The organism is Halomonas sp. MCCC 1A11062 (genome assembly GCF_021404355.1).
GTDB lineage: Bacteria > Pseudomonadota > Gammaproteobacteria > Pseudomonadales > Halomonadaceae > Halomonas > Halomonas aerodenitrificans.
In genome coordinates this window covers 56779-102713 of record NZ_JABFTW010000017.1, presented here as the reverse complement: position 1 = coordinate 102713, position 45935 = coordinate 56779, and the positions used below count along the sequence as shown (strand labels likewise).

The window sequence follows — 45935 nt, the reverse complement described above, 5'->3', positions numbered from 1 at the left end:
GGGGCGGCAATGCGTAAGCTGATCCATATCGCTTACGGGGTCCTCAAGACGCAAACCGAATATCGGCCACAAACCGCCTGATGGGGCATTTGTGGCCGGTTAGGAGAGATGGTATCTAGGCCTCATCAATGAAATGCCTCATCAATGAAATGCCTCATCAATGAACCTGGGGCGCCGGCCCGATCTCGGCGCAGCGCCCCAATGAAATGAGCTGGATTTCAGCAATATCGAGCAGAGTCTCAGTGCTGGCGCCGTTTCAGTGATAGTGCTTGCTGCAGTTGGCGATCTCACGAGCCATGTCGTCGTCATCGCAGCGGTTGGCAATGTCGCCGAGCGTGACCACACCAACGAGACTCTTGTCGTCCTGATTGTTGAGCACCACCAGACGCTGCACCTGCTGCTCGCGCATGTTGCGCAGCACGTCCTTCACGTCCTGCTCTTCGAAGGCGTACAGCACGCTAGTGGTAGCAACGCTGCTCGACTTCTCGTCCGGGCTCTTGCCTTCGGCCAGGGCGCGAACCGTGAGATCGCGATCGGTCACGGTGCCCACGATCCGGTCGTTCTCCACTAGCGGCTCGAAACCGGAGTTGTCCTTGCGCATGCGCTCGGCGACTTCACGAATGGATGCATCGGCACTGCAATAATCGGGACGCTTGGTCATGACTTCGCGTACTTGCATGTTCCACCTCCTTTTACGAAACGGTGTACGGCCGAGGACGTACAGCTTCCTGCATAACCCCCTTATTCCGAAAAGGTAGTAATGCACTACGCGCCCATCAAAACGATTTATGTCTTCGTTTATTGCCCAGGGTTACCCAAGTTATCCGCGTTGACGCTCCCGCTCCGACTGCTAGCTTGACTAGCGAAGCCCGGCCCATCGGCTACCCGCGAACAACAAGGAGAGCGCCATGAAAAGAAGGGAATCTTGCGCCTGGCACTGGCTTGGGGCCGTCCCGCTGATTGTGCTTCTCTCTTCACCGAGCCACGCTCAAGATCAGAGGGAAGAAGACGACCTCCCCCGCCTGGAAAGCATGCCGTGCCCCACCGAAGCCCTAGAGGCGCTGGGTGCGACCTGCCACACCTTTCATGCACCCGAGAACTGGCAAGAACCCAACGGCAATCAGGTCTCCTTGCCGGTAGCCGTCATCGAACCCGAGACCCCGGCTGACGAAGCGCCGCCGGTATTCTTCTTTCCCGGCGGCCCGGGCTACTCCTCTCTCGCCAACCGCGACTATCTGGAACAACTGCTGAAGGACATCGGCGAGCGCACCCTGGTAACCATGGACCATCGCGGTTTCACTCATGCCGAGCCGGCGCTCGAGTGTCCCGACTATGCAGCGGTTTCGCCTTATCACAACATTCTGCATACGCCGGCGATCACCGCTTCGCTGGAGCCGATGCATCGTCTCTCCATCATCACGACCGAAGTGCAGGCGTGCTATCGCAAGCTGATCGACGAAGGCATCGATGTCAGCCAGTACAATGCGCACGCCGTATCACGTGATGTCGACGAAATTCGCCAATTGCTCGGCTACGAGCGCATCGACGCCTTCGGCTCCTCCACCGGCAGCGGCACGCTAGCCTCGTTCATCCAGTACCATCCTGAGAGCATTCGTGCCGCCATCTTCGGCTGGCCCTGGTTCAATCATCTGCGTAACCGCCCGCCAGTCGATGAGCTCTACACCGCCAAGCAGACCTTCACCGACGTACTGGCGCTGTGCGCTGCGGAAGACGAGGCATGCCGGGACATGTTGCCGAACTGGATGCAGGCCTTCGACCGGGCTCGGCGGACGCTGGATAGACGCCCCTTCGTGGCGCATGTCGAGCATGGCGAAGAAGGTGAGAAGGCGCTGTACTTCGACGGCGCCGCCCTCGTCGATACTCTCTATCTGACGCTGGCCTCCGACTATGCCGAGTTTCCCAGCCTGGTAGCCGACATCAAAGCCGGGGATTACTCGCGGCTCGAGGCCTTCTTCCGCATCGAGGACTACGACCCTGAGCCAGAGGCCCCTGCTTATGCACTGGGCTATTTCCTGGCTCACGTATGCAGCGACATGGGCAGCAACCGACCCAGCCAGGATGACTCCATTGCAGCCGTGCAGCGCGAACCTGCCGTGCTGGGATTCGAGCCGCCCTGGCTTTGCGCCTGGTGGGGAGAGGATGGCGACGTACCGGCCGAGCACAACGATCCCCCCGTGAGCGAAACACCGGCACTGGCGATTCACGGACAAATGGATCCCTGCTGTGGCACCCGCTGGAGGCAGCACCTGCAGCTCACCATGCCCAATCTGCAGTACGTCGAAATGCAGGCTCTTGGGCACAACCCGGTCAACGAGTGCCGCTCCACGATGATCCAGGCATTTCTCGACGATCCTCATCAGCCCGTCGATGCCAGCTGCCGCGACGAAGTCGAACGCGAGCCGTGGGTAATCGAGCCCCCCGATGTGGCGGCAGAGGAGCGTTCATGAGCGAACCGGCAACTCCCGGCTGGATCCTGCTGCGCGGGCTGGTACGCGAGGCACGCCATTGGGAAGGCTTTCCCGAGCGCCTGGCCCAGGCGCTGCAACAGCCGGCCAGGGCGGTGGATCTTCCCGGCAACGGGGCGCACTGGCGCGAAGCCAGCCCGGCTCACATCGACGGCATGGTCGATGCGCTACGCCGTGAGTTGAACGCGGCGGGCAGCCGTGGCCCGCACCGGGTGCTGGCGATCTCGCTGGGCGGTATGGTGGCGCTGCGCTGGGCACAGCGCTTTCCCACCGAGGTGGAGTGTCTGGTGCTGATCAACTCAAGCCTGCGTGGCACGGCTCCCTTTTATCAGCGCTTGCGCCCACGGCAATACCCACGCCTGCTGATGGCCTTGCTGCTGCCTCTCAGTCATGAGCAGCGCGAGCTCGCGATTTTGCGCATGACCACCCGTCAGCAGAGCGACCTGCACGGCGTGGCGCAGCGATATGCCCGCTGGCAACGCGAAGCGCCGGTGAGCAAGGCCAACCTGATGCGCCAGTTGCTGGCCGCCGCGCGAGGGTTTCCGCTCCCCCGGGCTCTGCCCGGCTTGCCGGCCCTGGTGTTGACCTCGAAAGCCGACCAGATGGTGTCATGGCACTGCTCGCGGCGCATCGCCGAACGCTGGGGCTGGCCACTGCAGTGCCACCTCAGCGGCGGTCATGATCTGCCGATCGACGATCCGGAGTGGGTCATCGCAGCCATACGCCAATGGCTTGAGTCAGGCCTGGCGGGGCGAGCGCAGCAGCCAGGCGGCGAGCGCCACCAGGGGCAGGCCGATGAGCGCCCCGGGCAGAGCGCCCAAGCCAAGGCTGACACCCAGCCCAAGCAGTAGCACCGTGCCGCCCGAGACGATGCGATACGTCCCAGTCGCGGGTTCGACATGCTGCTTGCGATAGCGCTCGAAGAGCAACACCGCAATCATCACCGGCACCACCATCAGCGCACACAGCCCGATCCACTCCAGCCGGCCGACCCAGAACCCCGGCTCGCCCGGCATGCCGGCGTCGATGGGCCAACCCAGGCGTTGCCCCAGCCAGGCGGCCGGCAGTTCGGCCAGCTTGTGCCACAGATAGAGCTGCAGCCCGAAGGCACCGATCATCGCCATCCAGCGCCCCAGGTGCTGACGCTGCAGAAAGCGCCGCACCGGTGTCTCGAAGAGCACCACCAGCCCCACTTGAAACCACATGACGCCAAGCAGCGCCAGGGTCGGCGGCAGCAGGTTGGTATCGCCGCCCGCATCGCCGTTGACCATCGAAGGCGGATAGCCAAGGGCAACGGCGGCCAGCAGCCAGGCCAGCCCGAACAGCATCAGTGCGGCACCGGTACGCCGACCGCTGAAGCGGCTATTCCACCAGGCAATGCCGAGCTGCTGCGGCAACAGCCAGAAGAACAGCGTGTTGATCCAGGCGAAATAGTCGTGCTCCGCGGTCACCAGCCGCCCCAGTATCAGCCACTCCTCGAAGGCAGCGGGGCGCGAACGCAGCAGATCCACCACGGCAATGGCAGCGATCAAAGCTGCCGCCGACCACAAGCCAAAGCGGCGGTCGGCCCAGACGGAGAGCGGCAGCACCAGTTGAACGCCCAGCAGGATCAGCAGAAACCACAGGTGCACGGTCAGCGAATGATTGAGCGGCCCCAGCACGCCATCACGGGTGAAGAAGGAGATGCCAACGAATACGGATAGTACGGCCAGGTAGGTCACGGTGGGGCGGGCCAGCCCCAGCGCGCGGGCAGACCACCAATGCAGGTGAGGATCGCCAGCGCGATAGCGCTCCCACACGCCTTCCGAGCTCACCGCCGCGGAAACGAAGATGAACAGCGGTACGACCTGCACGATCCAGGTGAAATAGCCTGCGGGTGGCCAGGCATCGAGGATGTGGCCGGTCTCCACCAGCATGCCATGCTCGATTCGCGGCAGTGTGGCAACCCAGTGCCCGAGCACCACGATCAATAGCGCAACCGCACGCAATGCATCGGGATATGGATCGCGTGCGTCACTCATGCCCCCTCCTTCCCTGAACGGTTGGCGAAACGCGCGCTTTCGGGCGAAAGCCTAGCGCAAGGCCTTGCATCAGACCAAGCCGATCGATTCGTATTCGAAGTTGGCCATGATCGTTGCTACGTTGTGGAAGCATGGCATCGGCATTTAAGGACAGGTTCAACAATGCAAGGACTCCGCGCCCTCCGAACGCCCCTGTGCATCAGGGTGCGTCGCGCTTCTCTGTTGACGCTCATCGGTGGTTTGCTGGCAAGCTTACCGGCCGCCGCCCAGGCTCAGTCGGGGCAGGTCGGCCTGCCGCGCTTTCCCTCCGTCAGTCCCGACGGCTCCGAGATCCTCTTCAGCTGGCGCGGCGACCTGTGGCGCGCCTCGACGGACGGCGGCACAGCGGTACGCCTGACGCGCCACAACTACGACGACCTGCACTCCAGTTGGAGCCCTGACGGAGAGTGGGTCGTATTCGCGTCGATGCGCGACGGCTACCTCAACCTGTGGCGCATGAATCGCGACGGCAGCCAGCTCACGCAGCTCACCTACGGCGACCAGCACTTGCGCAATCCCACCGTCGGCCTCGACGAGGACGGCGAGCCGGTGATCACCTTCTCGGGTACGCTCGAGGCCGACGTGTACCGCGACCAGCGCCCCTATCGGCTCTCGCCGGAGGGAGGCGAATATACCCGGTTGCACGACGCCTTCGGCTCCGAACCGCAGCTCTCCCCGGATGGCCGACACGTGGTGTTCACCCGGGGCGGGGCCTATCACGACTGGAACCGTCGCCACTACCGCGGCCCCGATGCCATGAACGTCTGGCTGCACGAACTCGGCAGCGATGACTTCGAACCGCTGACCGAACGCGACGGCGACGACGGCATGGCGCGCTGGGTCGACGAGAGCACGCTGCTGTTCATGTCCGACCGCGAGGACCAGACCGTCAACCTCTACCGTATGGAGCTGGATGCCGAGCGCACCATCGAAAGACTCACGCAATTCGATGAGCGCGACCTGGAGTACTTCTCCGTTTCGCGCGACGGCAGCACCGCGGTGCTGCAGGTGTGGGACACTCTGTTGAAGCTGGACCTGGAACAGCCGGACGCCGAGCCCGAACCCATCACCCTGCGCGCACCGGACGACGGGCGCGATACCCATAGCCTGCGGCGCATCGATCGTGACGTCAGCGAGGCGACCCTGAGCCCGGACGGCCAGACCATGGCCTACATCGCCTATGGCCGCGTCTACGTGCGTCATGTGGACGAGCAGAGCCCGACGCTGCTGGTCACCCCTGGCACCCACGCCCGCCATCACAGCCTCGCCTGGTCTCCCGACGGCCTGAGACTCTACTTCGTCAACGACGCCGACGGCAGCGAGTCGATCTATCAGGCGCGGGTCACACTGACCCGGGACGAGGTGCGCCGCACCCATGAGCGACAGCAAGCGCGAGGACGCCCATCGGTTCGCCACTGGGATGGCTCCCCCAACGTCTCGCTCGCTTCGGAAGGCCCCGGCGCAGACCCTGACCTGCCCGATGAACCGGAGCAGGGGAACGACTACGATCCCGACCTGGCCCTTCGCGGCGAGGAACCCGAGGATCCCTTCGCCCCGCAGGATCCCGGCTTCATTCTGGACCCGGTGCTGATTCCCCAACCGGGTGCCCCCACCGACGTGCCGCCACCGCCCCAGGAACCTGCCGTGGAAGTGGAAAGCATTCCCGAGGAAGAACTGGAGGAAGAGCTGCCCGACGACCTGCCGGCGGACCGCGACCCAACCCGCTGGCACGATGCCATTCAGTTCGAGGTGAGTCCGGTGGTGGCCGAGGAGACCAATGACCGCGAGGTTTCACCCTCGCCCGACGGACGCTCCCTGGCCTTCCGCCGTGGGCGCGGCGACCTGGTGATTCGGGACCTGGAGAGCGGCGAGGAGCGCACCCTGGTCGAGGGTTGGGACAGCTTCATGCAGTGGCGCTGGTCGCCCGACAGCCGCTATATCGCCTATTCGCAGAACGATCTCGACTTCAGCGCCAACATCTTCGTGGTGCCGGCTGATGGCTCGGCGGAGCCGGTCAACATCACCCGCCATCCGCGCAACGACCTGAATCCGCGCTGGTCGGCGGACAGCCGCAAGCTGACTTTCATTTCCAATCGCTCCGGCGAGAATTACGACCTTTACCGGGTCTACCTGGATCGCGAGGTCGAGACCTATACCCCGCGCGAGCTCACCAGCTATTACCGCAGCGCAAGGGAGGCGGCGCAGGCGCTTTCACCGCTGCCGGTGACGGACGATGGCGATAACGAGGCGGCGGACCAGGACATCGCGGAACTTGAGCTCGACGACGCCTGGCGTCGCATCGAGCGGGTGACGGCCTCACCGGCGCATCAGACCGCCAACGAGATGACCCCGGGCGGGGACCGTTATGTCTTCAACGCCGGCGGCGAAGGGCTGGTGGCCATGAACTGGGACGGCAGCCAGCGCACCCGCATCGGGCCGCAAGCCAACGTTCAGCACCTCAACATCACCGGCGAGCAAGTGGTCTACATCGTCAACGGCCGTGTTGGCGTGGCCAACCTCTCCGGCAGCGGCTCTCCCCGCTATATGGACATCTCCGACCGGCTACGCATCGACCTGCGTGAGCAGTCGCTACAGAAGTTCCACGAGGCGGCGCGGGTCATCGGCGAGAACTTCTACCGCACCGATCTGAAAGGGCTGGACTGGCCCGAGGTGGTGGAAGACTACGCCGCACTGATTCGCCGTGCGCGCACGCCCAGCGAGTTCAGCGACATCACCAACCGCCTGATGGGTGAGCTGGCAGCGTCGCACATGGGCGTATCCAACCCGGGGCCGGTGTCGGCGCTGCGCGAGCCCTCGGGTCGGCTGGGTATCGAGCACGAGAGAATCGTCTCACAGCAGGACGGCCGCATCGGCTTTCGCGTCACCGAGGTAATTCCCGAAGGGCCGGCCAGCCGTGGCCCCATGCCGCTGGCGCCGGGCGACGTCATCACCGAAATCGGCCTGCGGCCCATCGAGGAGAACGAGACGCTGCTGCAGCGCCTGCGCGGACAGGTGGATCAGGAGGTCATCATTACCTTCGACCGCCCGAATGCAGACGGCTACACCGAATATCGCACCATGCTGCAGACGGTCGGTCTGACGGAGCTGGCCCGGCTCAGGTACGACGCTTTCCGCGAGGAAAGCCGCAATCGTGTCGAGGAGCTCTCCGACGGGCGGCTCGGCTACTTGCACATTCAGGCCATGAATCAGACCTCGCTGGAAGGCTTCCAGGGCGATCTTTATGCTGCGGCAGAAGGCAAGGACGGCCTGATCATCGACGTGCGCAACAACGGTGGCGGACACACCACCGACCGCATCCTCACTTCGATCATGGCCGGCGAGCACGCCTACACCATTCCCGCCGGTGCCGACCGTGGCGCGACCGGCCACTACCCGCAGGACCGCCTGGACGCCCCGCGCTATACGCTGCCGATCAACATGCTGGCCAACGAGAAGAGCTACTCCAATGCCGAGATCCTGGCCCACGCCTTCACCACGCTGGGGCGCGGTAGGCTGGTGGGGCAGCAGACCTACGGCGGGGTGATCTCCACCAACAGCCATACGCTGATCGACGGCGCCACCGTACGGCGCCCCTTCCGCGGCTGGTACCTACCCGACGGTACCGACATGGAGCACAACGGCGCCATGCCGGATCTGCTGGTGGAGCAGACACCCCAGGACGAAGTGGCCGAACGCGACCGGCAGCTCGAACGAGCCGTGGCCGACCTGCTCGAGCGTATCGACGGAGAGGAGTAACGACCGCCCCGGCGCCCAGGGCGCCGGGGCGGTCCGCTATGAATCGCCGAAAGAATACTCTCTCTCGACCCTGGCAATTCGCACCTTGTAGGCGGCGTACCACTCGCTGCGTCCGAGCCGCTGGGCTTCGCGGTGCTCGACCTGCTGCTTCCAGCGCTGGATCGACTCCAGATCCTGCCAGTAGGAAACGGTCACCCCGAGCTCGTCCCGTGCCGACTCGACGCCCAGAAAGCCCGACTGCTGGGCGGCCAGTTCGACCATGCGTTCGGCCATGATGCCGTAACCGTTGTCGCCGGCGGTGCGGATTGAGGTGAAGATCACGGCATAGTAGGGTGGCGGCGGAGTATTGGCTGGCAAGCTGCTCATGCAATTCTTCTCCCAGGGTTTCACAACCCGACTATACTCGACCGCTCGTGAGCGAACGAGGCGGCTTGAGGTGCCTCGTCCAGGGAAGGTCATACAGCGGAGTTTTCATGCAAATCTTGCCGACCTCCCCCCAGGTTCGGGTCACGCTGTCCTATTTCGTCACCTTCATCGCCATCGGCATGTGTGCCGGCTTGCTGGGCCCGGCGCTGCCGCACCTGGCCGAGATGACGGGATCGAGCATGGGGCAGATCGGTATCCTGTTCACCGCACGCGCCCTTGGAACCATGCTGGGCTCGGTGCTCTCCGGCGCACTGATCGACCGCTTCGACGGCCACCGCGTATTGGTAGCCATGCTGCTGCTGATGGCGGCAGGCCTGTTCGCCGCTCCGTTCTCCCCGGCCCTGATGCTGCTCACGGCCGTGATGTTCCTGCTGGGCATGGCCGAGGTCTCGGTCAATGCCGGCGCCAACACTCTGCTGCTGTGGAATCACGGCCCGGCCTCGCCCCCTTGGGTCAGCGCCCTGCACTTCTGCTTCGGCCTGGGCAACATGCTCGCTCCCCTGGTCGTGGTGGCGGTGCTCTACCTGCAGCTCTCCTTCGCCTGGGCCTTCTGGTTCGTCGCGCTCTATGCGGTAGTGCTCAGCGTGCCGCTGCTGCGTCGTTCAAGCCCGCGCCCACCGGACGACACGGCAAGCGACCGCCCCGCCCCACCGCCCCACGACGGCGTGCGGCTGGCGATCTTTCTGGCGATGTTCGGCCTCTACGTGGGCCTGGAGATCACCTTTGCCGGGTGGATCACCGCCTACGGCATGCTCAACGGCCTGGCACCGGGCGATGCGGCGCTAATGGTAACGCTGTTCTGGCTGACCCTGTCGGCCGGTCGACTGCTGGCGATCCCGCTGGTGCGGCGGCTGTCGCCGTGGAATGTGTTGCGCGGCTGCCTGGCGCTGGGCTTGTTCAGTGCGCTGGCGCTGCACTTCCTGTGGCTACCACTAGCGCTGGTGGCGCTGCTGTTCGGCCTGGCCTGCTCGGCCATCTTTCCCATCCTGTTCGGGTTGAGCCATCAGCTGATGACCCTCAACGGACGCACCACCGGCTGGATCTTCCTGGCCAGCGGTACCGGTGGCATGACGCTCCCTTCGCTGACCGGCCCGCTGCTGGAGCGAGCCGGCACCGGTGCCTTCCCCTTGCTGCTGGCCGCCCTGGTCGGCCTGCTGAGCCTGGGCCTCGTCGCGCTACGTGCGCGTGTCAGGCGTAGCGGACACTGACACCGTCTCAGTGGCGCTTTACCCGCCAGATCCGCCACGCCAGCAACCCAATGATCAACCCGCCCAGCGGAGTGAGCACGGCCGCCGCCAGATACGGCTGGACCTCGACGCCGAGCCCCTTGAGGCTCTCGAGCCCCAGTTTGAACAGGCTGAAAATGTAATAGCTGATGACGATGATCGAGAGCCCCTCCACCGCCTTCTGGATCTTGAGCTGGATACTGGCCCGCTCATTCAGGCTATTGAGAATACTGGTGTTCTGCTCCTCGATCTCGACCTGGGCACGGGTGCGCAGCAGGTCGTTGAGGCGGGCGGCGCTCTCGGCCAGGCGCTGCTGACGCTGATGGATGGCCGCACAGTAATGTACCGTGGGCCGAAACCGGCGCAGGATGAAGGTGCCCAAGCGCGGACAGTCGCCGACTCTCGCCTCTCTCAACTCCTCGATGCGGGTGAAGACGATACGCGCATAGGCATCGGTGGCGCTGAAGCGCTGGCGTGAGCGGCTACCGCTGCGCTCCAGCCGGGCCGAGAGCTGCGACAGCGCCGTCAGCAGCGGGCGCGGGTTGGCCTCCGCCTGCTCGGCATTGCGGTCGGAAAGCTCGCCCAGCTCCACCTCGTAAGCCTGCAGCTCCAGCGCCAGCTCCTTGGCCAGGGGCAGCGAGAGCGAAGCCATCATGCGGTAGGTCTCGATTTCCAGCAGGCGGCGCACCATGCGCCCGAGGCGAAAGGCATTGAGGCCCGCGTTGAGCAACAGCAGGCGATTGACGCCATCGTCGCCGAGGCGAAAGTCGCTCCACACCGTGGCATCGCCACCGCCCACCTGAGAGCCAGCCGGGTCGGCGAAGCCGTAGGCCTCGGCGCTGCCCCGCCAGGTATCGCCACCTTCCGCCAACACCAGCGTGGCATTGATCAGGGTCGCGCTGCAGGCATCGACGACCTGCGCCAACCAGGCCGGTGGCGCCGGCCATGGCTCGCCTCCCGGTGCCTTCGGCACCATCAGGGTGAGGGTGGAGAACTCGGTGTGCCGCTCCCACTTCAGGACCGCGTTATCAAGGGTGACGATCTGCTGAACCCGCTCGGTCTCGAAGGCAAGGCCTGTGGTCTCACTCAGGCTCGCCAGCAGGCCGGCATGCTCCTCGGCGTCGGCGAGGAAGGCGTAATGGTGGACATGAGCCGGTTCCGCGAAGTAGATCGACGGACGGGCGTGCAGCTCATTGTGCAGATGTTGGCGCTGTGGGTGCATTGCTGGAGAGCCTGAAAGAGAGCGAGCCTTGAGACTAAAGTCTGCAAAGCACTTCGCCAACCCCGCTTTCGGCCCTAACCCCTCCTCACTTGGGAGGGCTCAAGGAGCTTCAGCGACCTTCTCTTCTGCCACGCGGCTTTGGGCCAGCGTCTCGAGCGGCACCGGCCCCTGCAGGAAGCGCCCCATCCAGGCCAGGGCATTGGGCAGGCTGGCACGCCAGACGCGCCAGGTGTGCCCGCCGTTGAGCACTTCCATGCTCACCAGCTCGGGCTGGTACGGGAGCAATGCCTGACGTACGACTCGGGCGTAATGCTCGGCGTTGTAGCGATCGCGATGCCCGGCACTCAGATAGAGCGGCACGACCTCCTCCCGCTCCAGGTAGTCGGTCAGGTAGGCGGTGTAGTTGCTGCGCTGCCAGAGTGCTTCGTCGAACCGTCCCGCCGCATCGAGGAAGGCCGGGTGCCGCCACGCCGAGGAGCGCCGCGGCGGCAGCGGATGATAGCTCGCCGGGCTCAGCGCCGCGGCGGCGGCGAACAGCTCGGGGCGTTCGAGCATGAAGTTGAGGGTGCCGTAGCCACCGGCGGAGAGCCCGGCGATGGCGCGCCATTCACGCTGCGGTACGACGCGCCAGGCCTGTTCGATATAGGGCATGAGCTCTGCGAGAAAGGCCGTCCGGGCCGCCTCGTTGTGGCCGTCGATCCACCAGCTCTCGCTGCCGGGCATGACGATGACCATGGGCGGAATACGCCCCTCGCGAATCAGGCGATCTGCGGTCTGCCTGAGCCCGCCGCTCTCGACCCAGTCCCGCTCGCTGCCGAAGGAGCCATGCAGCAGATACACGACGGGGTAGGCCTGCTCGCTCTCGTGATAGCCTTCCGGCAGGTAGAGCGCGTAGGGGTAGTCGCGCCCCAGAATCTCCGAGGCGAACCGATGGTAGGTGACCTCGCCGGCCTGCAGCTTACCCATCCAGAGCAGAGCCAGGCTCAGCAGTGCGGCAAGGGTATGTTTGATCGTCATGGCACTCAATGCTCCTTGTGCCGCAGCGTGAACGTTCGCTAGCGTGATAATGGAATCTTTCCGTCTCGACATGGTCCGACATTGAGTCGACGGCGGATGTTCCTCACACCAAAGACCTGGCACCAAGGAAGGCAAGACGTTCATGAAGCGGATCGAAGAAATCTACTGGCTGCGCTTCTATGGCTGCCTGGCGGTCTTCGGCTTTCACTTTCTCGATCGGCTCAATCAGCATATCGACAACGTCTATGTCGATCTGGCCCGCATCCCGACCGTGCTCGGCACGCCCATCTTCATCTTCATCTCGATCTTTCTGTTCTCGATGCGCTACGGCAACCAGCCCCCCTCCGGCTTTCTGCTCAAGCGCCTGCAGTACGTGATGGTGCCCTACTTCGTCTACGGCCTGATCTATTCGACGACGAAGTACATCAACCTGCATCGTCAGGGTGAACCGGTCGGCCTGGTCGAAAACCTGACCGAATACCTCGTTTTCGCCGGCTGGCACGGCTATTTCCTGATCATTGCCATGCAGTTCTACGCCTTCTATTGGCTCTACTGCCGCTATGACCTCGCACGCTGGCTGCCATCCGGTCCGTGGCTGCTGATCGGCAGCGTCATCGGCATCGCCTACTGGGGGCTGACCCGCTGGCTCGGCATCGAACCGCCTGGCTATCTGCTGTGGATCGCGCCGCTGGGTTGGATCTACCTGTTCTTCCTGGCCATGCTGGTGGTGAAGTACTACCCGCAGCTCGCTCCCGAGCGACTGAAGGAAGTGCCCTGGCTCAAGTGGCTGTCCCGGCCGGAGCTGCTGCTGGCCTACATTGCCGTCATCGTCCTGCTCACGCTGCCGGGCTGGCTGGAGTACTCCTCCAAGGAAACCTGGGTGGTGCCGCTCTTCATCCTGTTCACGCTGTTCGCCGTGACCCGCCTGCGCAGCCTGCATGCCACACCCATGGTGAAGGCCGTCAACCGTTACTCTTTCGGCATCTACCTGGCACACCCCATGTTCTTCGCCATCGTCGATTTCGCCGGCGAATTCGTGCCGCTATCCCTGCCCGTGTATGCCCTGCTGTTGATCGTGGTCGGTATGGCCGGTTCGATCGTACTGAGCCGGCTTGCCAACGAGTTGCCGTGGGGCGGCATGCTGTTCGGCAAGACCCTGCACGTGCCGAGCGAGCAGCAGACGCCCGCCCCTCAAGTGCGCTAGGCTAATCCAAGGCGAGGGTCCTAAGCCAAGGCGAGCGTCAATGGGCCGTTCTGCCATCCCACTCATTGGACTTCAGGGGGAATTCGCATGCGTGAGCCTCTTTCGCTCGTGATCGTACCGGTGGACGGCTCGCCTACGGCAGATGCCGCTACGCGACATGCCGCACTGCTCACCGACCTGTTGAAGGCGCGGCTGCAACTGGTGCACGTCATGCCCCTCAATCCGGCCGAGCTCAGCGACGTGCCGGCAAACCGCCTCGCCGAAATGGACCGCGACCGCGCCCAGCGGCTGGAAGCCACACAGGCGGCCTTTGCCCATGCTAGAAAGCTCGTTCCCGAGGCCCTACAACCTTCAACGCAGGAAGTGGCTCTGGAAGAAAAGGGCTTCGTGCGCCACCCCGCCCGCACCATCATCGAACATGCTCGCAGCCAGACTGGCTGTCTGCTGGTGATAGGAGCGCGCCACCTGAGCGATTTCGCCAAGTTCATGGAAGGCAGCGTGAGCGACGAGGTTGTGCACAAGGTCGACCGCCCGATCACCATCGTTCACCCGGAAGCCACCACAAGCGGCGAAGGTATCGACAGCGTGCTGCTACCGGTCGATGGCTCACCGCACAGCCACCGCGCCGCCGCCTTGGCCGGGGAGCTGGCGCGACGTGCCGGAGCCTCGGTGGAGCTGCTGTTCTGCCGCCCGGCAGATACGCCGCAGCCCACCTCGGAGGAGCGAGGCGAGTCCGAGCGGGTCTTCGAGGAGGCGCGCCAGCACCTCGGGGATGTCCCGGCCGGCATCGCCACTCGCATGCTGGTGGGTGAGGATTATGCAGTGGCAATCACCGACTTCGCTCATGGCCTTCCCGGCAATCCCGTTATCGTCATGGGCCGCCGCGGGCTGGGTGCTCTGCACGAAAAACTGGTCGGCAGCGTAAGCCATCGCGTAATCGATCTGGCCCACTGCCCGGTAACCGTCATGGTATAGCGCTGCATGGTGCAGCGCTCAGTGCCCTCGATACTTCACTTCAGGCTTCCTGCGCGCTCTCGTAGGCCGCCTTGAGCCGGTAGAACTCGGCGACGATTGCCTCCATGGCCGCCGGGTCGTACTCGCTGAGCCCACTGACGACCAGCTTCTTCGATCCGCTGCCCACCACCTCTCCGCGGTCGACGATACGAAACTCGAGCTTCACGTCGCCGCGCTTGCCGTTGACCTCCAGGCGGGAATCGACCAGTTCCAGGGTCGGGCCGGTGAGATCGGTGCGCTCGAGCGAGAAGCCCATGCTGTCGTAGATCACCAACGGTCGCTTGGGATTGAACATCACGCCCTGCTCTTCGAGCAGTGGCTTGAGCACGTGAGGAAAGTTCTTCCCGGAAAAGGCCACGTAGCAGCGCGTGAAGGCCTCGATGACGGCGGCATCATGGTTCTCAGCGCCGGAGCGCCCAACCTCCAGGTACTGCTTGCCCTCTTCGTCCTTGACCTCCACCTGGCCCGAGTCGCTCTCCTCGAGGCTAAGCGGCGTGCCGTCTCCCACCATGCTGCGAAAATGGAAATCCATCCGCTGCGAGAGACCGAAACGGCTCAGAACAAGAGCAAAGAGTAGATCCCCAGGAACGCAGAAGCGCCGGGCATCGGCATCGTGTATCGGATTGAAGTCGCCGGCAATGCGCTTGGCGAAGTCACTTGCCTGCTGGGCCGAGATACGCACGCGTGAGCCCGTCTGGGTATGGTAAGGATCGAGAAACATGAGTGATCTGGCCTGTCCTTGGTTGGAATGCCTCAAGATAGCGATGATGATGCCACACTTTTGCCTCGACGAGGCCCCTTCAGGCCGGGTAGGGCACAGGAAGAGCGCCTGTCGGCTAGCCGGGCGCCGCTACGCCTCGCCCGGCCCCATATAACCCGTTGAATCTATGTTACTGTGCAGAGGGGGTGTTGGTGGCATCATGACTGCCATGGCCCGGGCTAGTCTCGTCACGGCGGTGAAATGCCTATATTGTGCAACGACACCCAGAGGCTAAAGTACGATACATAATCATCAGGGAGCATGACTTGCCGAAAACAGGGTGGAATTCGGCAAGGGGGATCGGGGGATATCATTATCGATACGCTCATGAAGTCCTGGCTTTTCGCCGCTGCCAATGGGCCAGGCATGAGAGTCGTCTTGTCCGACGGCATCGTGTCGCAGCCATTCGCACTCGCCACGCAGCATCGGCCCAACCTTCGAGAAGGTGGCGCGTGGCCGGGGTGATCCGTTTGATGCTTCTGCCACTGCTGGTGGCACTTCTGCCTCTGCCGGCCCATGCCGCGGAGCGGCAGGTCGTGCTCATTGCCCACCCCCAGGTAACCAACGCCGCTCTGACCCGCGACACCACTCGAGCCATCTTTGCCATGCGGCAGCGCAGCTGGCCGGATGGGCAAGCCGTTCGCGTCTTCGTACTGCCCAACAACCATCCCGTTCATGCCCGCTTCGCCAAAGAGCGGCTCACGGTATATCCACACCAGCTTCAGCTGGCCTGGGACCGCATGGTCTTCTCGGGTACAGGGCAGGCACCCAGTCAGGTCGGCAGTCAGATCGAGATGCTGGAACGCGTCGCCACCACGCCTGGCGCCCTAGGGTATCTGGAAAGGGAGTATCTGGATGATCGAGTCCAAGTCATTACCATGGAGTAGCCATCGCTCGCGCTCGCTGCTGCTGATGCTTGCCTTGGGTTGGGCACCGACCGCGATCGCAGAGGGCGTCATGGATACCTTGCAGTTGCACGGGTTCCTGAGCCAGGCGTACGTGGTCTCCGATCATAATGACTTCTTCGGCCCCAGCAGCAGCAGTGGCGGCAGCCTCAAGTACACCGAGATCGGCGCCAATGCCTCGATCCGGCCAAGGCACGACGTACTGCTTGCCACTCAGGTGCTCAGCCGCCGAGCAGGCGGCGATGGCAGCGACGCCAGGCCGGCGCTCGACTACGGCGTCATCGACTACCAGCCCCTCTCCAACCAGCACCGAACCCTGGGCATCCAGGTCGGGCGTTTCAAGAACCCTTTCGGCTTCTACAATCAGACCCGGGATGTCGCCTTTACCCGCCCGAGCATCCTGTTACCTCAATCCATTTACTTCGACCGTACCCGCTCGCTCGGCCTCTCCGCCGATGGGGTCAGCGTCTACGCCGAAGAGCGACTGCCCCACGGCACGCTGCGCTTCATCGGCGGTGTGGGAGTGCCGACAACGCGCGACCTGGACAATCAGTTATACCCGGCTCAACTCGGCGTGAATGTAAGCGGCAGCACCTCGTCGATCGGACAGATTCGTTATGAACACTCGGGGGGCAACTTCACGGCTGCCATTAGTGCAGCTGATGTGAACCTGGATCTCGAACTGGGCCCGAACGAGGGACAACTGAACTTTCAGCCCTGGATTCTCTCGCTTCAATATGACAAAGAAAATTGGGCTGTGACGGGTGAGTTTGCTCTGCGCCAGGTTTCGACCACAGACACTGGCCCATTGCCCAGCTCAGACGTCACGGGAGAGAGTTGGTACGTGCAGTACACCCGTCGCTTCCTTGATGACTGGCAATGGCTGGTGCGTTACGACAGCCTGGTCAGCGACCGCAACGATCGCTCGGGGCGGTCCTTTGAAGCCCAGGGACGAGGCCCGGCTCATACACGCTTCGCCGATGACATCACCGTCGGCTTACAGTGGCGTGTCAATCCTCGAGTGCTGCTCGCCGCTGAATATCACCATGTCAATGGCACCGGCTGGCTGCCCTTGCGCGACGAGCCAGACCCAACTGAGACCCGCCAGCGCTGGAACATGCTACTTTTCCAGCTCTCGCTGCGCTTCTGAAGCCATCGCTCCCCATCGAACCGGTCAGGGATTGTCCGCATGAGCCGCTCCGACTCCCAAGCACGACGGCCCCGCCTCAGCCTGACCTGGCGGGTGCTGGCGCTGAGCAGCCTGCTGCTGCTGGTGCTGGCTGGGCTGTTCACTTGGCTCGGGCATGCCAACCTGACCCGCCAGTTCGAGGCAAGCCGCAGGGAGAGCAACGAACGGGAAGTGCGTGAAATACAGCTGGCTCTGCAACGCTCCGAAGTGAGCCTGCAGCAGATTGCCGCTCTGACAGCAGCCTCCCCAGACCTGGGGCCGGCCCTGGCCGGGAACGACCAGGAAGCGCTGATAAATTCCCTCACGTCCCAGTGGCCAACACTACAGCTCGAAGCCGGCATCGACGAAATCCTGGTGTTCGATGCCCAAGGACGCCAGTTGGCCGACTGGGGGGAAGGTCAGGCCGACAAGGAGCGCCCCGTGCAGGACTGGGTAAGCCAGGTCATGGAAACCGAGTTCCCTCTTTCGGCCCTGCGCTGCGCCAACGACTGTCGCCAGTACGCAGCGGTTCCCATTCTGGTCGGGGGTGAAAGCGTCGGCATGGTGATACTGTCTCGCTCTCTGGCCGACGTGACCCGCCAGGCCCAGCAGGTATCCGGCAGCGATGTCGCCCTGCTGATCACCGGTGGGCGCGAGGTGGAGGTCATGCCCGAGCGCCACTTGACCAACTGGAACGGCCACCTGGTGGCCATGACGCACCCGGAGCACTACCTTCCGTTGCTTCGCCAGGCCTCGCAGAGAAGCATGCTCAGCGACATTCTCGAAAAGCCGCTGCGCCTGCAATATCGAGGCCGCGATTACGAGCTGTCCGCCGTGCGCATGGAGGCCGACGAGGCTCGTCGCAGTAGCGGCTTTTTTCTCCTGGCCGCTGATATCACCCATCAGATACGCGCCATTCAGGAGAACACGCGTAGCCTGCTGCTGGTAGGCATCGGGGGCTGGCTGGCAGCCGAACTACTGCTGTTGGCGATCCTGCTGCAACCCATGGCCAGACTGCGCCGATTGGCGGGGGTGCTACCCGTTTTGGCTCACGGTGGCTTTGACGAAGCCCGCAGAACCATTCCTCCACCGAGCCAACGCCTGGAGGATGAGATCGATGTTCTGGAGGGCACGACACTGGCCCTCTCCGACCAGTTGGAGGCGCTGGAACATGAGGTAACCGCACGCGGCCAGCAGTTGGCGGAACGGGTCGAGGAGTTGGCCCGGGAGCGCGATTTCGTCGGCAGCCTGCTGGATACGGCGCGGGTCTTCATCGTGACTCAGGACGACCATGATCGTATCACCCTCGTCAATGACTATGCGCTTTCCACGCTCTCGATGCAGGAAGAGCGACTCCTTGGCCGCCGCTTCGACGATGTCTTCACCCCCCGCCCAAGCGGCGGCCCGGAAGACATGTCATCTCAGGAAGAACGCAGCCTGGTGACGGCGGATGGGCGTCAGCGCACCATTGCCTGGTATCACGCGCCGCTGGCAACCCGTGGCGACGACCGTGCGGCAAGAATCTCGGTCGGTCTCGACATCACCGAACGCAAGTTGGCCGAAGCGCGACTCACCTGGCTGGCCGAGCGCGACCCATTGACGGAACTCTACAACCGGCGCTACTTCCAAGAGGCGCTGGGCGCAGTCATGCAGCGGGGCCGCAACGGGGCGGTATTGCTGCTCGACATCGACCACTTCAAGGACGTCAACGAGCTAAGCGGCCATCACACCGGCGACCGGCTGCTGCGCATGGTGGCCGATACCCTGTTCCAGGAGTTCGGCCATTGCGGCATCATCGCCCGCCTGGGTGGCGATGAGTTCGCGCTGCTGCTGGAAGGCGCCGATACCCGCAAGGCCATCAGCATCGCCAAGCAGATCACTCCCCTGCTGGACGGTACCGGACTGGACGCCGGCGGCCAGCGTCATCGGGCGACGGCCAGCCTCGGTATCGCCCTGTTCCCGATTCATGGCGACAACCCCGCCGACTTGATGGCCAACGCCGACCTGGCCATGTACAAGGCCAAGGAGAGCAGCGCCCAACGTTGGCACCTGCTCTCGACGCTGGAGCGCGCCAAGGATGAACTCCAGGAACGCGTCTACTGGGTGGAGCGCATCCGTCAGGCCATCGACGAGGAAGGCTTCGAGCTCATGGCACAGCCGATCATGCGCTTGAATGACGGCGACGTGCGGCATTACGAAGTGCTGCTGCGCATGCTGGGCCCCAAGGGCTCTCTCATCTCACCGGCCTATTTCATTCCCGTAGCCGAGCGTAGCGGCCAGGTCGTACAGATCGACCGCTGGGTACTGCGCCACAGCCTGCGCGCTCTGAGCCGTGTGCAAGCACAGGGCATCAGTCTTTCCGTCAACCTGTCGGGCCAGTCCTTGCACGACGAAGGACTCAAGCAATTTCTCGTCGAGGAGCTGGCCGCCAGCGGTGCAGACCCGCATTACTTGATTCTGGAGATCACCGAGACTGCCGCCGTTACCGATTTTTCCAGCGCAAGGGGCGTGCTGCAGGCCCTGCGCGACCTTGGCTGTCGCACGGCCCTGGACGACTTCGGTGTCGGCTTCAGCAGTTTCCACTATCTCGGCGAGCTGCCCGTCGATTTCATCAAGATCGACGGCGCCTTCATTCGCACCCTGCTGACCAACTCGGAGAGCCAAGTCATCGTCAAGGCCATTGCCGATATCGCCACTGGCTTCGGCAAGAAAGCCATTGCCGAATTCGTCGATCAGGAAGCCTTGATTCCTCTTCTGTCTTCCTACGGTATTGAGTACGGCCAGGGTTATCACCTTGGGCGACCCGCCTTGTTGTCAGATGCCATCCCAGGAGTATCACATGGAGATACCACGTCGTGATTCATACTCTGCTGGAACGGAAGCTACCCTGGATGCACAAGTCCGAGACTTCATTGAGCAATACCGGTTCGTCATCGCCCGTACCAAGGTCGATCGCTACCGAGCCTATGCGCTTCGCCATAAGGTCTTCCGTGAGGAGCTGAATTATCACTTGGGCGAAAATGCCAATATCCCCTTCGAAAAGGATGCCCATGATCGGCATGCCATTCTCTGCCTACTCCACCACACCATCAGCAAAAGAGATGCGGGCTGCCTGAGAGTTGTACTGCCGAGCAGCGACCCAGCGGATAAACGGCTGCTGCCGCTAGAGGAAAGCTGTGCCCACGGTTTGACCGATTCGCAGCTGCATCCGAGCATGTTCGAGCGCTCCTGTCTATGCGAGGTCTCGCGACTTGCCGTCCATCCCGACTTTCGCCGTTCGCGTGACTGTGCTCTTGGACTGCATGAGCATGACCTGCAACCACTGGAAAAGAACCGTTTGCCTCCACCTTCACCGCTGGTGACCCTTAGCCTGTTCCTAGCTGCCACGGCCATCGTCGGCCTCGTCGGTCGATATCAGGTTTTTGCCATGATGGAGCCACGTTTCGCTCGGCTGCTGAAAATCTCAGGGCTGCAGTTTCGCCAGGTTGGAGACGTGATCGACTACTGCGGGCCAAGGGCGGCCTACCATATCGACCAGCGTGAGGCAGAGCGGGACCTTCAAAAACCGCTGCAACCTCTCTACTGGCATATCAAAGGATCTATTGCATCACAGCTAGCGCATGAACCAAGCGTTCCCTAGCACTGCGACGTCCGATTTACGTTGCCCCACGCCTTGGCTGGCCGAGGCATCATGGGGCTGGTGAAGTTGCCGTGACAGGTCGGGACCGGCATACAGGTACCCCGGCCAGCCGAGCACCATGATTGCCAGCACGTTGCGGTGCTCGCCACGTTCCAGGTCGGTATCGCCGTCCGGTGATGGAATGATGCCCGAGCGAGGATCGATGGCCTGCATCAGGTGGCGGCGTATCCGTGCCACCACCGGGTCGTCCGCCAGGCCCGCCAGCAGAAAGCTGAGCGCGACTTCGGCCATGATGTCCTCGGTGGCCTCGTCGAGAATGCGTTCGATCTCGCTACGGAATGCTGCAAGGATCCAGGCATGCCGCTCGGCCGGCACCCAGCGCTGATAGTAGCGGCTGTCGGCGATCACGATGTGGGTCATGCCGTAGAGCCGGTTACGGTAGTCGGCCTTGTTCAGGGCCGACACGGTATCGGTGGGATAGACGGACCGAAGCGCCGCCTCCATGTCGTCTCGCAGGTCGACGATGCCGAGCTGATAGAGAAAATGCGCCTGATTCGCTACCTGGGCGGCGTAGATCCGCATCACCTCAGGGTCGGTCAGAAAGCGCTGCCATTCCAGGCTCGCCAGGTAGTCGAGCGCGCGCTGATGCTCGGGTAGCGTTTTCAGCAGGCCGTAGTAGTCCGCCTGAACCAAGCGAAAGAGCAGTTGCCGGCCGAAGGCGATCTCTCCCCACTCGTTCAGCATGGCCCCGCGGGCACGCTGCCTGGCAGTACGCTGCGGGTGGCTCGCCATGAGCTCCCGAGTGCGAGCCGCCGCGAAGCCGGGTGTCTCGAGGCCGGCAATGTCACGCTCGAGCTGCTTCGACAACAGGCGCCCGTGCGCCTCGAGGGGCTCGAGATAGCGCGAATCGCCGCTGATGCGGTAGAGCCGCTGAGCATAGTGACGCTGCTTGTCGAGGGGCATGGCCGGCAGGGCGTCTTCATAGACGGCCTGGAGCGCCTGAGCGGCTGCCTGCTCATCGCGTGTCGGTCCATCGCGCGCAGGTTCATCATGCAAGGGCTCGATGGCGCAGCCGGTGAGCGCCACCAGCAAAAGCACCATGAGCCAGCCCATGGTCTTGGTGAATGCTGCCTGAGGCACTCGCCTCGATTTCGCTTCAGCCACTGTCTTATTCTCGCTGCCTACGCTGCTGGCTGGGTGAGATCATGCGCACCCTGACCTTTGGGCGGGACTTGGGCTGCGCCGGCGGCCCGCCCTGGGGCACCTCTTGCTCATTGCCTGGGTCCGCCGCCTGGGCCTCTTGCGGCGGACGGATCACGACCCAGGCGAAAACCGGCAGCGTAAGCTGCCAGTGGATGGCCGCCAGGCGTAACCCCAGGGTCACTGCCAGCGCCAGGCCGATGGCAACGCCGACCGGCACCCCCAGCGCTCCCAGCCCCACGTAGGTGATGCCGCCGGCAATGGAGGCCGTGGCATACACTTCCTGGCGCAGCACCATCGGTACGCGCCGCGCCAGCACGTCGCGCACCATGCCACCGGCCACTCCCGTCAGCAGCCCCATCAATACCGCCACTACGCCGGGCGCCTCGAGCTGCAACGCCTTGTGGGCGCCGATCACCGTGAACAGCGCCAGGCCGAAGGCATCGGCGATCGGCAGGAAGCTGCGGGAGAGGCGATGGATATAATGAAAGCCGACGATGGAAAGGCCGACAGTAGCGAGGATCACCCATAGATAGGTAGGGTCGGCGACCCAGAACACCGGTCGCACGCCCAGCACCAGGTCGCGCAACGTGCCACCCCCGATGCCGGTGACCGCCGCCAGCACCAGCATGCCGAAGGGGTCCATGCGCGAGCGGCAGGCGAGGATGACTCCCGAGAGAGCGAAGACCACCACACCGGCCATGTCCAGCCAATACACCAGAGCCGTCAAGTCGTTCTCCTGCTAAGCAGATGGCAAATGCTGGGCAGACTACTGCGCTTTCACTGATAGGTCACGACGAGAAAACTCACCAGCTCCGCTTCACCGCAGTTCTCGATGATGTGCTCGAGATCGGCATGATAGTGAGCCGAGTCGCCAGGGCTCAGCTCACAGCGATTCTCCCCCGCCACGACTCGTGCCTGACCCTGGGTGACGGTCAGCAGCTCTCGCGTGCCCTCGAAGTGAGCTGCGCTCTGCAGGCGTGCACCGGGGGCCAGACGCACCTCGTAGAACTCCACGTTCTTCTCCATGTGCAGCGGTGAAAGGGTGCGGATGCGGCAGTCCTGATCGTCACGGAACAGCTGGCTGGCATCGTCGCCGCGCACCACCTCGATGCGCGACGCCGTCCAGGGCTGGTCTACCAGATCGCCGATGTTCATGCCGAAGGCCTGAGCGATACGCAGCGTCACCGCCAGCGTCGGGTTGGCCTTGCCGCGCTCGATCTGGCTGAGCATCGAACGACTGACGCCGGAGGCCGCCGCCAACTGCTCCAGCGTGAGTCCGCGTTTCTTGCGCAGCTCGATGACCCGGCTCGGCAGGCTCCCCGCTTCCGTTTGCCCTTCGTCTGCCGTCATGGTGTCACTCACTTCACTTTTCCCCTATACCCAAGAGACGCTCGCCAACAACCGCATTCCACTATGCGATAAAAAAATCTTGCATGGTGGAATTAATCTGCAATACTGGAATTCATTCCCTCATACTAAACCTCATACGGGGAATTACCAGCACCTATCGCTCCTCAACCGCCTGAACCCTCCAACCACAAGTCAGGAAGGTAGACATGAAAGCACTGATCAAGAAGGAGGCATCACCCGGCCTCTGGCTGGAAGAGGTGCCGGACCCACAGGTCGGCATCAATGACGTGCTGATCAAGGTGAAGCGCACCGCCATCTGCGGCACCGACGTACATATCTACAAGTGGGACAGTTGGGCCCAGAAGACCATCCCCGTACCCATGGTGGTGGGCCATGAGTTCGTCGGCGAGATCGTCGAAGTGGGTTCCAACGTCAACGATTTCCGCCCGGGGCAGATCGTATCCGGCGAGGGTCATGTGGTGTGCGGGCGCTGCCGCAACTGTCTGGCCGGGCGCCGTCACCTGTGTGCCCATACCAGCGGCGTGGGGGTTAACCGCCCGGGTGCCTTCGCCGAGTACGTGGCCCTGCCGATGTCCAACGTGTGGGAACACAAGCCGGGTATCGATCTGGACGTGGCCGCCATCTTCGACCCGCTGGGCAACGCCGTGCACACCGCGCTGCAGTTCGACCTGCTCGGCGAGGACGTGCTGATCACCGGGGCCGGACCGATCGGCGCCATGGCCGCTGCGGTGTGTCGCCATGCCGGCGCGCGTCACGTGGTGGTCACCGATCTCAACCCGGGGCGGCTCGAGCTGGCAAAGCGCCTGGGCGCCACCCGCACCGTGGACGTGCGCCACGAGACGCTGCCCGAGGTCCAGCGCGAGCTGGGCTTGACCGAAGGCTTCGACGTGGGCCTGGAGATGTCCGGCAGCCCTGCCGCCTTCCGCGACATGCTGGCCAACATGTGCCACGGCGGCAAGATCTCCATGCTGGGCATCCCCACCGAGGAGATCGCCATCGACTGGAACACGGTGATCTTCAACATGCTGACGCTCAAGGGCATCTACGGCCGCGAGATGTATGAGACCTGGTACAAGATGTCGGTGATGATCGACTCCGGCCTCGACATCTCGCCGGTGATCACCCATCGCCTGCCTTATACCGAGTTCCAGCAGGGCTTCGATGCCATGCTGAGCGGTGAAGCGAGCAAGGTCGTTCTCAACTGGGAGTCATGACATGTACGGAGCTTTCAAGCAGCATCTGCTGGGCGAACTCGACACCATTCGCCAGGCCGGACTGTACAAGCACGAGCGCCAGCTGACCACGCCTCAGGGCGCCCATGTCGGCATCAGTGCCGGGCAGGAAGTGCTCAATCTGTGCGCCAACAACTACCTGGGTCTGGCCCAGCACCCCGAGGTCAACGCGGCAGCCAAGGCGGGCCTGGAAGAGTGGGGCTACGGCCTGGCTTCGGTGCGCTTCATTTGCGGCACCCAGAGCCTGCACAAGCAGTTGGAACAGCGCCTCACCGACTTCCTCGGTACCGAGGACACCATCCTCTACCCCTCCTGCTTCGACGCCAACGGCGGGCTGTTCGAGACCCTGCTCGGCGCCGAGGATGCGGTGATCTCCGACGAGCTCAACCACGCCAGCATCATCGACGGCGTGAGGCTCTGCAAGGCCCGGCGCTATCGCTACCGCAACAACGACATGGCCGACCTCGAAGAGCAGCTCAAGGCCGCCGACCGCGACGGCGCGCGCTTCAAGCTGATCACCACCGACGGTGTGTTCTCGATGGACGGTTACATCGCCCGGCTCGACGAGATCTGCGACCTGGCCGAGCGCTACGATGCCCTGGTGCACTTCGACGACTGCCATGCCACCGGCTTTCTCGGCGAGGGCGGTCGCGGCACCCATGAGTATCGCGGCTGCATGGACCGCATCGACATCACCACCGGTACCCTGGGCAAGGCGCTGGGTGGCGCCAGCGGCGGCTACACCAGCGGCAAGCGTGAAGTGATCGAGCTGTTGCGCCAGCGCTCGCGGCCCTACCTGTTCTCCAACACCGTGGCGCCGCCGGTGGTCGCCGGCGCGCTGAAGGCCATCGAGCTGGCCGCCGAGTCCAGCGAACTGCGCAGCCGGCTCAGCGAGAATACCGCCTTCTTCCGTGCAGGCCTCGAGCGACTGGGCTTCGAGCTGCTTCCCGGCGAGCACCCTATCGTGCCGGTGATGCTGCACGACGCCGGGCTGGCCGCCCGCTTCGCCGAAGAGATGCTCAAGGAGGGTGTCTACGTGATCGCCTTCTCCTACCCGGTAGTGCCCCAGGGGCGCGCCCGCATCCGCACCCAGATGTCCGCCGCGCTGAGCCGCGACGACCTGGAGTTCGCCTTGGCCGCCTTCGGCCGGGTCAAGGAGCGCCTGGGGCTGTAGCGAACAGGCGCTGATGTCGGTTGGCCGGGCCTGGGCCCGGCCAGCCTTGGCTACGACCTTGGTCGCAGATAGCCCAAAGGCGACGAGCCAACCGTCATACTGAAATCTGAAACGGTTCAGCGACGGTTTTCGATGCCCATTCTTCTGGAAAAGCTCCGCCCGCCTGCACTACCTGACACCGTCGTGGCCCGGGAAAGGCTGAACGACTGCTTCGCACTCAGTGAACGGATCCGCCTGTTACTGGTCCAGGCACCGCCCGGCTACGGCAAGAGCACACTGCTGGCCGAACGTCTGACCCAACTGGAGCAGCCCTCGGCCTGGCTGTGCCTGGATGCCCGCGATGACGAGCCGGAGCGCTTCGCCGTCTACTTCCGCGAAGCGCTGACTCGCCTGTGCAGTGAACTCGATCTCGCGATCGAACTGCCCGAGGCCGGCAATCTGGCCGAGGCCGTCGAAACCTGGCTGGCCCTGCTGCCGGCCCAAGCCCCACCGGGTCGGCTGGTACTGGACGACGTTCAGCACCTGACCCACCCATCGATCCTCGAAAGCCTGCGTCATTGGCTGTGCCACCAGCCACCCTGGCTGACGCTTACCCTCGCTTCACGCACGCGCCCCGACCTGGGCCTGCCGGAACTCTGGCTGCGCGGCGAACTGGAGGAGATCGGCCTGAGCGAGCTGGCCTTCGATGCAGAGGAGGCGCAGACCCTGTGTGCCGAACAGCTCAGCCTGCCACCGACCCGGGTCAGCCTGGAGCGCGCCCAGCGCCGCACCGAAGGGTGGCCGCTGGCGCTCGCCTGGCTGATCGAGCGCACCACGACCCTGGCCTCCTTCGATACCCTTCTGGAGCGGCTCGACGGCAGCCATCCGGACTTCGTCGCCTGGTTCGACGAGCTGCTGGCACGCTGTATCGACGAACAAGACCGTCAGCTGCTATTGCAGCTCGGCGTGCTGGAGCGCTTTTCATCCAATCTGGTCGCCAGGCTGCTGGAGGGCGAGCGGCTCTCTCAGCGGCTGGAGGCGCTGGAGCGGGCCGGCCTTTTCCTCGAGCGGGTCGAACCTCACTCGCAATGGTTTCGCTTCCATCGACTGTTTGCCGGCTACCTGCGCCATCGCCGCCACGAGCTCAGCCTGACCACACAGCACGAGCTGCATCAGCGCGCCAGCAACGCCTGGCTGCGTCTGGGCAACCCCGCCCTGGCCCTGGCCCAGGCCATCGACGCCGAAGCCCCCGAGCCGCTGGCCGAGCTGCTCGAGCGCGAGGGTCCCGGCCTGCTGGCCAACGGCCACTTCTCGCTGTTGGCGCGAGGTCTTGCCGCCCTCGGCGATACTCGCCTGGTCGACTCCCCCCGGCTCACCCTGCTGCACGGCTGGGCCTCGCATGCCCAGTACCATTTCGATCGCACTCGCCAGGCCATCGGCTGGATCGAGGCGCAGCTCGAACTGCCCGAATGGGCCGAGCTGGCCGCGGAGTTCGCCACCCTACGGGCGCAGTTGGCGATCAACGAAGGCGACGCCGAACGGGCGGCACCGCTGGCCGAACAGGCCCTTACCCTGCCGCCCCGCTATCTGGCCACGACACCGCTGACCGCCGCGGCGATACTGGCCGAGGCGCGCTTCGTGCAGGGCCACCTGGACGAGTCGCTGCAGCGCATCCACAGCGTGGAGCGGGAGGCTAATCGTACCGGTGACGCGCAGATGCTGCTGTGGGCGCTGTGCCATCAGTCCGAGACGCTGGTGGCTCAGGGTCGTCTGCAGGCCGCCTTCGACGTGCAGGAGCGCGCCATCGCCCACGTCGAGCACGCCGGCCTCGACCGCCTGCCGGTGTGCGAATTCCTCTACCGTATCCGCAGTCAGGTGCTGTGGGAGTGGCAGCGTCTGGAAGAAGCAGAGCAGGCAGCGCTGAAAGGCATCGAGGTGCTCGACAGCCAGGGCGAGCGCTGGACGCTGCAATGCCACATCGGCCTGGCCAAGGTAGCGCTGTCGCGGGGCGATCAGGCCCAGTGCGCCGACCATATCCGCCGCCTGCGCAAGATTTTGGTGCAGGGCAACTATCACATCGACTGGCAGGCCAATGCCCATGCCACCCTGCTGGCCTGGTGGCAGGCCAACGGCGATCTCGACGCCGTGGCCCGCTGGCTGCAGGAGGCACCGCCCGGCGACCCGACGAAGGCCAGCAACCACTTCGCGCAGTGCAACCTACGCAATCACGCTCGCGCCTTGATCCTGCTCGGCCGCTTCGACGAGGCCGAGGCGCTGCTGATCGAGCAGGAACGCCAGACCGCACGGCTGGGGCTTACCACCGACGCCAATCGCAACCGGATCTGCCTGGCCGGGCTGGAGTGGCAACGCGGCCGGCCCGATGCGGCCCTGGCGCATCTGGCCCAGGCGCTGACGCTCGCCACACGTACGGCGCTGGCCGGCAGCTTCCTGCGTCTGGGCCGGGCGCTGCCTGAGATGCTCAAGGGGCTGCTGGCCGAGCATGAGCTGGAGCCCCTGGCCCGGGGCCACGCCGAACGGCTGCTCGATCTTGCCCGCCGCCAGCGCGAGTTCGGCCGCGCCGTGCGCCTGATGCTCGACGACTCGGTCATCGACGACATCGTCTCGCGCCCCGACGTGCCGGAGCTGATCCGCACCTCGCCGCTGACCCGCCGCGAGTGGCAGATCCTCGGCCTGATCCATGCCGGGCTCTCCAACGAGCAGATCGCCGAACAGCTCTCGGTCGCCCCCACCACGGTCAAGACCCACATCCGCAGCCTCTATCAGAAACAGAACATCCGTCGCCGCGAAGAGGCCATCGCCCTGGCCGGCGAGCTGCTGTCGCGCATCCAGGGGGAGTAGGCCGCGCGGCCGGACTCAGCCCCCCGCCTACGCCTCCCCTGTGCCGGGGCGTAGAGGATTCACTGCACTGCCCATGGCGTCACCATCGAGCCTACGTTTCTCCGTATGGCACTACGACAAAGACAAGGGACAAGGACAAGGCATGAACACACAGCACATCTTCGGCAGACAGGGACAGGACTGGTGGCGCGGCGCGGTGATCTACCAGATCTACCCGCGCAGCTTCATGGACAGTAACGGCGACGGCATCGGCGACCTGCAGGGCATCATCGACAAGCTCGACTACATCGCATCGCTCAACGTCGACGCGATCTGGATCTCGCCCTTCTTCACCTCGCCGATGAAGGACTTCGGCTACGACGTGGCCGACTACCGCGGCGTCGACCCCATCTTCGGCACTCTGGATGACTTCGACCGGCTGGTGGAGGCAGCGCACGCCCGCGGGCTCAAGGTCACCATCGACCAAGTGCTGTCGCACACCTCCGATCTTCACCCCTGGTTCGCCGAGAGCCGCACCAGCCGCGACAACCCCAAGGCCGACTGGTACGTATGGGCCGATGCCAAGGCCGACGGCTCGCCGCCCACCAACTGGCAGTCGGTGTTCGGCGGCAGCGCCTGGCAGTGGGACACCCGGCGCTGCCAGTACTACCTGCACAACTTCCTGGTCAGCCAACCGGACCTCAACTTCCGCAATCCGCAGGTCGTCGAGGCCATTCTCGACGAGGTGCGCTTCTGGCTCGACCGCGGCGTCGACGGCTTCCGCCTCGATGCGATCAACTTCTGCACCCATGGCGAACTCGTCGACAACCCGCCACGCAGCAGCTCGGCAGAAGGCTTTCTCGGCGTGCGCCCCGACAACCCCTACGGCTACCAACTGCATCTGCACGACAAGACCCAGCCGGAGAACCTGGCCTTCCTCGAGAAGCTGCGCGCCCTGCTCGACGAGTACCCCGGCACCACCAGCGTCGGCGAGGTGGGCGACGACGATTCCCTCAACGTGATGGCCGCCTATACCCAGGGCGGCAAGCGCCTGCACATGGCCTACTCCTTCGATCTGCTGGGCGAGCGCCACGACCCCGAGTTTCTACACCACACGCTGAGCGCCATGGAAGCGAAGATCGGCGACGGCTGGCCGTGCTGGGCACTGGGCAATCACGACGTGCCGCGCCTGGCGACCCGCTGGAAGGCACAGGGCGACCCGGCCAGGCTGCGCCTCTATCTGGCCTTCCTGCTGACCCAGCGCGGCAGCGTCTGCCTCTACCAGGGCGAGGAGCTGGGCCTGCCCGAGGCCGAGCTGAGCCTGGAGCAGCTCGTCGACCCGGCCGGCATTACCTTCTGGCCGGCCTACAAGGGGCGCGACGGCTGTCGTACGCCCCACCCCTGGTGTGGCGAGACCCGCCACGGCGATTTCTCCCGGGGCGAGCCCTGGCTGCCGGTGCCCGATGAACACCTGGGGCTGGCCATGCGCCACCAGGACGAAGCCCCCGATTCGCTGCTCAATGCCTACCGCGCCCTCCTTGCCTTCCGCCGTGAACACATGGCATTGAAGAAGGGCGAAGTGCGCTACCACCCGGTGCGCGACGAGGTGCTGTGCCTGGAGCGCTACTATCCCGCACGAGAGCCCAACGAGCGCCTGTTGGTCGCGCTCAACTTCAGCGACGCGCCGCGCACCCTGCCCGCCCCCCGGGAAGCGCAGCCGCTCGACGACGCCCCGACACTGGTCAACGGCGTCTGGGCCGATGGCAAGGTCCAACTGCCGGCCTGCGGCATCGCCATTGCCCGCTGCCCGGCACAGGAGGAGATCGCATGGGACGTCTGACGCTTGCCGGCATCGGCAAGGATTACGCGGGGGTCGAGGTCTCCCGCGACATCGACCTGACCATCGAGGACGGCGAGTTCATCGTCTTCGTCGGCCCCTCCGGCTGCGGCAAGTCCACCCTGCTGCGCATGATTGCCGGCCTCGAGGACATCAGCCACGGCGAGATGCGCCTGGACGGCGAGCGCATCAACGAGGTGCCGCCCCAGGAGCGCGACATCGGCATGGTGTTCCAGTCCTACGCGCTCTACCCACACATGACGGTGGCCGAGAACATGGCCTTCGGCCTCAAGCTCGCCCGCACCGACAAGGCCGAGATCCGCCGTCGGGTGGAGCATGCCGCCGAGATGCTGCACCTGGGCGAGCTGCTCGAGCGCAAGCCCAAGGAGCTCTCCGGCGGCCAGCGCCAGCGGGTGGCCATCGGCCGCACCCTGGTCAAGGAGCCGGCGGTGTTCCTGTTCGACGAGCCACTCTCCAACCTCGACGCCGCCCTGCGGGTCGACATGCGCGTGCAGATCGCCGAGCTGCACCGGCGCCTGGGCGCCACCATGATCTACGTGACCCACGATCAGGTGGAAGCGATGACCCTGGCCGACCGCATCGTGCTGCTGGCCGGCGGTCGCATCGCCCAGGTCGGCGCCCCGCTGTCGCTCTACCACTACCCGGCCACGCTGGAGGTGGCCCGCTTCATCGGCTCGCCACGCATCAACGTGGTGCCGGTCGAAGTGCTCGATCCCGGCCGCCAGCGCACCTCGGTGCGCCTGCCCGGCGGCGAGACGCTGGCCGTGGCGGTCGACGGCGCCCGACTGCGTGCCGGCGACATGGCCACCCTGGCAGTACGCGCCGAGGACTTCGTCGCCCCAAGCGACGCCGATGCCCGCCTCGCGGCCAAGCTCATGGTGGCCGAAAGGCTCGGCTACGAGACGCTGGCTCATCTGCGGATAGAGGGCATCAGCGAGACCCTGACCCAGCGCCTCGACGGCTTGACCCACCTGGAGGACGGCCAACCGCTCGAACTGGGGCTTTCCGGTGAGCGCTGCCACCTGTTCGCCGCCGACGGCAAGGCCTGCCCACGGCAGGTACGAATTCCCGGCGTCACTCATTGAGCACGGGCAAGAACTTGCCCAATGGGCAACTTCTTGCCCGGCTCAGGCAATGGATTGCCTGAGTTCACTTAGCTTTTTTGGGCCTCTGCTCCCTTATTCATTGTTTTTACTTTATTAGCCAAAAACTGGCACAGCGCCTGCTGCAACTCGGCCATGTACGCCTCCAGGAGGAAGCATGGCCTTTGAAACCGGACTTCACTTCACTCTGCGGCTAACCGATGCCAGCTCGCCCGATACCGAGGGCCTGGCGGTCATCGAGTTCACTCACCGGGAACGGCTCTCCGCCCCCTTCGAGCTCACGGTACGCTTCGCCAGCCGTAACGGCAGTCTCTCCGCCCGCGACATTCTCGACCGCGAGGCCACCCTGACGATCTGGCAGGACGACCAGATGCTGCGCCAGGTGAACGGCATCGTCAGCGAGTTCGCCCGTGGCGACCGCGGCCACCGCCACACCTTCTATCGGGTCGAGATCCGGCCCGCCCTGTGGCGCCTTGGCCTGCGCCAAAACTCGCGCATCTTCCAAGAAGTCTCGCCGCTCACGGTGCTCAACACCCTGTGCGACGAGCACGGCCTGACCGATCTCGCCTTCGCCGCCACCCGCGAGCCCGAGTCTCGGGAGTACCTTACGCAGTACCGGGAAGACGATCTCGCCTTCGTCGAGCGCCTGGCCGCCGAAGAGGGGCTGTTCTACTTCCACGAATTTTTTGAAGTCGGTAGCGACGAGGAGGCCCGCGCCGCCCACCGCCTGGTGTTCGCCGATGCGCCCCAGGTGCTGAGCCACCTGGGCGAGCGCACCTACCACGGCCGCGCCGGGGGCACGCCGCCGGCGCGTCACGTGCGCAAGCTGCAGCAGCATGCCCGGGTCGCCCCGGCCTCGGCCACGCTCAAGGACTACTCGTTCAAGAAGCCCGGCTATTCGCAGTTACATCAGGGCCAGCTGCACGACCTCGCCGGCGATCTAGAAGCTCACGGTCAGCGTGGCGTCGTTGAAACAGGGTACGAACACTACGACTACCCCGGACGCTACAAGGCCGACGCCTCCGGCCAGGCCTTCACCCGCATTCGCCTCGAAGCACTACGCCGTGGTGCCAATACCGCCGACGCCGAGAGCGACCTGCCCGAACTCGCCCCGGGTACACGTTTCACCCTTACCGACCATGACCTCGACGACCTCAACCGCGACTGGCAGGTGCTCGGCGTCATTCACCACGGCAAGCAGCACCAGGCGCTGGAAGAGGACGGCTTCGTTCAGAGCGGCGGCCAGAGCGATGGGCAAGGGAGTGATGGCCTGCAGGGTCGGGCAGGCTCGGAAGCCATGACCAAGTACCACAACGAACTGGTGCTCATGCCCGCCGACCAGGCCTGGCGTCCCGAGCCCAACCCCCGGCCCCGAGTCGACGGCCCCCAGATCGCCTTCGTCGTCGGCCCTGAGGGTGAAGAGATCTATTGCGACGAGCACGGCCGGGTCAAGGTGCAGTTCCCCTGGGACCGCTATGCCGAGCCCAATGAAACGGCGAGTGCTTGGATTCGTGTCAGCCAGGACTGGGCCGGCGGCGGCTACGGCAGCATGGCGATTCCGAAGATTGGCCATGAGATCCTCGTCAGCTACCTGGAGGGCGACCCGGATCAACCGCTGATCACCGGGCGGATCTACAATGCCGTCAGCACTCCGCCCTACGAACTGCCGGCGCACAAGACCCGCACCGTCATCCGCACCCAGAGTCACCAGGGCGAAGGCTTCCAGGAGCTGCGCTTCGAGGACGAAGCCGGCCAGGAGCAGATCTGGCTCCACGCTCAGAAAGACCTGGAACTGCTGACCCACAACGACCGCACCGAAGAGATTGGCCACGACAGCCATCTCACCGTGCACCGCAACCGCGTCAGCGAGATCCACGCCGACGACCACCTCACCGTGCGCGGCCAACGCCACCTCAAGGTCGACGGCGACGACCACCTCATCGTCGGCGCTACGCGCCACGAAAAGACCGCCCGCGCCCAGCTCGTCGAAGCCGGCCAGGAGATCCACCACAAGGCCGGCAGCAAGACCGTGATCGACGCCGGCGCCGAGATCACCCTTAAGGCCGGCGGCAGCTTCCTCAAGCTCGATCCCAGCGGCATCACCATCGTCGGCGCCCAGGTCAAGATCAACTCCGGAGGCAGCCCCGGCTCGGGGAGCGGGCAGGCGGCGGCAGCGGCGCTGCTGCCGGGTGCCGCCACACCGGAAGCGAGCGAGGACGTGACGCTCAAATCCGGCGCTATGCCGCTCATGGGTGGCTTCATGGCGGCGGCCATGGCCGTCGCCGCCGCGGGGCAAGGCGAGGTCGAGCTTGAAGATAGCGACGATACGGCAGACTCGAGCCTAGACGACCTGGAGGAGGCCAGACGCCAGAAGGCGGCACGCTGGCAGTGCCGTCAGGGCCAGATCGCCGCCGCCAGAAACCAGCTCGATACCATGCCGCCGGGCGGCTCCCGCGACACCCTGGCCGCCACCACCGAGCGCTTCGAGCGCAACAACGTCGCCGTAGAGCACGCCCGGCTGGCACAGCATGTCTACGACCCCAGCCAGCCCGTGCCGGTGGGCTGGGGAGATAGCAGCGATGAGGAAGCTATTTTAAAACAAGCAGGCATCATATCAGCGGAAATGCTAAGGCCTAGAGACAGCAATTTTGGCGCTGGGTTATATATTCCAGATCGTGATGTTTTCGGTGACGATCTTTCACCGACCCTTAGCTTTAAGGGGACAAACTTTTCCGTACGGGATGATATTAAAAACAATATAGCCCAAGGGCTAAATCTTCACTCAGGCTACTATGAACTTGCCGTAGAGATTGGGATGGCACTGGAGCGTTCTGGAGCCCGACTTCACCTCACAGGACACTCATTAGGAGGCGGCCTAGCTTCTGCTGCTTCTCGTGCGAGCGGGTTGCCATCTACGACGTGGAACTCCGCAGGCCTGCATCCCAATACTGTGGAACGCTATGGCGGCACGCTGCATCAGCCAAAGCCAGAGAATATCCAGGCCTTTCGCGTGGCGGGAGAGATACTCACACTGCTGCAAGAGCGCCGCTTGAGCTCCACGCTCGCCACGGCCGGGGTTGGCGCGGCTCTGGGCGGTGGCACCGGTGCCCTTGCCGGAGCCGCCGGCAGTGCCCTGCTGGCCACGCTGATGCCGGATGCGGTGGGCACGCCCTATCGGCTTCCCGGTCGGGGCATCAATCCGATCGAGCGGCACAGCATGGTGCAAGTCATCGAGGGGCTGGAGGCCCAGAAGTCGATGGATCAGGGTATCCTGGCCGAAGCCACGGGACATCACTGCACGTAGGGAGACATCATGCAGGCCAAACCGCAGCGCCCTTTTCACACGCGCTATCAATCACTTCTGTTGCTGGTACTGTTCTTCCTTGCCAGCGGCTGCCAGCCAACCCAGGGATTGACCATGTCACGTACTCATACTGCCGAGGAGTTCTTTACCGGCCCACATCTCGAACTGGCCAGAGCCATCGAGCAAAATGACGTAGCAACACTGCATAAAGTTGCTGATGGTGTTGATCTGAGTGCACAAGGCCACAACCAGATGACGCTGATGTGGTACGCAGTTATGAAGAAAAAGCCCGAAGCGATACGTGCATTGGTGGAGCTAGGCGTTCATCCGGCCGATGACGAGATGGATGGAATGTTGGCTCGGACTCCCTTGGGAGCCGCACTAATGAGTGAGGAAACGCTCTATCTGGAAGCCATGCTTGACGGTGGCCTTTCACCGAATGACATAAACGAGTCTGGGACACCAATATTGCATCGAGCAGTAAGGTTTGGAACATTGGCTCATGTCAAACTTCTCGTCGAACACGGAGCGGATGTCAACCTAAAAGGAGATACAACCGCTTTGGATCAGAGCACCTTATCCTCAAAGCCCGAGATAGGAGTGTATTTAATTGAAGAGGGCTCCACACCTAATTTTCGACACGACAACGGTGTAACGACTGCTTGGGGAGTTCACTTACAAATTCAGAACCTTGAGCACGGCCCTATGCGAGACGGCTTCATTCGCTTACGCGACATGATGATCGAGCGCGGCGTCGAGTTCCCCCCACCCTCTCCCGTCGAGGTTCGCGAGCAGATGCGCGCCGAGGGGCTGACGCCTGTCGTACCGTTTGGCCATGATCGCTAGGAATCGGCGGCGAAGCAGCGCAACGCCCGCCGGCCTGGCCGTGCGGGCGTACTCCTCTCGCGGTGATACAGGCCACCATCCTGAGCAGACCTCTAGCCCTTCACGCCTCCCGCCGTCAGCCCGCCGATGATCCAGCGCTGGCAGATCAGGAATGCCACGGTGATCGGCAGGCCGGAGAGCACCGCCGCCGCCGCGAAGTTGCCCCAGCGCTGGTTGTGATCGGCCAGGTACTGCTGGGCGCCGACGGCCAGGGTCAGCTTGTGTTCGTCGACCAGCAGCACCGAGGCCATGGGGTACTCCATGATGCTCATGACGAAGGCGAGGATGAACACCACCATCAGGATCGGCAGCGACAGCGGCAGCAGGATGTAGCGAAACGCCTGCCAGGTACTGGCGCCGTCGACCATGGCAGCCTCCTCCAGCGAGCCGTCGATGGATTCGAAGTAGCCCTTGATGGTCCAGATGTGCAGCGCCACCGCCCCTAGCGAGGCGACGATCAGCGCCCCGTGGGTGTTGATGCCGAGCCAGCCGACGAACTGCCCCAGGCGGTCGAACAGGGCGTAGAGCGCCACCAGAGAGAGCACCGCCGGGAACATCTGGAAGATCAGCATGCTCTTGAGGATCGGCCCCTTGCCGGCGAAGCGCATGCGGGCGAAGGCGTAGGCGCTGGTGGTGGAGAGCAGCACGATCAGCAGCGACGACACCAGCGCCACCTTGACCGAGTTCCACAGCCACAGCAGCACCGGAAACGGCGGCTGCACCACCGTGCCGTCGGCACGCTCCCAGGGGATGCCCAGCGCCAGCGCCCAGTGCTCCAGCGAGAAGTTCTCGGGAATCAGGCTGCCGGTGGCGAAGTTGCCCTCGCGGAACGAGATCGAGATCACCAGCAGCAGCGGGAACAGGATCAGCGTGAGAAAGCCGATCAGGGCGAGATGGGCCGCCAGCTTGCGCCAGCGCAGGGAACGCGGTTGTACCATGGCCATGAGGATTCTCCTGTGACCTTGCGAATCAGACCCTGACCTTGGCCAGGCGCAGGTTGAGCAGTGCCAGCCCCGCCACCAGCAGGAAGATCAGCGTGGCGATGGCGGCGGCCAGGCCGAAGTTCTGTCCGGCGTCCTGGAAGGCGATGCGGTAGGTGTAGCTCACCAGCAGGTCGGTGGTGCCCGCCGGCGTGCTGGCGCCGAGAATGTCGGGGTTGCCTCCGGTGAGCAGCGCGATCAGCACGAAGTTGTTGAAGTTGAAGGCGAAGCAGGCGATCAGCAGCGGCGTGAGGGGCTTGATGATCAGCGGCAGGGTGATCTGGAACAGGTTGGTCAGCGGACCGCCGCCATCCACTGCCGAGGCCTCGTAGAGATCCCTGGGGATCGACTGGATCAGCCCCATGCACAGCAGCAGCATGTAGGGGTAGCCGAGCCAGGTGTTGACGAGCAGCAGCATGCTGCGGGCGAGCCAGGGATCGGTGAACCAGTCGGGGCGTACGCCGAACAGGGCGTCGAGAATCAGGTTTATCTCGCCGAAGTGCTGGTTGAACATGCCCTTGAAGATCAGGATCGAGATGAACGCCGGCACCGCATAGGGCAGGATCAGCAGGGTGCGGTAGAGCGCCTTGCCGCGTAGCTGGTCCCACTGCAGCAGCGAGGCGAGCACGAAGCCGACAATTAGGGTGAAGACGACGGTGAGACTGGCGAAGGCGAAGGTCCAGACGAATATCTGAATGAAGGGGCCGCGGATATCGGGGTCGAGGAAGATCCGCGCGTAGTTGTCCAGGCCCACCGCCACCGGCCAGCCCGGGGTGATGCGCTCCCCTTCTTCGGTGACGAAGAAGCCCGTCTCTCCATCGGCGCTCAACAGGAGACCGTCGCGGCGGTCGTACAGGCTGCCGTCGTCACGCGCTTCATAGCGATCGATCATGGGCGCGTAGTGGCGCAGCCCGGCCATGCGCAGCTCCAGGCCTTCAGGTGTCGCCAACACCAGATTCTGCAGCGCAGCGCGATAGGCGATCACCTCGCGCATGGCCAGCGGCTCGCCCATCGGCTCTCCCTCGGCGGGCTGAATGGCGACATGGCGACGTTCGCTGTCCTGCAGCGACAGCGGGCCGGTGACGAAGCGCGAGACGCCCTCGAGTGCCTCCTCGAGCTCGGCCTCCGCCTCACCGGCTGCACTTGGAGCCCCTTCCCGCTCCAGATAGAGCCGCACCCCTTCGTCGCTCGAATGGAGCTGAAAGCCGAAAGTGGCGCTCTCCTCCTGATAGGTACGCGCCAGCAGTTGGGCGCGCACCCGCTCCTCGCTGAGCAGGTTGCTGGAGCTATAGTTGCTGAAGCTGATGCCGACGGTATAGAGCAGCGGAAAGATGACGAACAGCGCCATGCTAGCCACGGCGGGAAAGATGTAGCGGTGGCTCATCAGGGTGCGGCGGGTGAAGACCACCCCCAGCGCGGCGCCGAGCACCAGGAACAGCAGGGCAAAGATCGGCTGGCCGTTGAGATGGAAGGCCAGCACCAGCCACAGCAGGGCCAAGACCAGCGCTGCCACCAGGCTGCGCAGTGCCCAGCGGGTGTAGCGTTCGGCGGGATAGCGGGAGCGATGGCGCGGCAGCCCCCGGGAAGCATTGGTGGTGTACATGGGTAGCGTCCTGGGCCGGGCCGGCGACGCCTGCCGCCGGCCGAGGCATCGAGCGGGTTCGTTACTGGCGCATGCGGCGGGCCGCGGCGTCCAGGGCTTCGCGAGGCGACTGGCGACCGCTGCCGATGTTCTGCAGCGCCGGCTCCATGGCGGCCCAGAAGGCGCCCATCTCGGGAATGTTGGGCATCGGCATGCCAAGCTCGGCGTTCTCGAGGGTGGCGGCGATGTTGGGGTCGCGCTCCAGCTCCTGCTGGTAGGCGATATGCGCCACCGCCCCCAGGGTGCCGTCGCTGTTGAAAGTGCGCATGCCCGCTTCGTCGAGCAGGTAGTTCTCGAGGAACTCCACGGCCAGGAAATCGTTGGGCGAGGCGGTGTTGATCATCGCCGCCATCACGCCGAACATCGGCCTGGCGCGCTCCTCGCCGACCCTGGGCAGCAGCGCCACGCCGTAGTCAATGCCGCTCTGCTCCAGATTGCTCCAGGCCCAGGGACCGCTGATCATGGCGGCCACCTCGCCGCGATTGAAGCGCGTGTCCATGATGCTGTAGTCGGTACCTCGCGGCAGCACGCCGCTCTCGATCAGTTCCACCAGAAGCTCGGCGCCCTGGATGGCGCCCTCGTTGTTGACCCCGATGTCGTCGACATCGAAACCCTCCTCGGTCTGGCGGAAGGGGTAGCCGCCGTTGGCCGCCAGCAGCGTCCAGCCGTAGTAGGGCTCGCCGTAGTCGAACAGGATCGCCTTCTTGCCCTGCTCGGTGAGTTCGGCGTCGAGCTCGGCCAGCTCGGCGAAGCTCTGCGGCGGCGTTTCGATCAACGCCTTGTTGTAGATCAGCCCCAGCGCCTCCACCGAGATCGGATAGCCGTAGTGCTCGCCGTTCCACAGGGTGGCGTCCCAGGTGAAGTCGAAGTAGCGCTCGCGGAAGTCGCGCGAGGGCGAAACGGGTGCCAGCAAGCCGCTCTGCGCCCATTCGCCGATGCGGTCGTGAGCCCAGATCACGATGTCCGGCCCCTGGCCGCTGCCGGCGGCCTGCTGGAAGCGATCAGTGAGATTGTCGGGATTGACGATCCGTACCTCGATGCCGGTGTCGTCGGCGAACTGGCGAGCCACCTCACGGATGCCGTCGTAGCCCTTGTTGTCACCCATCCAGATTGTCAGGCGGTCGCCGTCGAAGGCGTGGGCGGAGAAAGCCAGGCCGCTACCGAGTGCAGCCAGCAAAGTAAAGCTCACACCGTGGCGTGTCCAAGGCATGGGAGAACCTCCAGGTTGTTGTTATCGGCGCCGGAGCCGTTGCGGCACGGCGATAGCGAGCATCCAGCCTCGCCAATCGCGGCGCAGTCGTCCTCCTCCCCGGGGGGGCGTAGCGGTGGCGTATGGGTGGGGCGTAGCGATCGGCGTGGCGGGAGTATTGCGAAGATCAGCGCGGGCGGCCTGGAGATGCCGCCCGCGGGGAGTCACTCGATGGCTGCCTATTCGGCATCGAAACCGTGCTGGGCCAGCCAGTCGCGCAGGAAGGCGATCTCCTCCTCCTGGGCCTCGATGACCTCACGTGCGAGATCGCGAATCGCCTCGTCCTCGCCGTGCATCAGCACGACGTTGGCCATGTCGATGGCCCCCTGGTGATGGGGGATCATGCCGCGGGCGAAATCGGCGTCGGGGTTGCCGGTGAACTCGATCGACATGTCCTCGTGCATGCGCCGATTGATCTCACGGTATGCCTGCACGGCCTCATTGTCTGTATGCTCGTCGGGCTCATGAACGTGGTCGTGGTGGTCCTCCTCGTCCTGTGCTTCGTCCTCGTCGCCATTGATCTCATCGCCATTGATCTCATCGCCATTGATCTCATCGCCATTGATCTCATCGCCATTGACCTCGTCGCCGTTGGCCTCGTCGTCATCGACATCGTCATCGTCGCCATTGGCTGCTTCATTCTCGTCGTCGATCTCAGCGTCCTGCTGCGGCTCGGCCTGGTCGATCTGCTGCTGGGCCTGGGCCTCCTCTTCCGCCGCCAAGGCCGGGGCGGCCAGCAGGGCACTGCCGGCCAGAACGACGGCCAGTGCCGACCAGGTACGTACTGTGAGGATGTGCAACATGCTGCTCTCCTTTACCATGTGGGTCGTACGAGTACGATAGAACCAAGCGCCGTGCAGTGCGTTGCAGCGGCGCATCAGGAAACAATTCATTACCGAGACTACCATGGACTGGAATCCTGCCTTGATCTGGCTGGCCATCGCCCTGCTGCTGGGCTTGGCCGAACTCTCCTCCGGCGGCCTGGTGCTGCTGTCGCTGGGCGTGGCTGCCGCGCTGACCTCGGCGCTGGCCACGCTGGGCCTTACACTGCCCTGGCAGCTGCTCGCCATGGGCGTGTTCTCGGGCATTCTCATCCCGCTCGCCGTCAAGGTTATCCGCCCGTGGTTCTCGCCCAGAGGGGTGGCCTACGGCACCACCGGCACGGGGGTGGAGAAAGGCCACACCTATACCACCCTGAAACGCGACTTCGACGGCGCCAGCGGGGTCAAGATCAACGGTGATTTCTATCGCCTGCGGGTCGCCGAGACCGGTGAGACCGAGCTGCCCGAGGGCTCGCTGGTGATCTTCCAGCACTTCGACGGCACCACCGCCGTCGTCAGCCACGTTCAAACATAGCGCCACTCGCATGATCTTTGCGGAGCCCCTTCCGGCCCCGTCCCTACGCAACTGCAAGGAGTGAAAGTGAATATGGATCTTCCCATCAACCCGGGGCTGCTGATCGCCCTCATCGTCGTCGTCATCGGCATCCTGATCATCGCCAAGGGGCTGGTGATCGTACGCCAGTCGGAAGTGATGGTGATCGAGCGCCTGGGCTCGTTCAACCGCCTGCTAGAGAGCGGCATCAACATCATCATTCCGTTCATCGAGCAGCCCCGCGCCATCACCATGATCCGCTACCAGAAGCGCGGCGAGGAGTACTTCCCCATCACGACCAACGAGGCGAGGATCGACCGCCGGGAAACGGTGATGGATTTCCCCGGCCAGCCGGTGGTGACCACCGATAACGTCACCGTGCGCATCAATGGGGCGCTCTATTATCAGATCATCGATCCGCGCCGTGCCGTCTATGAAATAGAGAACATGAGCCAGGCGGTGGAAGTGCTGGCCAAGACCACCCTGCGCTCGGTGGTGGGCAAGATGGAGCTCGATAAACTGTTCGAGTCCCGCGCCGAGGTCAACAACGAAATCCAGGCCGCCATGGAGGAGCCCGCTTCAAAGTGGGGGGTGAAGATCTCACGGGTCGAGGTGCAGGACATCGCCATGCCCGAAGAGGTCGAAACCGCCATGCGCCTGCAGATGGCCGCCGAACGCAAGCGCCGCGCCACCGTGACCGAAGCCGAGGGCGAGAAGGCCGCCGCCATCGCCAAGGCCCAGGGTCAGCGCGAATCGGCAATCCTCAATGCCCAAGGCGACAAGGAGTCGGCCATTCTGCGCGCCCAGGGCGAGCAGGAGTCGATCAAGCTGGTGCTGAGCGCCATCGGCGACAGCGACGAGCACAAGCGCACCGTGGTGGGTTATCTGCTCGGCCAGAGCTACATCAAGGCGCTGCCGACCATGGCCCAGGAGGGCGAGCGGGTGTTCGTGCCCTACGAATCCTCCGCCCTGCTCGGCTCCATGGGCATGTTCCGCGAAATGGCCGGCTCACCGGAAGACACCGTGGCGCAGCACCTGCGCAGCGGCGAGCGCCAGAGCGGCTTTCGCAGCGGCATCGTCGGCGGAGCGGCCAGCAGTTAATGATTGAAGCCTGGGCATCGGCTGTCAGGCCGATGCTCAGGCACCTTTCCGCAACAGCAACGGGTCCCCGACAGCGACTGGCGATCAGGCAGGAGCATCGTGGGCCGATATGCGTTAAAATACGGGCATCGGCAAATTCGAGGTAACCCACATGACCAAGGTATCCCTCAAGACCAAGCAGGACTATTTTGCCAAGGTCAAGCAGCATAACTATGCGGCTAGCCTGCGCCTGGAAGGGTTCAGCGCTCCCGATGCGCCGTATGCACCGCCCAGCAAGTCCGCCACGCTGGAAAAATATCGCCAGCGTTGAGCGTGGCCATCAGCCGCTGTCATGGACAAGTACGGCGTCGGCCAGGATCCCTACTGTTACGACGGTACCAACGTTTTCACGAACCTCCTCGAGATTCGTGACGATGCAATCCTGCAGGAAGCCGAACGCGAGCTGACGATCATTGCAGCCGACGGGATTCCTTTCACTCCCCCGCCCTACGATTTCGACTATCTCAAGACGCTGCACAGGCAGCTCTTCCGTGACCTTTATCTTTGGGCCGGCGAGATTCGTACCATCGACATTTCCAAAGGCGATACGCGCTTTTGTCATTGCGACCGCATTGAGCCGGAAGCCAAAAAACTGTTCGACCAGTTGGTACGAGCCGCCTGGTACACAGGCCTGGAACGTGACGAATTGATAGTTGCCACCGCCGAGTTCTACGGCGATCTCAATGTCCTGCACCCCTTTCGGGATGGCAACGGCAGGGCGCAGCGCATTCTCTTCGAGCATCTGATCATCAATTGCGGCTACGAGATTTCCTGGGCCGGGCTGGATCGGGACGAGTGGATTCGAGCCAACATCGCGGCTTACCACTGCGATTACGACCCCATGGTCGCGGTTTTCAGGCAGTGTATCGGCGCGCCGCTTACCGAATGACGAAGCCAGCTCAGTCGCTTGCAGGTAGCCCACCAAACCTCGCCAGCTGCATTTCCTGCAGCCGGCTGAGGGTGCGCCGGAAGGCGAAGGCCAGGTAGCCATCGGTGTAGAGTTCGTCCATGGCGACTTCGGCTTCGATGTGGAGCGGCACGCGGCGGTCGTAGCACTCGTCGACCAGGGCGATGAAGCGTCGCACGCCATCGTCGCGCCGGGACAGCGGAGGCAGCTCCCGCTCTCCGGCTTCGACACGCTCGGCGCCGTCCTCGGTGCCACGGGCGATACGCCTCGCGGCGGCGACATCGCTCAGCCGCGGCACTTCGCTGAGCAGCACATGGTCGAACTCGTCGGCCAGGGCGATAAAGTCGAGCGCGGCCAGCGGCTGCTCGCACAGCTCGGCATAGCGACACCACACCACTCGCCGACTGCGCCGCTCCACTGCGATGCGGCGGTGGCCCAGCTCGATGGGCTCACGGCTCGTCGGCAGCCCTTCGCTCAGGCGCGCGAAAACGCTGGTGAGGGCGCTCGGCCGGCCGGGCTCGGCCACCCAATAGCGCTGGCATGCCCGACCGGGGCGCAGGCGATGATCGAAGCCGCCGTCCAGCTCCACCACCTCCAGGTAACGCTCGATGGCGGCAATGGCCGGCAGGAAGCGCTCGCGGTTGAAGCCGTCGGCATAGAGCTGGCTCGGCGCCTGGTTGGAGGTGCACACCAGCACCACGCCATGCTCGAAGATCGCCTGCAACAGGCGTCCGAGCAGCATGGCATCGGCGATGTCGCTGACGAATAGCTCATCGAGGCAGAGCACGCGCACCTCGGCCGCCAGCTCCCGCGCCAGCGCGGAGAGAGGATCGGCGGTACCGCTGAGCTGGAACTGGCGCTGGTGCACCCAGCGCATGAAGTGATGGAAGTGCAGGCGCCGGGAAGGCACCCGCAGGTGGCGGTGGAAACCGTCCATCAGCCAGGTCTTGCCGCGCCCCACCGGTCCCCACAGGTAGACGCCGGCCACGGCCCTGCGCTGCTCCGCGGCACCCTCATCATGCAGCGTCTGGAAACAGGCATCGAGCCGTGCCGCAGCGCTCTGCTGGGCCGCGTCCGGCGCAAAACCTTGGCGTTCTACCGCCTCGCGATAGAGCGTCAGCGGCGAGGCGGCGGTCATGCCTCCAACTGGCGCCACATGATGGTGACCGCTTCGCCCCGGTAGTTCAGTTCCTCGAGGTCCTGCCAGCCGAGGCGGCGATAGAGCCCCTGCTGGTCGGGGGTGTAGAGGTAGAACTGGCTGAAACCGCTGTCCACAGCCTCCTCCTCGACGCGGCGAATCAACCGGGCGGCGATGCCCTGCCCGCGCCACTCCGGCAGCACGAACACCGAGGCCAGCCAGGGGGTGAGTTCGGGCCGGCTGTCCATGTCCTCGGCCAACAGCGCCGCCGTGCCCACCGGCCGATTGCCGTGCATGGCCACGAACACCGAGGGCACGCCGCCTTCCCCGCACTCGCGACGAAAGGCCTCGCGGTAGGAGTCGGCGGTGCTACCCGGATGCAAGTGGCCCCATTCGGCGAAGGTCCAGCTTGCCACCGTATCAACGTGGTCCGACTCGGGGATCAAACGGACGAGGGTGATGTCGCGCATGCCGATTTCCTTATCCATTGCAAAAGCACAGGTCTGGCTAACCCAGTTGGAAGGGATAGACCGATCCAATTTGCAGGATGCGGGTCAGCTCGTCCAGTGCAGTGAGGGTCTCGTCGGCCAGCTGCGGGTCGGCCAGGTCGTCCGGGGCCAGGCGGTCGCGGTAGTGACGCCCGACCCAGGCGGTGAGTTCGCCATAGAGATCATCGCTGAGCAGCACGCGGCCGGTCAGCGCGGCGCGCTCCTCGGCGGAGAGCACCACCCGCAAGCGCAGGCAGGCGGGACCGCCGCCGTTGCGCATGCTCTGCTTGACGTCCTTAACGATCACTTCACCGATGGGATTGTGGCCGGCCAGCAGCAGGTCCTGGATGGTGCGCCACACCGCCTCGCGCTCCTGGCACTCGCCGGGCACCACCAGGGTCATGCTGCCGTCGGGGTTGCTCAGCAGCTGCGAATTGAACAGGTAGGAGGCCACGGCGTCCTCCATGCTCACCGCCTCGCTGGGCACGCGCACCGGGATCAGGGGCGTGGTCATCTTGGCGCGTAGCTCATCGAGCGTGGCCTGCTCGTCGAGGAAGGCCATCTCGTGGTAGAGCAGCACCGGCCCGTTGCCCACCGCGATCACGTCGTTGTGGAACACGCCGGCATCGATGGCCTCGGGGTGCTGCTGGGCGAATACCGTCTGCGCCGCGGCGAGACCATGCTGACGCGCCACCGCCTGGCTCGCTTCCAATGTTTGGCGCGCGGGGAAGCGCTTGGGCTCGCGACTTTCACCAGACCCGCCACCGAAGGATTGGCGGCCGTAGACGTAGAGGTGAACGCCGGCCTCGCCGTGTTCGCCGCACAGGCGGGTATGGTTGGCCGCGCCCTCGTCGGAGAAGGCCGGTGTGGCCGGCAGCGCCGGGTGATGGGCGAAGTGCGCCTCATGGCGGAAGATCGCCGCCAGCACGCGGCCGGTGGTCTCCGGCTCCAGATAGCGATGGAAGCTCGACTGCAGATTGGCAGGGGTGAAGTGCACGCGGCCGTCCGCGGCGTCGCGGCTCGGGGTCACCGTGGCGGCGTTGGCCGTCCACATGCTCGAGGCCGAGCACACCGCGCGCAGCACCTGGGGCGCCTCCTTGGCCGCCCGCGCCAGCACCTCGCGATTGCTGCCAGAAAAGCCTAGCGAGCGCAGCGCGCCGAGGTCGGGGCGCTGCTGGGGCGGCAG

General features: G+C 64.4%; 36 protein-coding genes and 1 pseudogene (1 of these 37 running past the window's edge). 21 read left to right on the top strand and 16 right to left on the bottom strand.

Annotated elements, in window-relative coordinates; all coding sequences use genetic code 11:
* Window positions 1–256: 256 nt before the first annotated feature.
* The gene (locus HOP58_RS16945) at window positions 257–679 is read right to left on the bottom strand and encodes a CBS domain-containing protein (protein WP_234260966.1); all 423 of its coding nucleotides are present in this window, start codon (window positions 677–679) and stop codon (window positions 257–259) included.
* Between the two features lie 229 nt (window positions 680–908).
* Between HOP58_RS16945 and HOP58_RS16940 the strand changes: the two genes are divergently transcribed.
* Both HOP58_RS16940 and HOP58_RS16935 read left to right on the top strand, forming a co-directional pair.
* Complete coding sequence (locus HOP58_RS16940; protein WP_234260965.1) at window positions 909–2468, top strand: alpha/beta fold hydrolase; 1560 nt, start codon at window positions 909–911, stop codon at window positions 2466–2468.
* Complete coding sequence (locus HOP58_RS16935) at window positions 2465–3337, top strand: alpha/beta hydrolase (RefSeq protein ID WP_234260964.1); 873 nt, start codon at window positions 2465–2467, stop codon at window positions 3335–3337. Before HOP58_RS16940 ends, HOP58_RS16935 begins: the two co-directional genes overlap by 4 nt.
* Here the strand turns inward: HOP58_RS16935 and HOP58_RS16930 are convergent.
* Window positions 3224–4507, bottom strand: a complete 1284-nt coding sequence (locus HOP58_RS16930; protein ID WP_010626705.1) for an acyltransferase family protein — start codon at window positions 4505–4507, stop codon at window positions 3224–3226. The genes HOP58_RS16935 and HOP58_RS16930 overlap by 114 nt on opposite strands.
* Before the next feature lie 162 nt (window positions 4508–4669).
* Between HOP58_RS16930 and HOP58_RS16925 the strand changes: the two genes are divergently transcribed.
* Entirely contained in the window at window positions 4670–8302 is a 3633-nt protein-coding gene (locus HOP58_RS16925) for a S41 family peptidase (RefSeq protein WP_234260963.1), read from the top strand.
* A 36-nt stretch (window positions 8303–8338) separates the two neighbouring features.
* On the opposite strand, the gene HOP58_RS16920 is transcribed toward HOP58_RS16925, so the two are convergent.
* A complete protein-coding gene (locus HOP58_RS16920; protein WP_010626703.1) occupies window positions 8339–8668 on the bottom strand; it encodes an antibiotic biosynthesis monooxygenase in 330 nt (109 codons plus the stop codon).
* A gap of 107 nt (window positions 8669–8775) precedes the next feature.
* Here HOP58_RS16920 and HOP58_RS16915 point away from each other — a divergent pair, with 107 nt between their 5' ends.
* On the top strand, window positions 8776–9936 hold the full coding sequence (locus HOP58_RS16915; RefSeq protein WP_234260962.1) for an MFS transporter: 1161 nt from the start codon (window positions 8776–8778) through the stop codon (window positions 9934–9936).
* A gap of 7 nt (window positions 9937–9943) precedes the next feature.
* Here the strand turns inward: HOP58_RS16915 and HOP58_RS16910 are convergent, their stop codons facing one another.
* Window positions 9944–11176 carry a DUF3422 domain-containing protein gene (locus tag HOP58_RS16910; RefSeq protein ID WP_234255226.1) on the bottom strand — a complete coding sequence of 411 codons (1233 nt, stop codon included), beginning with the start codon at window positions 11174–11176 and terminating at the stop codon, window positions 9944–9946.
* 99 nt (window positions 11177–11275) lie between these two features.
* Window positions 11276–12193, bottom strand: a complete 918-nt coding sequence (locus HOP58_RS16905) for an alpha/beta hydrolase-fold protein (protein WP_234255228.1) — start codon at window positions 12191–12193, stop codon at window positions 11276–11278.
* 142 nt (window positions 12194–12335) lie between these two features.
* Between HOP58_RS16905 and HOP58_RS16900 the strand changes: the two genes are divergently transcribed.
* On the top strand, window positions 12336–13397 hold the full coding sequence (locus tag HOP58_RS16900; protein WP_234260961.1) for an acyltransferase: 1062 nt from the start codon (window positions 12336–12338) through the stop codon (window positions 13395–13397).
* Window positions 13398–13484: 87 nt separating this feature from the next.
* Window positions 13485–14372, top strand: a complete 888-nt coding sequence (locus tag HOP58_RS16895; protein ID WP_010626698.1) for a universal stress protein — start codon at window positions 13485–13487, stop codon at window positions 14370–14372.
* Window positions 14373–14412: 40 nt separating this feature from the next.
* Here HOP58_RS16895 and HOP58_RS16890 read toward each other — a convergent pair whose 3' ends face one another.
* A complete protein-coding gene (locus tag HOP58_RS16890; RefSeq protein ID WP_010626697.1) occupies window positions 14413–15132 on the bottom strand; it encodes a DUF3581 domain-containing protein in 720 nt (239 codons plus the stop codon).
* 512 nt (window positions 15133–15644) lie between these two features.
* Here HOP58_RS16890 and HOP58_RS16885 point away from each other — a divergent pair.
* The 4 genes from HOP58_RS16885 to HOP58_RS16870 are packed head-to-tail and all read left to right on the top strand — an operon-like array spanning window position 15645 to window position 20884.
* Window positions 15645–16058: a hypothetical protein gene (locus tag HOP58_RS16885; protein WP_234260960.1), complete on the top strand. Its 414-nt coding sequence runs from the start codon at window positions 15645–15647 to the stop codon at window positions 16056–16058.
* Window positions 16027–17226, top strand: a complete 1200-nt coding sequence (locus HOP58_RS16880; protein ID WP_010626694.1) for a hypothetical protein — start codon at window positions 16027–16029, stop codon at window positions 17224–17226. Before HOP58_RS16885 ends, HOP58_RS16880 begins: the two co-directional genes overlap by 32 nt.
* A 39-nt stretch (window positions 17227–17265) precedes the next feature.
* Window positions 17266–20103 (top strand): EAL domain-containing protein, encoded by a 2838-nt coding sequence (locus HOP58_RS16875; RefSeq protein ID WP_010626693.1) that lies wholly within the window; start codon window positions 17266–17268, stop codon window positions 20101–20103.
* Window positions 20084–20884: a PEP-CTERM/exosortase system-associated acyltransferase gene (locus HOP58_RS16870; protein WP_158409638.1), complete on the top strand. Its 801-nt coding sequence runs from the start codon at window positions 20084–20086 to the stop codon at window positions 20882–20884. Before HOP58_RS16875 ends, HOP58_RS16870 begins: the two co-directional genes overlap by 20 nt.
* On the opposite strand, the gene HOP58_RS16865 is transcribed toward HOP58_RS16870, so the two are convergent.
* From HOP58_RS16865 to HOP58_RS16855, 3 genes are read right to left on the bottom strand one after another with little or no spacing between them, the layout of a single operon-like run.
* A complete protein-coding gene (locus HOP58_RS16865; RefSeq protein ID WP_010626691.1) occupies window positions 20858–22024 on the bottom strand; it encodes a DUF3541 domain-containing protein in 1167 nt (388 codons plus the stop codon). The two genes, HOP58_RS16870 and HOP58_RS16865, sit on opposite strands and share 27 nt — an antisense overlap.
* Before the next feature lie 28 nt (window positions 22025–22052).
* Window positions 22053–22814: a trimeric intracellular cation channel family protein gene (locus HOP58_RS16860; protein WP_010626690.1), complete on the bottom strand. Its 762-nt coding sequence runs from the start codon at window positions 22812–22814 to the stop codon at window positions 22053–22055.
* A 50-nt stretch (window positions 22815–22864) separates the two neighbouring features.
* Entirely contained in the window at window positions 22865–23449 is a 585-nt protein-coding gene (locus tag HOP58_RS16855; protein ID WP_234260959.1) for an XRE family transcriptional regulator, read from the bottom strand.
* A 194-nt stretch (window positions 23450–23643) separates the two neighbouring features.
* Between HOP58_RS16855 and tdh the strand changes: the two genes are divergently transcribed.
* The 7 genes and pseudogenes from tdh (at window position 23644) to HOP58_RS16820 (ending at window position 35792) form a co-directional block, all read left to right on the top strand.
* Window positions 23644–24672 carry an L-threonine 3-dehydrogenase gene (gene tdh / locus HOP58_RS16850; protein WP_010626688.1) on the top strand — a complete coding sequence of 343 codons (1029 nt, stop codon included), beginning with the start codon at window positions 23644–23646 and terminating at the stop codon, window positions 24670–24672.
* 1 nt (window position 24673) lies between these two features.
* Window positions 24674–25864, top strand: a complete 1191-nt coding sequence (gene kbl / locus HOP58_RS16845; RefSeq protein ID WP_234260958.1) for a glycine C-acetyltransferase — start codon at window positions 24674–24676, stop codon at window positions 25862–25864.
* A 132-nt stretch (window positions 25865–25996) separates the two neighbouring features.
* The gene (gene malT / locus HOP58_RS16840) at window positions 25997–28702 is read left to right on the top strand and encodes an HTH-type transcriptional regulator MalT (protein ID WP_234260957.1); all 2706 of its coding nucleotides are present in this window, start codon (window positions 25997–25999) and stop codon (window positions 28700–28702) included.
* A 142-nt stretch (window positions 28703–28844) separates the two neighbouring features.
* Window positions 28845–30521 carry an alpha-amylase family glycosyl hydrolase gene (locus HOP58_RS16835; protein WP_234260956.1) on the top strand — a complete coding sequence of 559 codons (1677 nt, stop codon included), beginning with the start codon at window positions 28845–28847 and terminating at the stop codon, window positions 30519–30521.
* Window positions 30509–31624: a sn-glycerol-3-phosphate ABC transporter ATP-binding protein UgpC gene (gene ugpC / locus HOP58_RS16830; protein WP_234260955.1), complete on the top strand. Its 1116-nt coding sequence runs from the start codon at window positions 30509–30511 to the stop codon at window positions 31622–31624. The genes HOP58_RS16835 and ugpC overlap by 13 nt, the downstream gene beginning before the upstream one ends.
* Window positions 31625–31799: 175 nt before the next feature.
* A pseudogene (gene tssI, locus HOP58_RS16825) lies at window positions 31800–33848 on the top strand (type VI secretion system tip protein TssI/VgrG); the annotation flags it as partial.
* A 1107-nt stretch (window positions 33849–34955) separates the two neighbouring features.
* Complete coding sequence (locus HOP58_RS16820) at window positions 34956–35792, top strand: ankyrin repeat domain-containing protein (RefSeq protein ID WP_234260954.1); 837 nt, start codon at window positions 34956–34958, stop codon at window positions 35790–35792.
* 92 nt (window positions 35793–35884) lie between these two features.
* On the opposite strand, the gene malG is transcribed toward HOP58_RS16820, so the two are convergent.
* From malG to HOP58_RS16800, 4 genes are all read right to left on the bottom strand, one after another.
* A complete protein-coding gene (gene malG, locus HOP58_RS16815; RefSeq protein WP_010626680.1) occupies window positions 35885–36775 on the bottom strand; it encodes a maltose ABC transporter permease MalG in 891 nt (296 codons plus the stop codon).
* Window positions 36776–36800: 25 nt separating this feature from the next.
* Window positions 36801–38414, bottom strand: a complete 1614-nt coding sequence (gene malF, locus HOP58_RS16810) for a maltose ABC transporter permease MalF (RefSeq protein ID WP_234260953.1) — start codon at window positions 38412–38414, stop codon at window positions 36801–36803.
* A gap of 61 nt (window positions 38415–38475) precedes the next feature.
* A complete protein-coding gene (gene malE, locus HOP58_RS16805) occupies window positions 38476–39663 on the bottom strand; it encodes a maltose/maltodextrin ABC transporter substrate-binding protein MalE (protein ID WP_234260952.1) in 1188 nt (395 codons plus the stop codon).
* A gap of 218 nt (window positions 39664–39881) precedes the next feature.
* Window positions 39882–40505 carry a DUF305 domain-containing protein gene (locus tag HOP58_RS16800; RefSeq protein WP_234260951.1) on the bottom strand — a complete coding sequence of 208 codons (624 nt, stop codon included), beginning with the start codon at window positions 40503–40505 and terminating at the stop codon, window positions 39882–39884.
* A gap of 103 nt (window positions 40506–40608) precedes the next feature.
* Here HOP58_RS16800 and HOP58_RS16795 point away from each other — a divergent pair, with 103 nt between their 5' ends.
* From HOP58_RS16795 to HOP58_RS16780, 4 genes are all read left to right on the top strand, one after another.
* A complete protein-coding gene (locus tag HOP58_RS16795; protein ID WP_234260950.1) occupies window positions 40609–41058 on the top strand; it encodes an NfeD family protein in 450 nt (149 codons plus the stop codon).
* 72 nt (window positions 41059–41130) lie between these two features.
* The gene (locus HOP58_RS16790; protein WP_010626675.1) at window positions 41131–42177 is read left to right on the top strand and encodes an SPFH domain-containing protein; all 1047 of its coding nucleotides are present in this window, start codon (window positions 41131–41133) and stop codon (window positions 42175–42177) included.
* A gap of 151 nt (window positions 42178–42328) precedes the next feature.
* Window positions 42329–42487, top strand: a complete 159-nt coding sequence (locus HOP58_RS16785) for a YhfG family protein (RefSeq protein WP_010626674.1) — start codon at window positions 42329–42331, stop codon at window positions 42485–42487.
* A gap of 21 nt (window positions 42488–42508) precedes the next feature.
* On the top strand, window positions 42509–43105 hold the full coding sequence (locus HOP58_RS16780; protein WP_234260949.1) for a putative adenosine monophosphate-protein transferase Fic: 597 nt from the start codon (window positions 42509–42511) through the stop codon (window positions 43103–43105).
* A gap of 10 nt (window positions 43106–43115) precedes the next feature.
* On the opposite strand, the gene zapE is transcribed toward HOP58_RS16780, so the two are convergent.
* The 3 genes in view from zapE to astB are tightly spaced (at most 37 nt apart) and all read right to left on the bottom strand, a layout consistent with a single transcriptional unit that may run on beyond the window.
* Window positions 43116–44261 carry a cell division protein ZapE gene (gene zapE, locus HOP58_RS16775; protein ID WP_234255271.1) on the bottom strand — a complete coding sequence of 382 codons (1146 nt, stop codon included), beginning with the start codon at window positions 44259–44261 and terminating at the stop codon, window positions 43116–43118.
* Window positions 44258–44731, bottom strand: coding sequence for a GNAT family N-acetyltransferase (locus HOP58_RS16770; RefSeq protein WP_234260948.1), 474 nt, complete (start codon window positions 44729–44731; stop codon window positions 44258–44260). Before HOP58_RS16770 ends, zapE begins: the two co-directional genes overlap by 4 nt.
* Window positions 44732–44768: 37 nt before the next feature.
* Window positions 44769–45935 carry the 3' portion of an N-succinylarginine dihydrolase gene (gene astB, locus HOP58_RS16765; RefSeq protein ID WP_234260947.1) on the bottom strand. It continues 201 nt past the right edge of the window, so 1167 of the gene's 1368 nt are visible here — the last part of the coding sequence; its start codon lies beyond the right edge, outside the window — the gene reads right to left on this strand; its stop codon occupies window positions 44769–44771.

What these genes read in the sequence shown, in the direction of transcription:
- HOP58_RS16780 (WP_234260949.1), top strand. Translation starts at nt 42,509, where the DNA reads ATGGACAAGTACGGCGTCGGCCAGGATCCCTACTGTTACGACGGTACC.
- HOP58_RS16935 (WP_234260964.1), top strand. Translation starts at nt 2,465, where the DNA reads ATGAGCGAACCGGCAACTCCCGGCTGGATCCTGCTGCGCGGGCTGGTA.
- zapE (WP_234255271.1), bottom strand. Translation starts at nt 44,261, where the DNA reads ATGACCGCCGCCTCGCCGCTGACGCTCTATCGCGAGGCGGTAGAACGC.
- HOP58_RS16905 (WP_234255228.1), bottom strand. Translation starts at nt 12,193, where the DNA reads ATGACGATCAAACATACCCTTGCCGCACTGCTGAGCCTGGCTCTGCTC.
- malF (WP_234260953.1), bottom strand. Translation starts at nt 38,414, where the DNA reads ATGTACACCACCAATGCTTCCCGGGGGCTGCCGCGCCATCGCTCCCGC.
- HOP58_RS16785 (WP_010626674.1), top strand. Translation starts at nt 42,329, where the DNA reads ATGACCAAGGTATCCCTCAAGACCAAGCAGGACTATTTTGCCAAGGTC.
- ugpC (WP_234260955.1), top strand. Translation starts at nt 30,509, where the DNA reads ATGGGACGTCTGACGCTTGCCGGCATCGGCAAGGATTACGCGGGGGTC.
- kbl (WP_234260958.1), top strand. Translation starts at nt 24,674, where the DNA reads ATGTACGGAGCTTTCAAGCAGCATCTGCTGGGCGAACTCGACACCATT.
- HOP58_RS16820 (WP_234260954.1), top strand. Translation starts at nt 34,956, where the DNA reads ATGCAGGCCAAACCGCAGCGCCCTTTTCACACGCGCTATCAATCACTT.
- HOP58_RS16835 (WP_234260956.1), top strand. Translation starts at nt 28,845, where the DNA reads ATGAACACACAGCACATCTTCGGCAGACAGGGACAGGACTGGTGGCGC.
- HOP58_RS16885 (WP_234260960.1), top strand. Translation starts at nt 15,645, where the DNA reads ATGCTTCTGCCACTGCTGGTGGCACTTCTGCCTCTGCCGGCCCATGCC.
- HOP58_RS16925 (WP_234260963.1), top strand. Translation starts at nt 4,670, where the DNA reads ATGCAAGGACTCCGCGCCCTCCGAACGCCCCTGTGCATCAGGGTGCGT.
- HOP58_RS16875 (WP_010626693.1), top strand. Translation starts at nt 17,266, where the DNA reads ATGAGCCGCTCCGACTCCCAAGCACGACGGCCCCGCCTCAGCCTGACC.
- HOP58_RS16940 (WP_234260965.1), top strand. Translation starts at nt 909, where the DNA reads ATGAAAAGAAGGGAATCTTGCGCCTGGCACTGGCTTGGGGCCGTCCCG.
- HOP58_RS16795 (WP_234260950.1), top strand. Translation starts at nt 40,609, where the DNA reads ATGGACTGGAATCCTGCCTTGATCTGGCTGGCCATCGCCCTGCTGCTG.
- HOP58_RS16800 (WP_234260951.1), bottom strand. Translation starts at nt 40,505, where the DNA reads ATGTTGCACATCCTCACAGTACGTACCTGGTCGGCACTGGCCGTCGTT.
- malG (WP_010626680.1), bottom strand. Translation starts at nt 36,775, where the DNA reads ATGGCCATGGTACAACCGCGTTCCCTGCGCTGGCGCAAGCTGGCGGCC.
- HOP58_RS16910 (WP_234255226.1), bottom strand. Translation starts at nt 11,176, where the DNA reads ATGCACCCACAGCGCCAACATCTGCACAATGAGCTGCACGCCCGTCCG.
- HOP58_RS16770 (WP_234260948.1), bottom strand. Translation starts at nt 44,731, where the DNA reads ATGCGCGACATCACCCTCGTCCGTTTGATCCCCGAGTCGGACCACGTT.
- HOP58_RS16900 (WP_234260961.1), top strand. Translation starts at nt 12,336, where the DNA reads ATGAAGCGGATCGAAGAAATCTACTGGCTGCGCTTCTATGGCTGCCTG.
- HOP58_RS16920 (WP_010626703.1), bottom strand. Translation starts at nt 8,668, where the DNA reads ATGAGCAGCTTGCCAGCCAATACTCCGCCGCCACCCTACTATGCCGTG.
- HOP58_RS16880 (WP_010626694.1), top strand. Translation starts at nt 16,027, where the DNA reads ATGATCGAGTCCAAGTCATTACCATGGAGTAGCCATCGCTCGCGCTCG.
- HOP58_RS16890 (WP_010626697.1), bottom strand. Translation starts at nt 15,132, where the DNA reads ATGTTTCTCGATCCTTACCATACCCAGACGGGCTCACGCGTGCGTATC.
- malE (WP_234260952.1), bottom strand. Translation starts at nt 39,663, where the DNA reads ATGCCTTGGACACGCCACGGTGTGAGCTTTACTTTGCTGGCTGCACTC.
- HOP58_RS16895 (WP_010626698.1), top strand. Translation starts at nt 13,485, where the DNA reads ATGCGTGAGCCTCTTTCGCTCGTGATCGTACCGGTGGACGGCTCGCCT.
- HOP58_RS16790 (WP_010626675.1), top strand. Translation starts at nt 41,131, where the DNA reads ATGGATCTTCCCATCAACCCGGGGCTGCTGATCGCCCTCATCGTCGTC.
- tdh (WP_010626688.1), top strand. Translation starts at nt 23,644, where the DNA reads ATGAAAGCACTGATCAAGAAGGAGGCATCACCCGGCCTCTGGCTGGAA.
- HOP58_RS16945 (WP_234260966.1), bottom strand. Translation starts at nt 679, where the DNA reads ATGCAAGTACGCGAAGTCATGACCAAGCGTCCCGATTATTGCAGTGCC.
- HOP58_RS16915 (WP_234260962.1), top strand. Translation starts at nt 8,776, where the DNA reads ATGCAAATCTTGCCGACCTCCCCCCAGGTTCGGGTCACGCTGTCCTAT.
- HOP58_RS16930 (WP_010626705.1), bottom strand. Translation starts at nt 4,507, where the DNA reads ATGAGTGACGCACGCGATCCATATCCCGATGCATTGCGTGCGGTTGCG.
- malT (WP_234260957.1), top strand. Translation starts at nt 25,997, where the DNA reads ATGCCCATTCTTCTGGAAAAGCTCCGCCCGCCTGCACTACCTGACACC.
- HOP58_RS16870 (WP_158409638.1), top strand. Translation starts at nt 20,084, where the DNA reads ATGGAGATACCACGTCGTGATTCATACTCTGCTGGAACGGAAGCTACC.